This window comes from Syntrophomonas palmitatica JCM 14374, assembly GCF_001311885.1.
Taxonomy (GTDB): Bacteria; Bacillota; Syntrophomonadia; order Syntrophomonadales; family Syntrophomonadaceae; genus Syntrophomonas_A; species Syntrophomonas_A palmitatica.
Genome location: NZ_BBCE01000013.1, coordinates 1 through 57671, shown reverse-complemented (window position 1 = coordinate 57671; position 57671 = coordinate 1). Strand labels below are relative to the sequence as shown.

Here is a 57671-nt window from a genome sequence, read left to right as displayed (position 1 = left end):
GTGGCCACCTTTATCCCCTTGATAAAAGAGATGGGTACTATTGGCCACATGAATATACTGCCTCTATGGTGGGCGCTTTCTCTGGGAGCGTGTCTGGGCGGCAACGGCACCCTTATAGGGCTTCGGCCAATGTTATTGTTTCGGGAATTGCGGCCCGGGAAGGCTATCCCATGTCTTTTTTGGGCTATATGAAAATAGCCTTCCCTTTAATGCTGGTCTCGATAGTCATTTCCACGATTTATTTAATGGTCTTCTATTTATAGGAATAGGGCGGAGAGCAATACGCCGCGTAGGTTTATTCAGCAAAAAAGAACCCTGCCGATCAATTAAACGCCCCTTCACACTCATTCATGTGCTATTATAGTCGAGGATGCGACAATTATCACTTGGCAGAGGGTATAAAATTGCAGTTCAACTCGTATATTTTTATCCTGGCGTTTTTGCCATTCACATTAACCGCTTATTATCAGTTAAATAAACGGGGATGGACTCCGCTGGCCAAAGCCCTGCTCCTGGTTATGTCCCTGGTTTTTTATTCGTATTTAAACCTCAGTTATCTCTATATCATTGGCGCCAGCATATTCCTGAACTACTTTTTTCCAGGCTGCTGCTGGACTCCGGGCGAACCGTTCCCCAAAAAAGCGGCTGCTCTTTATTGTCATTGCTTTAAACCTGCTGATACTGTTTTATTTTAAATACTACAATTTTTTTATCGAAAATATAAATGTGCTGTTGCGATCTTCTTTGGCCATGAAAAACATTATCCTGCCATTGGGTATCAGCTTCCTGACCTTTCAGCAGATAGCTTACGCGGTTGATTCATACCGGGGGGAAACCGAGGGTTACAGTTTTCTCGACTATGCCGTTTTTGCGGCCTTTTTCCCGCGCTTAATCGCCGGGCCTATCGTTTTGCATCACGAAATCATCCCCCAGCTTAACGAAAGAAAAAATCACAGTATAAATTACGATAATTTTGCATATGGTATCTTGATGTTTACCATCGGCCTGGCTAAAAAGATCTTTATTGCCGATGTTTTTGCCCAGGCGGTGACCTGGGGCTATGGATCGGTTAGTACGTTGACTTCTCTGGATGCGTTTATTGTGATGCTGTCCTATACCTTACAGATTTATTTTGACTTCAGCAGTTATACTGATATGGCGATAGGTATCGGATTAATGTTCAACATCAAGCTGCCGATCAACTTTAATTCGCCGTATAAAGCCCGGTCCATCCAGGATTTCTGGAAAAGATGGCATATTACCTTAACCCGGTTCCTAACCAAATATGTCTATATCCCTCTGGGCGGCAACCGCCAGGGGCCCTTTCGTACCTATGCAAATATCATGATCGTTTTCCTGATCAGCGGCTTATGGCACGGAGCCAACTGGACCTTTGTGCTGTGGGGATTCCTGCATGGCCTGGCCAGTGTCTTGCACAGAAGGTTTGCCCCCGCCTGGAATAAGCTGCATACGGTTTTGCAATGGTTTATAACCTTTTTATTTGTCAACCTTGCCTGGGTGTTTTTCCGGGCGGATACTATCACCCAGGGTTTTGTTCTGATTAAAAAGATGGCGGAGTTAAAATCCCTGGCCGTTTCGCATAGCTTGCTGAAATGTTTTGAGCTGCCGGTAATCACCTGGCTAAAACGGTTGTTTTATTCGGCTCCCTCCGGTTCATGGGCCATTGGGCTTGATATGCTGTTGTTTTTGGCGTTCACCTTTATCATCCTCCTTTTGTTTAAGAACCTGCATGAGATCGAGTTTAAACCCACGTTGCTCAATGGCATGTTAACCGCGGTTCTTCTGGTGTGTTCCATACTATCTATGTCGTCGATTACATCCTTCATTTATCAGGCATTTTAGGGGGTGTGGTGTTTTGAACAAGCAGAAATGGGTCACTTTTGTCCTGGGGGCGGCAGCTGTATGCCTGCTGGTATTAATGGCGCTGAATATTATGGTTGATCCGTTTATGCAGTATCACTCACCCTTGACCGGAATGGAGCCTTACTATAAATATACCCAGGAATACGCCATGTACTGGCTTATCGGCCGAGCCAAAAACACTCCCGCCAAGGCGGTGCTGGTCGGTTCGTCATTGTCGAACTTTATTTCCAGTCATAAGCTTAGCCAACAATCCGGACGCAAGGTTATCGCGCTGAATAAATCTGCGGGTCGGCCCAATATCTACAGCCTGTTCCTGCGGGAATCTCTGCAGCGAAACCATCTGCAGACCATCTATTACGAGCTGAACTTCCCCCATCTGCATATGGAGTATGAAGGCGACATCCCCTTGTATCTCTATAACTCTAACCCCTTTGATGATGTTAAATATGTCCTGAATAAAGACGTAACATCAATGAGCGCATATATACTATTGCGCCGGTTAGGGGAGCAATTTAAGCCCGGCAGCGATGCGAAGCGGGATAAGACATCCGCGATACCGGTGTTTGAGGTTGACCGAAGCCAGAGCACCAGTAAATACAGCACCCTGGCCGTTGCCCGCAGTCTCTATGTCCGTCATAACCAGGTGGCTGACAAGGGTTCTGTGGCTGACTACCGCACTAAAGCCAAGAAAACGGTTGCAGAGCATATCATACCCTTCCTGGAAGATAATCCTGACATCAGATTCGTGTTTTTTATCCCCTGTATCAGCATTTTGAATACCTATGACCTCTGCCGCGAGGGTACGGTCGATGATTATTTAGCCATCCATAAAGATATCATGCTGACCCTTTTGCGATATAACAACGTTGAGATCCATATGTTCAGCGACCTGGAAGGCTTTGTCGACAACCTGGATAATTATAAGGACCGGGTGCATTACGCGCCCCCGGGCGGAGATTTGATATGTGACGGGCTGCAGACGGGGGAATATAGAATCACGGCGAAGAATATTGAGGCCAGATTGCAGCATTTGAAGTCCATGGCTCAATCCTTTGAAATATCCTTTTTGAAGGAAGGTTTCAGCGGTGATGATGTCCTGGAAATGAAGCACCAGCTTATCGCCCTGGGCTATAAATGCCCGGCAGGCAAAGTGTACGACCCACAAACCAGAGACGCGGTGGCAGAGTTTCAAGCTGCTCAAATGCTGGAGGTAACCGGCATCGCTACTGCGGAAACCCGGGCGCTCCTCAAGGAATTATGTAACGCAATACGTTAATATCATACCAGAGTAATTTTTCCCGATGTGCTGGCATTCGCAATCCGATTATCACTTCTTCTGCACACATCAGTAAAGCTGTTCCTCGCCATCCGCCGTATTTTAAACCTGTCCGATTGGTCGCAGGCGTTTAGTATTCTTTATTTGGCTAAGACATGTGCGAATTGAAAACACCCGCCTTAGAACCGCCGCGGTTGGACCTAAATTCCTGTGCTGAACCGCCGGTTGCATTATTGTCTCATTATGGATATTTCACAAGAGAAAAGGATTTATTAAAAAAATATAGAAATATTAATCGGAATTTATGAGGAAACAGCCACAAATTCCCAGGGTCTTATCTTGTACCCCATCCCGTATGTGACTATTTTCGTATATGGTTTGCGGCCTGCAGCCACGGGAGGTTTGTCAGAAAGTTTCAGCGGCTTGCCAAGCCGTTTTGGCATGTACCTGCTGACTACTATTCTATTTCCGCTGTAATGGGGGGTTGGGTTATGTTTAATAAATATTCGTGAACGCGCTAAGGAAGTATGGGATTTGATAGACATAATATTTTGATAGGTGTGATATTTCATGTTTGTCTACCGTAGGAAACATATTAAGACAATACTTCTATCCAGCTTGTTAATTACGATTTTATTAGCCGGTATTATTCCTGTACAGGCAGCATCAGTTATTCCAGGCGCTGACGATAAGACTATGCCAAATCATAAAATCTCTTTTAGCGATGTTGCTTCGGAAAGCCCGCTTTATCCTTCTGTCAGGTATATGGCTGAAAAAGGCATATTTAAAGGGTTCCCCGACGGCAGTTTCCGTCCGGCTGAGAATATAACCCGTGCCCAGACCGCCAAAATACTGGCTGTAGTCAAAGGATTACCGGAGATTAAGGCCAAAACCCCGGCCTTTAGTGATGTGCCCGCTGATTACTGGGCCTTTGGTGCTATAGAGGCCGCGGCTAAAAACGGGCTGCTCAAAGGCTATCCCGGCGGTACATTCAAACCTGAGGGCATTCTTACCAGAGCCGAAGCCGTAACCCTTTTGATGAACCTATCCGGAGGAGCCCTTTCTGACGAAAAGATGACCATCGGCGACGTAAACCAGAATCACTGGGCCTACCGTCAGGTAGTGACGGCTGTTGACGCGGGCCTGGTAACACTGTCCCCCGATAAACTCTTTAACCCCGACCGGGAATTTCGCCGCGGCGACATGGCCCGCAGTCTTGGTTTCATGTATACCGTTAGCCCTGCCTTGCGCAACACCGCTCTTTCCGGCAAACTGGTAGTTAAAAAAGGGGAAGCGATTATCACCGGCAGCAGCGGAATTGCCAATAAAGTCACAGGTGAGACCCGGGTACAAGCAGGGGTTAAAATTAATACAGGCGACAACAGTCAAGCCGAGATTACTTTTGACGATGGCAGCGGTATCCAATTGGAGGCCAATACGGAAATCCGGATCGATAAGGCGATTGGCTTTAATTATATGAGAAAAGATGGCTCATCCGGCGTGGCTGTTGACCAGCTGGAAATCAGCCTGAAGAAGGGCAGAATTTTCGGCGCACTGGCCAGCAAATACGATGCGGAAACTCAGCCGGGAAGCAACCAAAAGAAAACCGGCCGTATAATCGAAAATTTCAGGAAATTGACCGCTTTAAAGGATGGGGGGCTTATGCTCCTGGCTGCTAATGACCAGTCCCCGCCCTGGTATAAGACCGCCGAGACTAAAAAGGTTAGGGTAAAGGTCGATATGCCCTGGGGGGTGGCCGCCATCCGGGGTACTTTCTGGGGAAACTTCGTCTCTCCCAGCGGAGAGAGCAGCACATCCGTAATTATCGGCAACGCTGAGGTTATCTCCGGCGGCCAAACCGTACCCGTAAGCACCGGTCAGTCAACCGTGGTAGCGGCCAGCGGCGCGCCACCCGCAGCTCCAGCCGCGTTTTCCCAGGCTGAGCAACAGGCCTGGGCGGTTGTGGCAAACTGGGTAATCGAACGCGCTCAGGAAATACAGAACAACCTGCCGCCTTCACTGGCCCCGGCCATCCAGTCACCCGAGATACCAGTCGACCAGCCGGTAACACCAGTTCAGCAGAATAATGTTAATCAGCCGCAGCAGGCAACAACAGTAAATGTTGTGCATGTCGTTGTGCAGTCGCTGTCGCAAGCCACCGGTGTTCCAGTAGCAACCTTAATGAACTCTGTCCCTAATACACCGGTTGTCACCCCGCCTGCCGTTACAGCGCCAGCCGGCGGTGGCGGCGGCGGCGGCGCCGCCTCATATCAAGCTAATACTATGACCATAGATACCAGTACTGTCACCGGGAGCATCTTCTCTCTGCCGGTTGTACTGTACAATGCTGCTGATATATATGCTGTCAGCTTTAAAATATCTTTTAATAACCAGTACCTGCAAGCGGTATCCGTGCAGGCCAATACTTCCGCCTTTCCGCTGGTTATCGCCAACGATGCGGATAACAGCGCCGGCACCGTTCGCCTGATTGCCAGCAAGCAAGGCAGCACGGCCGGAGCCAGCGGCAATGTCCAAGCCGGCACCATAACCTTCAGGGTTATTGGTAACGGGATGAGCAATCTCACCTTTTTGGAAGGCAGCCTTTGTAACAGCACTCCTTCAACGCTAACCCCTGTCCTTATTAACACTTCGGTTAATGTTTCCGCGAGTGTTACGGGGGGCAGCGGAACCAACCGGATATGGCTGGATACCTCCGGTGTGTCTGGCAGCCAGTTCAGTATTCCGGTTAAAGCGTCTTATACCAGCGACCTGTACGGAGCCGATGTGACTATCTCATTTGACAAGAACAAACTGGAAGCATTGAGCGTTGCCGCCAATACCAGCCAGTTTCCCATTGTGGCCGTTTCCTCCGCGGATAACGCCAACGGCACCGTCACCCTGGTCTTGACCCGCCAGGGGAACTCAGCGGGTCTTAGCGGGGAGGTCACCCTGGGCTCAATAAGTTTCCGTGTACTATCTCCGGGCACCAGCTTACTGAGTTTTGCCAATGCCCGGTTATGCGACAGCCAGCTTAATTACACCAGTGTTAACGCGGTTAATTCAAGTATTACTTTTTAATCTACTGGGGAGGTCTTAATAGTGAAGAAAAAGCAATTATTAATCGGTTTAATTTTTGTGGCCCTGCTCGTTTTTGCGGCGCCAGCAATGGCATTTGATGATGGTTCAGGTTCGGGTGGCGGCAGTGCCCCTCCGAGCGGTAATATAGTGGATGTTAGCTGTCCCTGTCCCGCATCATTTTCGATTGGCGGCGGCCCGGTGAATATTACATTAACAGAAGGCGAAGCCGGTTCCCTGCTTCCAAACACCCCAGGTGTGACCTTGACGCTTCCCAACGGTTTTGGGTGGGGAACTGCAGTCGCTAACAGTGTTTATGACGCGCAGACCGTTTCATGTACGGTGTTGAATTACGGACGAACTATGGCATTTACTCCTGATTTTCCTTCCTCAAACGCTAACACGGTTAATGTGACGGCAGATATATTAGTGACAGACCAGTTAGCGGCTCTATCGGGTGATGTTATCTGCCAGGTGGGCGGCGTTTCCAACGTTTCTGTAACCACATTGAAGGTGGGCGCTTATACCGCCCCGGTAAATGTAGTCAATCCTGCCATTCATGCAACATCCAGCAGTTATCCCACCATCATGGCCGGGAAAATGAACCAGACTATAGGGGATATTACCATCAATGAGGACAGCGCCGGACAGTTAGCAGCCGGCGGAACCATAAATTTCATTTTGCCGGAAGGGGCTTACTGGAATACCGTGCCTTCAATTTATACATCAAGCGGCAATGCCTTATTGCCAAATGGAGTTATTATGAGTAATCACCCCAATATATACCAGGCTGTGGTTGCTTGTCCCTCGACCTCTGCTTCGGCTTTTATTTTCAGAAGGGGTACGATTGATTTATCAGCTGATTTTAGAGGCGATTTGAATATCACCGTCAGCGGCAGCGCCGGCGCCTCCGGTGTGGTTAAGGCAGCCGCCGTTATCGCTCCGGTAACGGCCGCCCTGGAACCAGGTTTTGAACCTTCCACAATAATATGCGGGATACAGGACCAAGCTCTGCCCAACATTACGATTACCGAGAATATGCCGGGGGCCATTTCGATGTCAACTGCTTCTAATACCCTTTTAATACAGTTTCCATCGGGTGTGACCCCTTCATTCCCTACGGTTCAGGTAACCGCCGGTGATTTAGTTATTAATCCTTCATCTATATCTAGATATTATAACGCTGGACGCTGGGGTTACTCGATTGCGCTCCAGTACTCCAGTACTCAGCCCAGTACCATAACCTTCAGCAATATTAAAGTTACTGTAGATCAAAACGTGCCGGTAGGTCCGCTCAGAATGGATATATGCGGTCAAGGTGTTGTAGAAACCGCCATGCCAATGTTGTTCCCGGGCGCAACGGCTGCCGCGAGGGTTACTGCCGGTCAGGTTTACTTGACGGCCCCGGTCGTAAACAACGGTATATCAGTATCCGGACTGGTTCAGCTGGAAAACGGTTATGACTCCGGTGTCAATGTGTCCCTGGTGAACTCATCGACGGGCGCCGCCGCCATGCAGGTCTTCACTGATGCCAGCGGGAACTACCAGTTTGCCAACGTGCCGCCCGGAACTTACCAGGTGGTAGTAACCCATAAAGGCTTCCTGAGATCGACTTGCAGCGGTATTACGGTATCCACAAGCGCGGTCAGTGCTCCGCCGCTATCTATGAAAGCAGGGGATCTGAACGGTGACGCCAGGATCGATTTATTGGATATTGCTATATTTGCTAAAAACTACGGCAGCGTAGGAAATTAGTCTTATTAGATTGCCGCGTCGCTGCGCTCCTCGCAATGACAGTAAGGTTATTCCCGAAGGTAACCTTTTATTGTGTCATTGCGAGCACAGCGAAGCAATCTTCCCCCGCTTTTCCTATACTTAAATCAAGCCGGCAATCCATCTCCTGGAAAGCCGGCAAATCTGTCTTCATTTGGCGGAGGCGTGTGCGAATCGAACACACCCACCGTGGGACCACCACGGCGCAGACTGGATTTGAAGTCCAGGCGGCCCACCAGGACCGATCCGCCTCCGTATGTCTGCGGGCTTATGCAGCCGCACTAATGAGTATATAACCGCTGTCGTAAAATGTCAAATAGCTCTCCGCCAAGCGGCCAGGTTTCTGTGATCTGGTTGCTGACGGTGTTGGTTTAAACGCTGCCATCCTGGGTCAATACCGAATCTATTTCATAACCTTTGCTAATCATATCATCAATAACTGGCTGGTAATCAAGTGTTTCCATCCGCAGGATAACCTTATATTTCTCCAGTTTTTCATCAAAATAAACCACAATATTGGATATGTTAATGCCCCGCGCACCTATCAGCCCGGTAATTTCGGCCAGGCTGCCGGGGCGGTCTTTGGCAATGAAATCTATGCGGGTATGAGGCGTGTGTACGCCTAAGATATCTATTAAGGCTCCAAAAATATCGGTTTCGGTAATGATGCCTGCTAATTTGCCGTTTTGAACCACGGGCAGCCCGCTAACTTTTTTATCCCGCATGATTTTGGCGGCGGTTTCGATATAGTCTTCCGGATCGACCGTAAGCAGCTGCTGCTTTTTAGGAACGATATCCCGTATCCTGGTTCTGGCCAATATATAATTCAGTTCATGAATTGAGAGGCTGGTGGCTGATGACGGCGAAGCCTGGTTAAGGTCTGCCAGGGTTATTATCCCGGCCAGGCTGCCATTTTCCATAACCGGCAGACGGCGGATATTGTTTTCCTTCATCAAGCGGAAGGCTTCCGTGATGCTGTCGTTCATATCCACCGTGCGCACATTTTCCTTCATACGGTCCTTAACTTTCACCTTAAATCCCCCTTCCAAAATCTATAGACGCGGATAACTCAAGTTTCACCATCGGCCGGTTAATGCGCCCAGAACAAATTCGCTCTCCGGGCAATCTTTCCCGGTCACTTCGCAATTCTGTGTGTATCTGTGTTAAATAGGTCTATTTCCCCTACCCGCCCAGGTAGGCTTTCTTAACTTCCTCGCTGTTCATAAGCTCCTGGGCTCTGCCCTGCAATACTATTTCCCCGGTTTCGATAACATAGGCCTTATCCGCAATGGACAGTGCCATATTAGCGTTTTGCTCCACCAGCAGAATGGTGGTGCCGCGTTGATTTATCTCCTTAATAATAGAGAATATCTCTTTGACCAGCAGCGGCGCCAGTCCCATAGACGGTTCATCCATCAGCATCAGGCTGGGCCGGGCCATCAAGGCGCGGCCAATGGCCAGCATCTGCTGTTCGCCTCCGGAAAGGGTTCCGGCTAGTTGTTTGCTGCGTTCACGCAGGCGCGGGAAACGGCTGAACACGTTTTCCATGTCCGCCGCGATGGCTTTCTTGTCTTTACGCAGGTAAGCCCCCATCTCCAGATTTTCCAGTACGCTCAGGGAAGGAAATACGCGGCGGCCTTCGGGAACCTGAGATATCCCCAGGCCCACGATTTTTTCCGGCGGGATTTTGGTTATGTCGTTATTATTAAATAAAATCCTGCCGGTTTTAGGACGCAGCAGGCCGGAAACGGTCTTTAAGGTAGTGGTTTTGCCTGCTCCATTGGCCCCGATCAAGGTTACTATACTTCCCTCTTCCACCTCGAGGGACAATCTTTTTAGGGCATGGATAGCGCCGTAATACACATCGATTTCATCTATTCGCAGCATCAAACGAGGCTCCTCTCTCTTATCAGCCCATACGCACCCGCATATCCCCCACCCGGCGGGTAAAGCGTATTTTGTCATAATATTCAATCAACGGCAGGGTATACTTTCTGGACGTATCGAACAGATCCCGCGCCGTTGCCAGGCTGAGCTCCTTTTCCCTGGCAAAATATTCATTTAGTATTCTTTGACCCTCTTCTATAGCCTTTTTGGAAAAATAGATTTCCGGCTGACTTTTATTAATACGCCGGTATCAAGCAGGTAAGCGATCAATTCCGCGAATTCTGCTTCGCCCTGTCCGCTCAAGTTTTTTAACTCCTCCAGAGCCGGGGGGCTGAACAGGTTGCTTCCGCCCTTTGCACTATTTGATTAATGATCCCCTGCAGTTTTTCACCCGGAACTGGCTGGTGTCCAGCTATCATTAACTGGTTATTGAAGCTGTTCAGGCTGCCCTGGTCTTCCAGGTATTTTATAAGCAGGTTAAAGGCCTTGGGGTTTATGTTTTTGAAGAAACGGCTGCGCATATCCTCGCGGGGATATCCAGGACGAAGGGGATACTGTTTATGGTAGGCTTCCAGGGTTTTAACCATGTGCTCGTTTATCAGCTGCAGCCCGTACATGCTTATATAACCCTGATCTTTTAGTTCCCATACCTTTTCATCATCTTTGAGCTGTTCCATTTCTTCTTTAACCCGGGACTGTTCCTGCCCGGTGCGGCGGGCCAGTTCCTGTACCGCCAGGACTTCTTCAGGATTGGTTTCCAGTTCGTGCAGGAGAATATCGTAGAGGCTGCCTTCTTCTTTTATGGCCAGTTCGTCCAGAACGTCTTCCCGGAAACGCTTTTGTTTGGGGGCCACGGGGTCGATGATGATACCTCCGCCAATGGTTGTTACCGGCGAATAAAAGCGCACAACAAAACGGTCGCTTTTGGCGGCTACTACGGCTTTTTCCATGACAATCTGGGCATAGGCCTCTTCCCCGGGCAGTATTTCATCCCTATCCAGAAGGACGATGCGGCCCAGGGTTTCATCAGTACCCAGGTGAAACCTGATGCGATTCCAGTTTTTCAGGCTGCGCGGGCTGGTTTTAAGTAAATGCAGCCGCGTGTCCAGGCGATAGCTGGGAGTCAGATAACCGGGAGTGGCCAGGAGGTAGCCGCGTTTAATATCGGCTACTTCTATGCCTTGCAGATTAACCGCAACTCGCTGCCCGGCATAAGCGTCATCAACTTTTTCATTATGTACCTGCAGGGTACGTATTTTTACGTTGCGTTTAACCGGCATCAGTTCCAGGGTTTCCCCGGTGTGAATCTTGCCGGACCACAGGGTCCCGGTAACCACGGTGCCAAACCCGGATATGGTAAAAACCCGGTCAATCGGCAGGCGCGCCTGACCAAAAGCTGGTTTTTCCTGCACCTCCCCGGCCATTTTTTCCAACTGCGCCAACAGTTCCTGTATGCCCTCACCCTTCGGAGCTGATACGGCTATTATCGGTGATCCGCGTAAAATAGTACCGTCAATGTAGTCCTTGATTTCCTCTTCCATCAGAGCCAGCCATTCTTCATCTACTAAATCCTTTTTGGTTATAACAATAATCCCCTGCTTAACCCCGAGCAGCTCAATAATATCCATGTGTTCGCGGGTCTGAGGCATTACTCCCTCATCAGCGGCGATAGTCAGCAGGACTATATCTATCCCGAAGGCTCCGGCCAGCATGTGGCGGATAAAGCGTTCGTGCCCTGGCATGTCCACTATGGCGGCCTTCTGTCCCCCGGGTAATTCAAACGGAGCGAAGCCCAGTTCTATGGATATCCCTCTTTCCTTTTCCTCCTTGAGACGGTCGGTGTCCAGCCCGGTAAGCGCTTTTACGAGGGTGGTTTTGCCGTGGTCTATATGCCCGGCGGTGCCGATGACAAACCTCTTCATTTTTATCCTCCAGATTAGTAATTAACGCGGTCTCATTAGGATTTATACGGAGTATAATTAAGAAATTGGCCGTCTAATCCTCCAGAGCCTGGCAGAGCAGTTCGGCAACCAGTTCTATCTCTTTTTCCAACAGGGTGCGCACGCTGATAATCATGGCATCCTCCTGGCGGCGGACAACTACAGCCGGTTCATGAGACGGAGCCTTTGGGCCGCGTTCTCCAGGCTTATGCCCTTAAATCTTATCTCTAGGCCGTATCCCGGGACAAGATAGGTGGGATAGGCCCCGCCTCCCACCATATCATCCAGCCGTATAAGCGACAGTTTTTCTATATACTTATGGGTGCGAATTCTTGTTTCTAATGTCATATATAGTTTTTCCGCGCGTTCTTCCAGGTCTTCCAGGCTGTATTCCAGCATTCTGATTACCGGAATATTCTGGTCCGGTTTGCCGTTCAGATATTCCAGCAGAGTTCCTTCCAGGGCCGCAATCGTAAGTTTGTCCACGCGCAAGGCCCTGGTTAACTGGTTCTTCTTCATAGCTTCTATATAAACCTTTTTACCGATGATAATTCCCGCCTGAGGCCCGCCCAGGAGTTTGTCCCCGCTGAAGGTTATAATATCTGTACCCGCGGCCAGGCATTCCTGAACCGTTGGTTCTTCTCCTAGCTTCCAGCTGGGGGAACGATAGAGAATCCCGCTGCCCAGATCCTGCATAACCGCTATGCCTTTTTCCTGACCCAGCCTGACCAGTTCCGCCAATTCTACCTCCGCCGTAAAACCGATTATCTTATAGTTGGAGGTATGCGCGGCAAAAAGCAGGGCGGTATTTTCATTTATAGCCGCAGCAAAATCGCTGATATAGGTTTTATTGGTAGTGCCCACTTCCACCAGCCTGGCTCCGCTGAGTTTCATCACTTCAGGTATGCGAAATGCGCCGCCTATTTCCACCAGCTGTCCGCGGGAAACGATAACTTCCCGCTGGTCTGCTAAAGTGGACAAGCCCAACAGAACCGCGGCCGCATTATTATTCACTACCAGCGCCGCCTCGGCGCCGGTCAATTCCCGCAGCAAGTCCTCGACATGGTCGTAACGCGAGCCGCGCTGCCCTTTTTCCAGGTTCATCTCCAGGTTATTGTAATTCCTGGCCATTTCGCTCATATAATGCAGGGCTCGTTCCCCGAGCGGCGCCCGTCCCAGGTTGGTATGCAAAACCACTCCGGTCCCGTTAATAACCCTTTTCAGGCTTCCCTGGCTTTGCGCTGCTGCTGTTTGCCGCATTTTTTCTATAACCAGGCCCATAATCTGTTCCCGCTCCAGGTCATTCTGGCTGGAGCGCAGCTCCTGTCTGGTATCCTCTACCGCTTTTCTGATAATGCGCACCACAAAGTCCCGGTTATGTTTTTCAATCATTTCCAATACCGGCCTTTGTGCCAGGATTTCGTCTATAGGGGGTATGTTTTTTAAATTTGCCATCGAAACCTCCCCGATGTTTTGCATCAATTTGTCAATATTATAACGCATGTTAATTCGAAAATAGCCACAGATTAACCGCGATTATCACAGAATTAGTTTTTTTTTGCCCCTCCCATACAGGCTGTTTTCACGTATGATGTGACCTATTACTATAATCGCTTATGCACAATAAACGAGCCGGGTCTGCTTTGATTTTACCGAAAATACCCTTTGGGCACTAATCCTAATCGTTCGGTCAGTTTTAAATAAAGGCCCTTAATTATTTTCCGGCATAAAGCTATAAGTATGGCTACTCCTAGTATGCCGAATAACGGGTATATCTTTCCTACTAATCCGGAAAAACTTTGCCCCGATACCGGCAGGGCCAGAGTCATGCACAAAAATAGACTGGCACTGTAACTAATCCCAGTAAGACGGGCAAAACGCTGGGCAAACCCGTAAGCGTTGGCTATGGCGGTTGTTAGTATCCCCATCCACAGGACCAGGGTATAAACCCTTTTGGCTGTCAGCGATATCTGCCCGGCAACATACAGCATCGGCACCTCATACTGCAGAACCATGGGCAGATATTTGTGCAGGGCCAGATAATTCAATACTACCATTGTCCCCAACACCAGCCCTCCCCAAACCGCACCCCTTATCCCTTCTTTGCGGCTGGTTACCGGCTGGTAAGCGGTTAATACCACCATGGCCAGGGCAAAATTATAGGCTACATATAGAACGCTGGATAGCGCCCAAAACTCAGGCTGGGCCGGCAAAACCAAGGGTGTAAAACTGGCCGGTTGGCTGCTGTTCAGAAAGAAGGCGGCGTACCCGGAGATCAGCAGCAACAGCAGCAGCTTTAAAGGCACCAGCAGATTATAAGACATAATCAATCCCTTTTTGCCAGTGATCAGAAATATTCCTACTGCCGCATAAGCTAAAAAAATCCCCAGGTTCTTGGGCAGATAAAGGTGCTCGTAAAACACAGCCCCGCTGGCGGATAACATAGTGCTTATGCCTAAAAACAGAAATAAGGCCAGTATAGCGTCGACTATAATCCCGGCGCGCGGTCCCATCAGATGACTGATCATATTCTGGTAATTACTGATTTTAGCCTGGTGCGCGGTGTACATGAGCAGTCCCCCGCTTAAAGCGAACAGTATCGTGGCCAGGACAGCGCCTTTGCAGCCATGGCTGCCATAAGCCACAAAAAACTGCATGATTTCCTGCCCGGATGCGAACCCGGCGCCGACAACCGCGCCCAGGTATCCCATCACCAGCATCATAGACGCATTCAGTGAGCGCATTTTTAATCCCTCGATTTCAGCACGTTATGCTTCATTAATATTCACTTTCCTGTGCAAATACGGCATAAAAATATTCCCATCAGTCAAGAATATTGAGCATAGATGTGAAGGCTAAAGTCCCCTTGCGCCTTTGGCCAAAGGTGAAGGGCCTTGCTTTACCATATCTTTATCACATTTGACAGTCATAACTAATCTTGCTGGCATAGTATGGAATTGCAGGGAGGAATTAGCGTTGGTGGTTAATAAGGCCCCTAATATTACGGAAAAATATTCGTGCCATTATGAGGATCCCCACTGCCTGACTCGCTTGGAAAACGCTATTTATACAAATTTACTTGAGATGAATTCGACTTTTTCCCGGGATATTATATACCTGTGTATAGGTACAGACCGGGCTACTGGGGATTGTCTGGGCCCCCTGGTTGGAAGCCGCCTAAAGGCGCTGCTTCCGTCTGCCTCCATATATGGCACCCTGGAGGAGCCTGTTCATGCGGTCAATCTGCATGAGGCCCTGGACAATATTATGAGAGACGCTGACCAGCCCCTGGTGATAGCGGTTGACGCCTGCCTGGGAAATATTGAACGTATAGGGTATATCAATATTAAAAAGGGTAGTCTGAAGCCCGGTTCAGCAGTTAAGAAGGTTCTGCCTGAAGTGGGGGATTTTCATATCTCCGGCGTGGTAAATGTAGGGGGCTTTTTTGAACATATGGTCTTGCAGAATACTCGTCTTTTTACGGTTTACCAGATGGCGGATATTATCTCTAAAAGCCTTTATATCGCGCAGTTTCGTTATACCCGCCGCAGCCAGCAATATGCGGCTGAACACCTGGAGGATCATGCTTGATTGCGTTTTAATATTGCAATGACTTCATCATCATTTACTGTGCTAAAGTCATCGTAAAATTGTCCTACGGCATAAAACCTTTCCGGTATTTCCAAAGCGATAATTTCATCAACGACCTCCCTGAGATCCAGATAAGCGTTCCCGGCGCTGACCGGCACGGCAATAATTACTTCCTGACTGTCCTGCCGTTTAAGATAATGCACTGCGGCTTTGAGGGTGAACCCGGTGGCTATGCCATCATCAGTGAGCAGTACCCGTTTGCCTTTTAAATCAACCTTGGGCCGGTTTTTACGGTAATATAACAACCGTTTCTCCATCTGCCGCAGTACTTCCATGGCCATCCTGTCAATGGTTTCCTTGTCTATATCCAATAGATGCATGACCCGGTCGTGAATTAATACTCCCCCATCGGGAGTTACCGCGCCTATAGCATATTCATCCATTTCCGGAGACCCTATTTTACGAGCCATGACAATATCCATAGGACAGGAAAAATAACCGGCGATAACTTCTGCTACGACAACTCCCCCCCGGGGTACTCCCAGGACCAGGTCAAAGTCTATCTTGCGCTGCTTCAATTCTTCGGCCAGCAAATATGCTGCTTCCCGGCGATTTTTAAACAACGACTTACCTCCCATATTTTAAGGTTTGAGCGAACACGCTGTCGCCATACTTGCGGGACGCCGTAAGCCACGGATGAAAACCGCTGCTTTGTGACCTGCAGTGCTTTATAATGCGGTCCCATCGTGTCATTACGAGCGGCAAAGCACCAATCTATCCCGTGAATTCAGCCTTTTTCACTATCCTGTCGCTGAGTTCTTTTGTTTACAAACACTTCGCTTTTTTCCTTATTCATAGACATACGGGAAGATCCCTGCAGGATGCCTCCTTCTTCAATACTGATGGAGCTGCAGATTATGTCCCCATTCATCTGGCCGGTGGAGGTTATCTCCAGACGCCCGCCCGCGTGAACCGTTCCCTCGACTTTTCCTGCCAAAATAATATTATTGACCCTTATTTCGCCCTTAATATGCGCTTTTTCCCCCAATACCAGGTCACCCTTGAGGTTTAATTTCCCTTCAACCGCTCCATCAACGCGAATTGACCCTTGCGCCGCAACATCTCCTTTTATTTCCACTCCGGCAGCTATTATGCTCTCAATGTTCTGGTAAGGCCTGTCTTTTTTAAACAAAATCACACCTCCGAGATGGTCATACATAATAAGGGGTTCTTTTTTCAGGGTAAATAAAGCATAGGATCCACGGCCTGATCACCCTGAAATACGGTAAAATGCAGATGCGGTCCCGTGCTGTGCCCGGTACTCCCCATCAGAGCAATCGGATCACCCTTTTTAACCTTATCGCCTTCTTTCACCAACAGGGCAGAGTTATGCCCATAACGGGTTGTCAGCCCCTGGCCGTGATAGATTTCAATCGTCCGGCCGTAAGCGGGTTTCCAGGCGGAATAGGTTACCGTCCCGTCGCCAGCCGCAACAATTGTGACCCCGGAAACATTGGCTATATCTATGCCGTTGTGATAAGTCTCTTTTCTAGATCCGAAAGGAGAGCGGCGCCAGCCGAACTCTGAGCTTACCTCTCCTTCAGCCGGCCACTGGTTGGGCAGGCTGTGATAATAAGCCGGGTCCTTGTTTACGCGGGAAACTATGGCTTCCAGTTCTTCTTCCTGTGCCGCCAGGTCCTGCTCTAATTGACGCAAGAGTTCCCCTGCGTGAGATGAGTCTCCCGCAACAAACGATTCATCCTCGCCGCCTTTCCCGCCTTTGGCGTCTTTTCCCGGCGGGGTTTTTTTGCTCTTAATCCCCACCAGTTTTTTAACCTGTTCCTGTTTTTCTTCAATAGCCTTTTGTTTGGCGGCTATATCCTCCAGGTTCTTTGTAAGCGCTTCCAGTTCCATGTTCTTTTGTTTGTACTGGGCTTTGATCTGCTGCATATTATGAATTTCTTTGAGATTATAGAAATAAATCGACCCCAGGCTGATAAAAATCACCAGGATTACACCCAGACTAATTACTGCTGTACTCAGCAGAGCCCGGGACAGATTTATGTTAAACGGTTTGGCCGTGGCGCCCGGCATTATTATCAGGTTCCAGGACTGGTCCTTCTTCTTCTTGCTCCTTTTCATTTCGTTCCTCTTCTTAAACTAGAATTACTGCCCCTTGATTATTATTGACCGTTTTTATGTAATAGTAACAATAATACGCCAGCTTGTAAAATTGTCAGGAATATGCGGTGGTTTAAGGAAGCGGTTCCAGAAAGGCAGCGGTATTGCCATCCGCCCAACTCCAGGCAAGCATGACGCTTTGTCCAAGCCAGGAAGGTAAGGCGGGCTCAACCCGTTATAAAAACTGAAACGCAGCCATTCGGTTATAATATAGTCTTTTCCTTAAGTTAACATGAGACCGGCTGACGGCGGGATAAAGCGTTATGATTGCCCGAATCCAGCCACATTTTCTATCCATACCCACGCCATCCGCCCAACTCCAGGCAAGCATAACGCTTTGTCCAAGCCAGGAAGGTAAGGCGGGCTCAATTGCCAACGCAGGGAACAAATTCGCCCTCCGGGCGATCAGCGTTATTTTTTTAGATTGCCGCATCGCAGCTCTCCTCGCAACGACAAACACATAGTTTTTCTGCAAACGCCATAGTTTCTGTCATTGCGAGCATAGCGAAGCAATCTTTCCCCGGTTTTTCAGCCATGACAGAGCGGCGGTACGGCTGTTCACGATCACTGCGGTTGCCCCGCCCACACCCCCGAATTACACTCATCCACAGCCGTTTGCAAACCATGCTTTCCTATACATCCGCAAACTGACTGGCGGGTCGGAACATGTTTCACGTGAAACATTTGACCCGCCAGTCAGTTTGTTGGTATCCCCCTCTACATTCCCATCAATTCTACTATCCTTTCCAGGTCCTCTTCGCTGAAGTATGTAATGGTGATGCGTCCTCCCCTGTTGCTGCCTTTGATTTCAACCTTGGTTCCCAGTCGTTCCTGCATTTTCTCTTGCAATTCAGTAATCTCGGGGTTGTGAACCGGATTTTTTTCGGCTTTAATAAACTCTGACATGTCTATTGCTTCCACGGTTTTAACCGGCTTTCGTTTTATGCTGCCCTGTCGCACTCTTTCTTCTACTTCGCGTACTGACAGGCCTTTCTCCAATATCTCCGCAGTAATTATCATCTGTTTCTCATGGCTATCCAGGCTCAACATAGCCCGGGCGTGTCCCGAACTGATCCTGCCTTCCTCCAATACCTTTAAGACTTTATCCGGCAGATTTAATAAACGCATGGTGTTAGTGATATGAGCCCTGCTTTTGCCTATTTTCTGCGCCAGAAGCTCTTGCGTATATCCGAATGTATCTATCATCTGCCGGTAGGCCCTGGCTTCCTCTACCGTACTCAAGTCCTCCCGCTGTAGATTCTCAATTAATGAAATCTCAGCAACTTCTATGTCATCCATATCACGCACGATTACCGGCACCGTCTCCAGGCCCGCTAATAAGGCCGCACGATACCGCCTTTCGCCCGCCACTATCTCATATCCGTTTTTACATGGCCGAACCAGCAGGGGTTGTAAAATACCATGTTGTTTAATGGACTGAGCCAGTTCCTTGATCGACTCCTGGTCAAATTTCTGCCGGGGCTGATCAGCCGCGCGGTAATCGTATTAATATTAAGCTCGGTTACCTCGCCTTCACCCTGGGCCGAATCGGCAAACAGGCGTCGAGGCCTCGGCCCAGGCCCTTTTCCTGTTTAGGCACGTTTTATCACCTCTGCTGCCAGTTCATTATATACTTCCGCTCCCCGGGAGCGAGGGTCATAGCTAATTATGGGTTTTCCATGGCTGGGGGCTTCACTAAGCCTTACATTGCGGGGAATTATCGTTCTGTAAACCTGGTCGCGAAAGTGCTTTTTAACCTCCTCTACAACCTGCAACGACAGGTTGGTGCGGGCATCAAACATGGTAAACACTATGCCCTCTATGGTCAGTCCCGCATTTAAACGGCGGCGCACCAACGATATCGTATCCGTCAGCTGGCTAAGTCCCTCGAGGGCGTAATACTCGCATTGCAGGGGTATCAAAACCGAATCGGCGGCACTTAATGCGTTTATAGTCAAAAGCCCCAGTGAAGGCGGGCAGTCCATAAAAATATAATCGTATTCATTGGCAGCGGCCGCTATACCCCGGCGCAAGGCAAAATCCCGGCCTTCGGCAGTGGCCAGTTCGACTTCAGCCCCCGCGAGTTCGATGGTGGAAGGCAGTACATCCAGTCCTTTTATCCTGGTATTCTGGATGATTTCGCTGGCTTGAACCCCCTCTATCAAGAGGTTGTACATACAGTACCGCAGGCTGCGGCGGTTAATCCCCAGTCCGCTGCTGGCATTCCCCTGCGGATCACAATCCAGCAGCAATACCCGTTTACCCTTTCCGGCAATGCAGGCTGACAGGTTTATAGCCGTAGTGGTCTTGCCCACTCCTCCCTTTTGATTGGCTATTGCGATGATTTTCCCCATGTGGTAACCGCCTTTTAAAAAATAAAACCTATTCTTAATCTAGGTTCATCTGTGATGATTTTTTTATAGTCCTTTATGAAAATATACCTTATATGCATTTATAAGGGCAAGAAAAAAGCAGGCTTCTTCCTGCTAAATTCTACCTGACAATAAATTGCTCCGCTTCCCCCTTGGCTGCGCAAATCAAGCGCCCGCAAGTTTTGCGGCTGGGTCAAGTCACGTGCTTCTGTCGGATTAATATATTTTAGCCCGGGGCCGCCATGCGCAGGCTCGGGGCAGTCTTATTGACGCGGATAACAATCTCATATTCTTCTTCCCCATCGCGTTCACTCAGGCTTATATCCACCCCTGTTTGCCGGGCCCTTTTTACGGTTTCTTTAATGGTATTAAAAAATATACGGGTATCCCGAATCAGCACGGATACATTCTGGCCTCCGAAACGGGTGCGGTTTTCTTGCGGAAGGTTGTTCTGGCTCAGCTTTTCCACGAGCGCTTCGCTCTCCCGGGGGGAGAGTTCCTGTTCATAAATTCTGTTTATAACCTCCATCTGTGCTTCCGCTGAGGTAAGCTTCAAAAGTGATTGGACCTGACGTTCGGCTATTATATCGGTGGAAATCATGGCCCTGACCCTATCGGGTATAAGCAGGAGCCTGAGCTTCTTTACTATATTTGCCTGGCTGCGCCCGGTTTTGCGCGCTATATCCTCCTGCTTCAGACCGGCTTTGTGGGCCAGGATATGATATGCGCGGGCTTCTTCAAAATAATTCAGGTTCTGGCGGTGCATATTATCAACTATACCTATAACGGCAGCCTTTTCATCCTCCATCTCCTGGACTACCGCCGGGATGGCAGACATCCCCAACAGGCAGCAAGCCCGGAAACGCCGTTCACCGCAAACAACTTGATAACAACCATCCAAGTGAGGCCGCACAATTATCGGTTGTATAATACCGTGGTTTTTTATCGATTGAGCTAATTGCAGCAGTTCTTCCTGAGTGTATTCCTGGCGTGGATTGAATGGATTGGGTCTGATCTGATCAAGCGGTATTTTGCAGACGGCGGTGGTTTTTTCCCTTCCTATTAATCTATCTAATTTAATGCCAACCATTTGTGTCCCCCTCTCACAAAGGCCGCTTCGATGGAATACCTACCCGGCGCGGGTATTTATCCGGGCTGGCGCCCCTTTTTTTATCGCCACTATTACCCGGTCCAGATCCTCCATCAAAGTATAATAAAACACCTCTTCCACCTCAGCATCAAGTAACTGCAAGGCGTTGCCTGCCTGGCATATTTCCTCGTTATAATTTCGTCCCTTCCACAGCAATAGTTTTCCGTCCACTTTTAAAAACGGCATCCCATATTCAAGCAAAACATTCATGGCCGCCACAGCCCTGGCCGTACACAAATCAAAGTTCTCCCGGAAATCGCGATCTTGTCCCGCCTCCTCCACGCGACGATTCACAACTTCAACGTTGTTAAGCCTTAATTCATCCTTGACCCGCCTTAGAAATTGGCTCTTCTTTTGATCCGCTTCCAAAAGCGTCATTTGCAGATTAGGCTCATAAATAGCTAAAATTAAACCCGGAAAGCCTGCCCCGCTGCCGATATCAACGACCTTCTTGTTATTGAAGTCAATGAACTCCAAAACCCGCAGGCTGTCCTCCAGGTGTTTGTCAATTTCTTCAAAAGAGCTTTTCCGGCTGATCAGGTTTTGTTTTTCATTTTCGTTCCACAGCAGCCGCTTGAATATATTTACATTATATTCCATATATGATTCCTATTTCCTTCTTTTTTTCTCCAGAAAAATTAATAAAATATTTATGTCAGCGGGATTTACTCCGGCCAACCTCGATGCCTGGCCGATTGAAGCCGGTCTTTTCTCCATCAGTTTAGCCACGGCTTCATTTGATAAACCATACACCTGGCTGTAGTCAGTATCTTCAGGTATCTTGCGATTCTCCATTTTCTCAAATCTTTTCACCTGTTCTTCCTGCTTGCGGATATAGCCTTCGTATTTTGCCTGGATTTCTATTTGTTCCAGAATATCGTGGTCCATTTCCCCTAAGAGCCCTAATTCCACGAAGTCTTCGGCCTTTATCTCCGGTCTGCGCAGTAAATCCCAGCTGGAGACCCTATCCCGCAAAGGCGTACTCTGCCTGTGCTGAAGGAGCGTTTTTATCCCTGCATTGTCAGGTTGTACATAAGTCTTTTGCAGCCGCAGCCGTTCTTCTTCAATTATATTTTTCTTTGCGCAAAAACTCGCCCACCTGGCGGAATCAGCCAGCCCTAGCTCATAACCCTTTTCCGTTAAGCGCAGGTCAGCATTATCCTGCCGCAGCAAGAGCCGGTATTCAGCCCGTGAGGTCAGCAGCCGGTACGGTTCATCTAAATCCTTGGTAACCAGATCATCTATCAGTACCCCGATGTAGGCTTCGCTGCGTTTCAGGATAAAAGGTTCTCTTTCCTGTACGCGTAATGATGCGTTAATTCCGGCTATGAGGCCCTGAGCCGCCGCTTCCTCATACCCTGAAGTTCCATTAATCTGCCCGGCGGTAAACAACCCTTCCACCGCCCGTGTTTCCAGGCTTAGTTTCAGTTGTGACGGTATTACGTAATCGTATTCGATAGCATAGCCGGTGCGCATCATCTGCACATTTTCCAAACCCGGTATACTGCGCAGCACCTGGATCTGCACATCCTCAGGCAGGCTGGTGTTCATGCCCTGAACATACATTTCATCGGTATAGCGTCCTTCCGGTTCAATAAACAATTGGTGCGCATCCTTGTGGGCAAAACGCACTACCTTGTCCTCAAAGGAGGGACAATAGCGCGGCCCCCTCCCTTCAATAACCCCGGTAAAAAGCGGCGACCTGTCTATATTATCCATTACTATGCGATGGGTTTGCGGGTTGCTGTGGGTCAGCCAGCAGGAAAGCTGAGGCCGGGGTATGCGGGGACTGATAAAAGAGAACCTCAGCGGCCGTTCGTCCCCTGGCTGTTCCTCCATCTTGGAAAAATCAACCGAGCGCCGGTTGATACGCGGGGGGGTTCCGGTCTTGAACCTTCCTAGTTTAAGACCCAGATCTCTTAGTTTGTCAGACAACAACATAGGGGGCAGCTGATTACCCGGTCCGGCATTATAGACTACATCCCCTATTATAATGCGGCCCCTTAGATAAGTGCCCGTGGTGAGAACCACCGCCCGGCAGCTAAACCGGGCTCCGGTTTTAGTAATAATGGCTGATACCCTGCCTGCGGCAACTTCGATGTCTTGTATCTCGCCCATCATTATGTCCAGGTTAGGTTCTGCCTGCAGGGTTTTTAACATTTCCCGGTGGTAATCCTGTTTATCGGCTTGAGCCCGCAGCGCCTGTACCGCCGGACCTTTGCCGGTATTTATGTTGCGCATCTGTAAATAGGCCCGGTCGATATTAATCGCCATTTGCCCGCCCAGGGCATCAATCTCCCTGACTACCTGCGCCTTGGCCGGACCTCCAATCGAAGGGTTGCATGGCATCAGGGCTATATGTTCTATGCTAAGGGTCATCAGTAAGGTGGCGCAGCCCATGCGCGCGGCGGCCAAAGCGGCTTCACAGCCCGCATGCCCGGCCCCCACCACGACCACATCATATTTTCCCGCCTGATATATCATAACCAACCTCCTAATATATTAGGTGACAATTATTAAATGAACGATTAATCACAGATTTACACAGATGATACACTGATGAACACAGATAATCCAAACATACCGGATTGATTAAGTTTCTGCTATAAACTGCGTTGTTTTTTTAAGTATCTGTGTGTATCTGTGAAAAATCTGTGTTCATCTGTGGTGAATTCCCCTTTATTTTCCTATGCAGAATTCCTGAAAAATCCGGTCTATGGCTTCTTCTTTCAGGTTCTTTCCGCTTATCTCTCCCAGAGCTTCCAGGGCGGCCATGGTATCTACCCCCAGGCAATCCAAAGGAACGCTTCCCAGGGCGGCACGGGTGTCTTGCAGGTGACGATGGGCTCGTTCCAGCAGGCTTTGCTGGCGAGCATTTATCATAAGTTCCAGGTTGTCAGTTTCCAGCTGCCCTGAGAGCACCGCTTCCTCTATAGCAGTTTCTAACTGTGTAAGCCCGGTCATTTCTAAAGCTGACCCGTGAATTATCTTTACCCCGGGGAAAAGTTCCCGCAGGGCCTTTTCATCCAGCTTTTTTTCCCGCACATCTTCTTTGTTTACCAGGACGATGAGCCGGTCCCGGTCGATGAGTTCATAGATTTTCATATCCTCGGGAGTGACCCCGGCAGCTGCGTCCAGCATTAATATGACCAGGTCGGCCTGCTCTATAACCTGGTAGGAACGGGTTACCCCGATTTTTTCTACCGGTTCCTCGCTGGCGCGGATACCAGCGGTATCCATCAGCTTAACCGGTATACCGCGTATATTCAGATAATCCTCTATCACGTCCCGGGTAGTACCCGGTATGTCAGTAACGATAGCCTTTTCCTTCTGCAGCAATATATTCAGCCAGCTTGACTTGCCCACATTCGGCTTCCCGCAAATAGCTACCGATACCCCTTCATAATATACCTGACTCCGTTTAGCCGCTGCCAGCATTTTATCCAGCTGGTCCAACATGGCGTCGATGCGCTGCCGGATTTCATCGTAATCAGGATCGCCCACCTCATCAGGAAAATCCAGGCTTGCTTCCAGCATAGCGTTTATCCAGGTTAAGCCATCTTCCAGCGCTGCTATATAATGAGCGTTAGTTCCCTGCAGCTGCCGCAAAGCCAGGCGCATGCCCTTGTCACTCTTGGAGCGAATGACGTCAATGACGGCTTCGGCCTGACTTAAGTCCAGGCGGCCATTTAAAAAAGCCAGGCGGGTGAATTCTCCCGGCCCGGCGGGGCGAATATCTTCAGCCAAAGCCTCTGTAAACACCGGCGTGCCGGGACAAAACCGCCATGGCAGTTTATCTCCACCACATCTTCCCCGGTATAGCTGTGGGGAGCCTTCATAAGCCCCAGCAAAACCTCGTCGATTATTTCTCCCGCTTCATCTGTTATCCATCCCAGAGTCAGTGAATAGGCCGGCCTTTGACTTATTTCATACCCGGCCCGGCGCGGTTTGAAAAAGCGCTGTACTTTTTCGATCACACCCGGACCGCTTAAGCGCACTATGGCTATGCCTCCCTCCCCGGGCGGAGTAGACAGGGCGGCAATATCATCGACCAGCATAACTTTCCCTCCTGGGCTTTAGTTTTTTTCTCATTAGTTATCTTACCAGAAGCATAAAAATATAAACAATGGAGCCATATAAAAGCACCGGTCACCGCCGGTGCTTTTTTTTCAAGGTTATGTTTGTACGGTTATTTTTTCAAGGAAATAACCACTTTGCGATTGGGTTCGTCACCCAAAGAATAGGTGGTAATGCTCGGGTCGCCCTGCAGAACCGTGTGTACTATACGGCGCTCTTGAGAATTCATGGGGCGCATGACCACGTTTTTCCTGGTTTTCTTCACCTTATCCGACAACCTTATGGCCAGGGCCTCCAGGGATTCTTCCTTCTTCTTGCGGTAGTCCTCGACATCCAGGGTCACATGGATTTTCTCCTCGCGGCCGCGGTTGAGCATCAAGCTCAGTATAAACTGCACCGAATTTAAAGTTTCGCCTTTTCTGCCGATCAGCAGTCCCATATCCTTGCCGGTGAGATTGATGCGTACTCTGCCATTATCCCATTCAACCCTGTTTATCTGGTAGTCGATTTTCATATGGGTTAATAATTCTTCCAGGGTTCGGCGGGCTTCATCTTCTGGTTTCTCTCTCAGGCTGAGCTTCACCACTGCCGGCTTTTTGCTACCAGGCCCAGCAGGCCTTTGCTGGGTTCTTCCAAAATCTCGATAGTTACATCATCGATATCGCAGCCAAGTTCATCCAGGGCCGCTTTAATGGCCTCATCAACGGTTCTTCCTTTTTTTTCGATTGACTGGACCTCCATTACTACTCTTTCCTCCTTTGTCCCTCCTTGCCGTATTATCAACGCGGAAGACTTTTTTTCTGTTTGCTTTTCTGGTTTTTTGGCTTTTTCCGGTTCGGGTTCTATTTCCTGTTTTGCTTCCATACCGGTTTGAATAACCGCGCCTGTTCCAGCCGCCAGTTTTACATTCCCGTGGGTGTAGTTCACATACAGCTGCTGTAAAATCCCCAGGATGTTAAACATGACCCAATAGACTGACAGCCCGGCTGGAACCGTGTAGGCAATCCAGGCCATCATGAGGGGCATAAAGTATAACATCGACTTCTGGGTGGGATCCTTGGTGTCAACATGGTGATCTTCTGTTGATAATAAGTGGTAAAGCCTGCCAGCAGGGGCAGGATAAAGCGGGTTATAGACGGGTCTTTGCTGACGATTACGCCCAGGTTGGCAATCCATAGAAAGCCTGGATCGGCTGCGTGCAGAAACGCGGTTTTGCTCATCTGTAAGAGGGCTTGATAGAACGCAATAAAAATTGGCATCTGGATCAGCAGCGGCAAACATCCGGAAAATGGGCTGGCACCGTGTTCTTTGTACATTTTCATTATTTCCGTCTGCATGGTTTGCGGATCGTCTTTATATTTTTCCTGAATCCATTTCATGCGCGGCTGCATTTCCTGCATAGTCCGCATAGATTTTAGTTGTTTTTGGGTTAAGGGGAACAACGCCAGTTTGATTACTATGGTTATCAAAATAATAGCCACGCCATAGTTGGCTATCCCCATATGAACCGTAATGCCGTAGAAAAACTGGATTACGTTCGCAAACCATTGTACAAATGCATGCCACATATTGCCCAGACCCTGCCATAATATTAGGGCAGGTTTCACCTCCTCGAAATCTATGAACGCCAAAACTCCCGGCCCCATACTTTTATCAGGGGACGGGATCAAAGCCTCCCGCATGGAAAGGATGACACCGACTTATTCTTTTTGCGGCCAACCATCCCCCTTTTAGTACCCCATATTTTTCAATGGCCTCTATACTGTAACTGGAACAGGATGGATAAAACCTGCATGAAGGAGCTTTGAAAAAGCTTGCCTTCTGGTACACTTTTATGAGGAAAACCGCAATCTTGCCTAACATAAACCGGCCTTTCTCAAGACAATCAACATGTCCTTTTGCAATGCCTCAAAACTGGCTTCACCGATATTGTGCCTGGCTACAACCACTACATCATGGCTGCCTGATAACCTGTCCATTTCTTTCTCCAGGATGGCTCGCAGCCGTCTTTTATAAAGGTTTCGTGCTACAGCTTTACCGGTTTTCTTACTGGTCACAATGCCAAAACGATTATGCGCCGTTTCGTTTGCGGTTACGAATAGCAATACATACCTGCCATTGATGCGGCGCCCGTTTTTATATGCCCGGTTAAAGCTGCGGTTATCCCGCAGGCGATTAATGTTTTTCAGCATCTGCCTGCTCTTTCATCTAGAAAACAAAAGGCCGTTTTTACGACCTATGCTGATAATGCCTTCCTGCCTTTTCTCCTGCGACTGGCCAGTACTTTTCTGCCTCCGGGCGTTGACATTCTCTGCCTGAAGCCGTGGACTTTCTTTCTCTGCCTGTTTTTAGGTTGGTAAGTGCGTTTCATTATATAAGCTCCTCCCTTGAATTTTCCAGCACTTTATCATTATATTTATTTAAGTCCCTTAATGTCAAGATTGCTGGCTTTCTAAATGCTTCTAAAAATCTTTTCTATCTGCTATTATTATACTGTGTTTTTATGTTGTCTGCCCGGCTATCGCGCTGAATATGGCGAATTTTGTCCACAGGAAGTCAACATATCCACAGTAATTATTCCACATAATCAACAGGGGGATTTCCCATGTCAGGTGAATTTGATTTTTCCGCAGTATGGAACGAGGTCTTGCACAATATTGCCACTGATATCGATCAGACCAGTTTTGACATCTGGTTTTCCATGGTTAAATATAAAGCCTTCCATAATAACTCCGTTTACATAAGTGTTCCCAACACTTTAACCAAGGAATGGATTGAGTCGCGCTATATAGATATGTTGACCAACAAACTCCGTTCCCTTACCAGCCAGGATATCAACCTGGTCTTAACCACAGAATCAAATCCTGAGAAAGATGACTATTCCGGCTTGAACTCCAAATATACCTTTGATACCTTCGTGGTGGGCAACAGCAACCGATTTGCCCACGCCGCCTGTTATGCCGTAGGGGAATCACCTTTTAAGGCTTACAACCCGCTCTTTATATACGGAGGAGTCGGCCTGGGCAAAACGCATTTAATGCAGGCTATCGGCCATCACATTCTGGCGCGGCGGCCCCATAATTCGGTAGTATATGTTTCCTCGGAACAGTTTACCAATGAATTAATCAGTTCTATCAGGGATGACTCCATGCCTGGATTTCGCAATAAATACCGCACCATAGACGTTTTGCTTATAGACGATATCCAATTCCTGGCCGGCAAAGAGCGCACCCAGGAAGAATTTTTCCATACCTTTAATACCCTTTATGAGTCTAATAAACAGGTGGTAATCTCCAGCGACCGGCCTCCCCGCAGCATACCCACGCTGGAAGACCGCTTGCGTTCGCGATTTGAATGGGGTTTGATTACCGATATCCAGCCCCCTGATCTGGAAACGCGCATAGCTATACTGCGCAAAAAAGCACAAAATGATAATCTGAACATTCCTTACGATATTTTGGACTATATAGCCAATTGCATAGATTCCAACATCCGGGAACTGGAAGGCGCCCTTGTGCGTCTGGCGGCCTATGCCACCATAACCTGCAAAGAATTAAATATGGAAACGGCTATTGAAGCCTTAAGGGACATCCTTCCCCCTCCTAGCCAGAAACTCATCACCATAGAACATATCCAGAAATCAGTGGCAGAATACTTTAATATTGATATGAACGAATTTTTGTCTAAAAAAAAGGAACAAACAGCTGGTTTACCCGCGGCAGATTGCCATGTACCTTTGCCGGCGCTTGACTGAAGCTTCGTACCCTCAAATAGGCGAACAGTTTGGCGGCCGTGACCATACCACCGTTATCCACGCCTATGAAAAAGTTGAAAGGGAATTGGTAACTGATGGCGAATTAAATAAAATAGTAGAAATGATGTGTAAAAAAATCAGTCCCTGATTTACTAGCATAATTTCCGCATTCAGCTTGAGGTAACCCTAACGCTTTTTAAGCCAGGAAGATAAGGAGAACTTATTAAAACATTGCTTATTATACACAGTTTATTAATAGCCACAGACGGCGGACAGCTTGTCCCCGTTCCTGTTTTCCACAGTATCCATAGCGCTTACTATTACTACGACTCTTTTTTGTTAATAAAAAATAAAAAAAACAGCCATCGGCAAAATTTACGGAGGTATGCATAATGAAATTCTCCATCGACAAACAAGAACTATCTGATTTATGTAATCTGGTTTACCGGGCGGCGTCCAGCAAAAATTCCATTCCGGTATTATCCGGCATATTACTTGATTTAGACCCTGCTACCGGACTGACCTTAACCGCTACTGACATGGAAATAGGCATCAAGGCTAATACAACTAATATTGAGGTTATACAACCCGGAAAGGTACTGGTTAATGCCAGTTATTTTAATAGTTTTATTAAATCTGTCCCTGATACGCGTCTCAATATTGAATATGATACGCAGACTTCCAAACTTAAAGTATTATATGGCCGTTCTTCCGGCTCTATTAATACATACCAGGATTACGAATACCCAGATTTGCTGTTGGAAGGGGCTGTGGAATCCTTTGAACTGCCTCAGCGGGTATTAAAAGAAGCCTTGAAGAAAACAGCTTTTGCCGCCGCACTTAATCACTTTCGTCAGGTCTTTACCGGGGTTTTTTTTGAATTATCCGCAGAAAATGTTTTGAAAGTGGTGGCGTCTGACACCCATCGATTGGCTTTTTTCCAGTATGAAATGAACTCAGACCTTATAAAACCCTGCAATTTTGTTCTGCCCCTGCGCACCGCCCATGAATTGCTGCGGGTGCTTAATGACAGTGACGAACCGGTTAAGATCGCTCTGCAGGAGAATAATGTTATATTCACCTGGAAAAATATTCTGCTGCTGTCCCGCCTTATCAATGGCCAGTATCCTGCATATAACCAGGTAATTCCGGTTAATTTTATAAACCAGCTCAGAATAAAAACAGGCGTTCTGGCTGAAATCCTGGATCGAGCCCGTACCATGCCCCGTGATGAAAACCTCAAACTTCAGTATGTGCAGCTAAGTCTTAACCAGGGAGAGGCTTCATTTTACGCCTATTCCGATCTGATGGGCGAGTTGAATGAACGGGTGGATGATATTAGTATTTCGGGGGAAAATGAACTTAAAATCACGCTTAATACCAATTATTTTTTAGATGCGGTACGGGTTTTACAGGGTGAAGGCGAGGAACTGGAAATAAAATTTTCCGGGCCTTTCAGCCCGGCTTTGATTCACAACCCAGAAAAAAATAATTATCTTTATGTACTGGTTCCGCTGCGAACCAGCAGATAAGAATATTGGACGAAGGAATTGAAGATACTCAGGCTAAAAACACATAATTTTCGGAACCTGGAGTCGCTGGATTACCAGCCTCAGCCGGGGTTAAACCTGTTCATAGGCGCGAACGCCCAGGGCAAAACCAACATTTTAGAGAGTATTTATGTCCTGGCCCATACCAATTCTTTTCGTACCCATAATGACCGCAATCTGGTCAACTACCACAGCCGTTTTTTCCGGTTGAAAGCACATTACTGCCTGGGGGAGCGCTATTTAGAAGCTTATTTATTCTATGATTCAGAGCGCGGCAAAGAATATAAAATAAATAACCATAAGGCTCTGCAACATCATGAGGATCGTCTGCGGGTGGTGCTGTTTACCCCAGACGATTTGTATTTGGTTAAAGGCAGCCCTGATAAAAGGCGCGGTTTTATGGACAGCCTGTTAAAAAATCTTTACCCGCAATATAGCTATTATCATAATAATTATGGTAAAATTTTAAAAAAAAGGAATCTGTTATTACGAAGCGGGACTTATGAGCCCAGTTCCTTTAAAATAATAAATGAATTGTATGTAGAAAACGCGGTTCAGATAATCCTGGCCCGGATTAAGCTTATACACAGCCTGGAAGAAAACAGTCTCTTGCACTGCCGGGATATGAATGAAGAAGGAATTGTAAAAATACGCTATGCCCTTTCATTTCCCGTTATTAGTGGTAAAATTAATCTGGATATAGTGCGTGAATCAATGCTAAACGCTCTCAGAGAAAAATATCCGGAAGAGGTGCGCCGTAAAACCAGTCTCATAGGGCCGCATCTGGACGATATGCATATCTACCTTAATGATAGAATCGCGCGTGATTATGCCTCACAGGGGCAGCTAAGAACTCTGGCCGTCAGCCTCAAACTGGCGGAAATCCATACGATGAGAGCAATAACGGGGTTTTACCCGGTTTTTTGATAGACGATGTTTTATCAGAGCTGGATGAAAATCGCAAACAAAAACTGCTGGATTACCTGCAAAGAGCAGAATTTCAAAGTTTTCTGACCGCTGTCAGTCTGGGTGACCTGAAATGCCCGCAAGGCATCGTCAAGCAGGTTGCAGGCGGACAGATAAGATGAAAGGAGCAGGCAATATGTACATGCATCTGGGCAGCAACAATATTATATTCACATGTGATCTGATTGCCATATTGAATCTGGATCAACCGGTTTCTGAGGATATTGAAGATATTATCGAAGCGGCCCGTCTGGATAAGAAATTATCCCCGCTGTGCAAAAGCGGCAGAGAAAAATCCGCGGTTATATGCAAGGACCGGGTTTATCTGTCGCCCATTTCGTCTACTACCCTGTTCAGGCGCGCCCTGAACCCGTACAAGGAGGTTTAGATATTGCACAAAACTGAAGCTTCTTACAACGCGTCCGATATCCAGGTTCTGGAAGGATTAGAGGCGGTTCGCAAACGGCCCGGGATGTACATAGGGTCTACCGGCCCCCGGGGACTGCATCACCTGGTTTTTGAAATAGTGGACAACAGTATAGATGAAGCCGTAGCCGGATTCTGCAATCATATAGAAGTGGCTGTTCATCAGGACAACAGCGTAACCGTCAGCGATAACGGGCGCGGTATTCCGGTAGACATTCACCCGCTCATGGGTATTCCGGCTTTGGAAGTAATAATGACCACTTTGCACTCCGGCGGCAAGTTCGGAGGCAGCGGGTATAATATTTCCGGCGGTCTGCATGGAGTGGGTCTTTCAGTAGTCAACGCCCTGTCAAGCCGCATGGAAGTCACCGTCAAGAAGGATGGACGCGTTTACCGGCAGAAATATGAACAAGGCAAACCGGTTTCGCCATTGGAACCCGGGGAAGAAACGCAGGCTACCGGTACCAGTATTCACTTCGTTCCTGATGAAGAGATCTTTGAAGAAAGGGTTTTTGAACGGGAAATAATTATTCAGAGGCTGCGCGAACTGTCCTTTTTGAACAGCAATATTACCATTAATTTTCGCGACGAACGCGAGGAACCGCCGTATACCAGGGAATTTCACTATTCCGGAGGCCTGCGGGATTTTGTGGCCTATATAAATAAGAACAAAGAAATTCTCAATGATAAACCATTCTACTTTGAAACCCGCAGAGAAGACCTGGTAGTGCAGGCAGCCCTGCAATACAATACCGGATACAGCGAAAACATCTACTCTTTTGCTAATAATATCCGCACCCAGGAAGGCGGAACCCATGAGATAGGCTTTAAAAACGCATTGACCCGGGTAATAAATGATTATGCCCGCAAAAATAATATGCTCAAAGAAAACGACAACAATCTGGCCGGTGAAGACATAAGGGAAGGAGTAGCCGGAATTATTTCCGTCCTGGTAAAAGAACCGCAGTTTGAGGGACAAACCAAGACCAAGCTGGGCAACACTTATGTAAGAGGTCTGGTAGAGAGTGCGGTTAATGAGTTTTTAGGGGATTATCTCAATGAAAATCCGTCCGCGGCCCGCAAGGTCGTAGAAAAGAGCCTGGCTGCCCGGCGAGCCCGCGAGGCGGCCAAAAAAGCCCGCGAGCTGACAAGCGCAAGAACGCTCTGGAATCCAGCACGCTGCCTGGAAAACTGGCTGATTGCAGCGACCGCAATCCCAGCCGCTGCGAACTTTATATAGTAGAAGGAGACTCGGCGGGAGGCTCAGCCAAGCAGGCCCGGGATCGCAATTACCAGGCCATCCTGCCCCTGCGCGGCAAGATTCTTAATGTTCAGAAATCACGCTTGGACAAGGTGCTCTCCAACGAGGAGATAAAGGCCTTGATAACCGCCATCGGCACAGGGATTGACGAAGATTTTGATATCAAAAAGCCCGCTACCACAAGCTTTTTATTATGACCGACGCCGATGTCGACGGATCGCATATCCGGGTTCTGCTCTTAACCTTCTTTTACCGGTATATGCGGGAACTGATTGAAAACGGCTATGTATATATCGCCCAACCCCCTCTCTACGGGGTTAAAAGAGGCAGCGAGATTCATTATTTCCTGGAAGAAGATAAAATGAACCAGTTCATACAAAGCTCCAATAAGAAATGGGCCATACAGCGCTATAAAGGTTTGGGCGAAATGGACCCTGAGCAGCTGTGGGAAACCACTATGAACCCGGAAAACCGGACGATTCTGCAGGTCAGTATTGAGGATGCCCTGCAGGCCGATCAGATTTTCTCTGATTTAATGGGGGAAAACGTAGAGCCCCGCAAGGAGTTTATTCAAACCTATGCCAGGTACGCCACTAATCTAGATATATAAGAGGGAGGACTAAGCCTTGCAGGAAGGCAGTTTATTCGACCGTATCATAGAGATCGATATAGAGAAAGAAGTAAGGCGCTCTTTCCTGGAATATTCCATGAGTGTTATTGTGTCGCGCGCCATTCCCGATGTGCGCGACGGGTTAAAACCGGTGCACCGGCGCATCCTATATGCCCTGCAGGATATGGGCATGACCCACGACAAACCCCATAAAAAATCAGCCAATATCGTGGGCGAAGTTATGGGTAAATACCATCCGCACGGCGATGCCGCCATTTACCAGACTATGGTCAAGATGGCCCAGGATTTTTCCATGCGTTATCCGTTAATAGACGGACACGGTAATTTCGGCTCAGTCGATGGAGACTCAGCGGCGGCCATGCGCTATACCGAGAGCCGGATGTCTGAAATCGCCGGGGAAATGCTGAAAGACATAGATAAGGATACCGTGGACTGGCGTCCCAACTATGATGACAGCCGTGAAGAGCCCCAGGTGCTGCCCTCCCGGATACCGAACCTGATAATAAACGGTTCCGCGGGGATAGCTGTAGGTATGGCTACCAATATACCCCCGCACAATCTGCGCGAGGTGGTAAACGGCCTGGACAGACTCATAGACAATCCGGAAACCAGCATAGAAGAAATCATGCAGGACATTCCCGGCCCAGATTTCCCCACCGGGGGAATTATTATGGGCGTCCAGGGCATAAGACAGGCCTATGCCACCGGAAGAGGCAGCATAAAGGTGCGGGCGCGCTATGAGATAGAAGAAAGAAAAAGCGGCAAAAACGCCATTATAATAACCGAACTGCCCTATCAGGTTAACAAGGCCCGGCTGGTGGAAAAGATTGCGGAACTGGTCAGGGATAAGAAAATTGACGGTATAGTGGACCTGCGGGATGAATCAGACCGCCAGGGCATGCGCGTGGTAGTGGAGGTGCGAAGGGACGCTAATATAAATGTTATCGTCAATAAACTGTTCAAACATACCCAGATGGAAGAAAGCTTCGGGGTTATTATGCTGGCTCTGGTGAAAGGACAACCCCAGGTTTTAAATCTCAGGGAGGTACTGCAGAATTATATCGACCACCGCAAGGAGGTTTTAAGCCGCCGTACCCGTTATGAATTGGAATTGGCCCGCAAGCGGCTGCATATAGTGGAAGGCCTGCGCATCGCCATTGACCATCTGGATGAGATAATAAACCTGATACGCAGCAGCAAAGATCGGGAGACTGCCCGGCAGGCCTTAATGAGCAATTATGACCTGAGTGAAATCCAGGCCAATGCTATTCTGGATATGCGTCTGGCCCAGCTGACCGGGCTGGAGAGAAACCGCCTGGAAGAAGAATACCGGGAATTGCTGGCCCGTATCGCCGACTTTGAGGATATACTGGCCCGGCCCGAAAGAATTCGGGCCATGATCAAAGAAGACCTGCATGAAATACGCAACAAATACGGCGATGAGCGCCGCACCGAAATCAGCCACGAAGAATCGGATTATGATGTAGAAGATTTTATCGATGATCATGAAGTGATGATAACCCTCAGTGACCGGGGCTATGTAAAACGGCAGCCGCTGGATGCTACCGGGCCCAGCGCCGGGGAGGCAAAGGGGTAAGCTCGCTGACTATCAGAGCCGAGGATGCGGCCAACCAGGTGATTGTCACCAGCGTCCTGGCCAATGTACTCTTTTTCACCAACCAGGGGCGTGTTTTTTCCAGCCGGGCCTACCATATACCCGAGTCCTCGCGCCAGGCTAAAGGATTGCCCCTGATAAATTTCCTGGAACTGCGGCCGGAAGAAATGGTCACTACCCTGGTGCCGGCACGCAAACTCGGTTCCAGTGATTATTTGATGATGGTTACCCGGCAAGGTATTATCAAGAAAGTGGCCTTATCAGCTTTTGAAAACATCAGGCGCAATGGGCTTATAGCGGTTAACCTGCGGGAAGATGACGAACTGGTCGGGGTCAGAAGGGTGCAGGAAGGGGACCGGCTTATGATCGCCGCCTCCTCAGGGTATTCTATCACCTTTGATGAGGGGCAGATCAGACCTATGGGACGCAATGCCAGCGGGGTAAAAGCCATCAGCCTGGGTAAAAATGATTACGTGGCTGGAATGGACAAGTATATCGAAGGGGCCGATGTCCTGCTGGTTACGGAAAAAGGCTATGGCAAACGCACTCCGGTCGGGGAATTCAGGGAACAGAACCGGGGCGGCAAAGGATTAAAGAGCATAGACCTGTCGGAGAAAACCGGCAAACTGGTTGATTTTAAGGTGGTTACCCCTGACGAGGAATTAGTGATACTCACCGGAGAAGGGCAGTTAATCCGCCTGGAAGTCCAGGATATATCACAACAGAAGCGTTATTCCCGCGGGGTGCTCCTGATGCGGCTGCCCGAAAACGATGCCATCGTAGGCGTAGCCAGGTTCAAGGTGGAAAAAGAGGATTAGGGAACGGAGTACGAATTAACCACAGATATACACAGATTTAAACAGATAAACACAGATGTTCATTACCAGCATAGGGCAGATGTATGCTATCTATATGTCATTGTTACTAAAACTATGTATTTGTCGTTGCGAGGAGTACAGCGACGCGGCCATCTTCTTCAGTCATTGCATATAAATGAAAAATGTTCTAACGCTTTATGAAAGATATCTGTGTAAATCCGTCAGAATCTGTGTTAATCTGTGTTGAAAATTCTTAAGATTATAGAGGTGAGATAGATGGAGGAGAAAGGGACTTTTGGAGTTAAGGCCGGGCTGGCCAGATGTTAAAGGGCGGCGTAATTATGGACGTAACCACGCCGGAACAGGCCAAAATAGCCGAGGAAGCGGGCGCCTGTTCGGTAATGGCCCTGGAACGCGTACCGGCTGACATTAGAGCGGCGGGAGGAGTAGCCCGTATGGCTGATCCGGCCGTAATCCTGAAAATAATGGATGCGGTGACTATACCGGTTATGGCCAAATGCCGCATCGGGCATTTTGTGGAAGCTCAGGTTTTGGAAGCCCTGGGGGTGGATTATATAGATGAGAGTGAAGTCTTGACCCCGGCAGATGACAAATACCATGTAAATAAAAGAGCCTTTAAAGTACCCTTTGTATGCGGAGCCCGCAACCTGGGCGAAGCCCTGCGCCGCATCGGCGAAGGAGCGGCCATGATACGCACCAAGGGGGAACCGGGTACCGGCAATGTTATAGAAGCGGTGCGTCACATCCGCCAGGTGAATGACGAGATCCGCTGGGTATTGGGTCTGCCGGAAGACGAACTGATGGCAGCGGCCAAAGAATTGCAGGCCCCCTATGAACTCCTTTTGGAAGTAAGAAAAGCAGGAAGACTGCCGGTCGTCAACTTTGCCGCGGGAGGAATAGCAACCCCGGCTGACGCGGCCTTGATGATGCAGCTGGGCTGTGACGGCATATTCGTGGGTTCAGGTATATTTAAATCCGGGGATCCCCTGAAACGCGCCCGGGCGATAGTGGCTGCCACCACCTATTATAACGACCCGGCAATGCTGGCCGAAGTGTCCAAGGATCTGGGCGAAGCCATGGTTGGCATTGAGATTTCCAGCATCCGTCCCGAAGAAAGGATGCAGGATCGTGGCTGGTAAAAAAGTGGGCATCCTGGCCTTGCAAGGTGCGTTTATAGAACATGAACAGGCCTTTAACCACTGCGGGCTGATGCCGTACAGGTCAGAAGCCTGGCTGACCTGGATAAAATAGACGGCCTGGTGATCCCGGGCGGGGAGAGTACTACGATTGGCCGTTTGATGCAGGAATTCAGGCTCGGTGACAAGATACTGGAACGCGCCGCACAAGGCATGCCTATTTGGGGGACCTGTGCCGGGATGATACTGCTGGCCAAAGACATAGCCGGCTCCGAGCAGTATCGCCTGGGATTGATGGACATCCGGGTAAAGCGCAATGCCTTTGGACGCCAGGTGGACAGTTTTGAGACTGATCTTGATATAGAAGGATTAGGCCAGACGCGGGGCGTTTTTATCCGCGCTCCCTATGTAGAGGATTGCTGGGGAGGGGCCCGGGTGCTGTGCCGGTTTCGGGACATAATCGTCATGGTGGAGCAGGGACGCCAGTATCTGGCAACCGCCTTTCATCCCGAACTAACTGAAAGCCGGGATGTGCACCGCTACTTTTTAGACATGATGCGGATTTAGACGCAGATGAACGCATGAACGCGGATTAATAATAAATTCCTGCTGGAATACGTGTATTTGCTGAGATATAAAACAACCAGTAACGGCAAATAATATTGTATATTGCCTTGCAAAATAGGGTTAGCCTGTAATATAATAAAATCCATCTTTAAATTTTAAATGCAATGATGGGGAATAGTAAGAACAGTCGGTAGCTTTAGAGAGCTGGTGGGAGGTGCAAACCAGTGATGCCGGGTTTTGAATCCACCCCGGAGCAGGCTGTGAAAGCAGCGCCGGTGCAACCGTTAACAGCTCCGAGTGGGTGTATTTACACCAACTAGGGTGGCAACGCGGGATTTACCTCTCGTCCCTGAACGGACGGGGGGTTTTCTGTTTTAAAAGCCAATATTGCAAGGAGGGTATTTTTGAAATGATAGGCGAACAGTATTTACTGCTGCCAGGTCCTACCCCGCTGCCGGATAGAGTGGCCAGGGCCATGAGCAAGCCCATGGTCAACCACCGGGGTCCGGAATTTAAAGAAATTTTATTGGATTGTACGGAGGGAGTTAAAAAAATATACCGCACCCAGCAAAACCTCATAATATTTCCCTCATCGGGAAGCGGCGCGCTGGAAGCGGCTATTGTCAATTTTGTCTCTCCCGGAGATAAAGTGCTCGCAGTATCTATAGGCGTTTTCGGAGACCGGTTCGCCAAAATAGCCGCTGAATTCGGGGCGGTTGTCGATAAAATCGAATTTACCTGGGGAACTGCCGCCGACCCCCAACAGGTACGCGATAAACTGCAGGCGGATGTAAATAAGGAAATAAAGGCGGTTCTGGTTACCCAGAACGAGACTTCTACAGGGGTTTTCAATGATATAAAAGCCATAAAGGAGGCCATGGGCGACCACCCGGCCCTGTTAATGGTAGATGCGGTCAGCGGTTTGGCCGCAGTAGATCTGCGCATGGACGAATGGGGTTTGGATGTAGTCGTGAGCGGATCGCAAAAAGCCTTTATGATTCCGCCGGGGTTGAGTTTTTTGGGTTTCAGCGAAAAGGCTTTACAAGTTCACAAAAAATGCCAAAACCCCCGCTTCTACTGGGATGTGACCAATGCTTTAAAATACCTGGAAAAAGGGCAAAATCCCTATACTCCAGCCATTTCCCTCTATTACGGTTTGCATGAAGCCCTGCAGATGATGCTGGAGGAAGGATTGGATCAGATCATTGCCCGCCATGAGTCTTGCAGGGACATGGTGCGCGCGGCGGTAAAGGCCATGGGCCTGCGGTTCTTAGCCGCAGACAGCAATGCGTCGCCGGCCTTGACTTCGGTAATAGCCCCCGAAGACCCCGGCGCCAATAAAATTCGCAAGTATATGAATGAGGAATTTAATATTATTCTGGCCGGGGGTCAGCAAACCCTCGATAATGTGATATTCCGCATCGGGCACCTGGGTTATGTGCGCGAACTGGATTTGCTGGCAGTCCTGGCAGCCCTGGAGATGGCCCTGCTTAAGTTCGGGTATAAGCTGGAACTGGGAGTGGGCGTTAATCAGGCCCAGCAGTTCCTGCTCAAGAAGCACAACCAGTAACATTTCACGCGGACAACGCGGCAAAGAAAAGCAAATAACTGAAAATACGGCTTACGCTGGTTAGTTCCGGGAAAGCTGTTGAAGAGAAATTAGGATAAGATGTGATCTGCGTAGAAAGGAGATACAGCGTGGAGAAGAAAAAGGTTATCGTAACCGAGAGAATAGCTGACGAAGGCATAGAACTATTAAAAACCCAAATGGAGGTTGATTACCGCGACGGGATAGCCAGGGAAGAACTCCTGGATATTATCGGCAATTATGATGCCCTGATAGTCCGCAGTGTTACCAAAGTCAATGAAGAACTTATCAGCCGGGGAGTACCCCGGCTGAAAGTGGTTGGCCGGGCCGGCAACGGGGTGGATAACATCGATGTGGATGTCTGCACCCGCTACGGCGTTATTGTTGCCAATACACCGGACAGCAACACCATTTCCGCCGCTGAGCAGACGATCAGCCTGTTGCTGTCCTCGTGCCGTTTTACCGCTGCCGCCAACCAATTCGTCAAAGGCGGCCAATGGGACCGCAAGCTTCCGGGGCATGGAGTTATACGGGAAAACCGTAGGAATAGTGGGACTGGGGCGCATCGGCTCCATGGTGGCTACCAGGCTGAAAGCCTTTAACATGAAGGTCATAGCTTATGATCCCTATATCGCTGATGAACGCTTTGAGCGCTTCGGGGCGGAAAAAAGAGAACGCCTGGAGGATTTAATCCGGGAAGCTGATATTATAACCGTGCATACCCCGCGTAATGAAGAAACCATGCATATGATAAACGAGGAAATGTTCAAACTGGCCAAACCGGGGGTCAGGGTGGTAAACTGCGCCCGCGGCGGCATCATAAAGGAAACCGCGTTGATTGAGGGCCTGAAAACAGGGCATATTGCCAGCGCCGGATTGGACGTGTTTGAAAAAGAACCGGCTGACCCGGAAAACCCGTTGTTCAAATTCAAAAATACCGTGGTAACCCCGCATCTAGGCGCGGATACCTTCGAAGCCCAGAAGCGGTGGGTGAAAACATTGCCGAGCAGGTTATGAAAGCCCTAAAAGGCGACATCGTGCCTAACATGGTCAACCTGCCCAGCCTGATGAGTGAGGAGCTGGATTATTTACGGCCCTATATTACCCTGGCCGAAAGAATGGGGAATATGTATTACCAGCTGGAGAAGGCTTCAGTGGACCGGGTGGAGCTTACCTACAGCGGCCCTATTTCCAAAAACGAAACCCAGATCCTTACCGTAGCCTTTTTGAAGGGGCTATTAGCCCCGGTAATGGAAGGCCGGGTCAATTATGTAAATGCCCGCCTGGTGGCAGAAGACAGGGGTATTAAGATATTTGAACAAAAGGAAGAACAGAGTCCCAAACGTTATAAAAATCTAATTACTGCTCAGATTTTTAACCACGGCCATGACCTGGATATTTCCGGGACCGTATCCCGCGGTCACGACCCCCTGCTGGTGGAAATAAACGGTTATGAAACCGAAACCAACCTGGAGGGTTATGTAATAATTGTACAAAACGAAGACAGACCCAGAGTAATCGGCCCGGTAGCGACCGCCCTGGGCGATCACGGGGTTAATATCGCTTCCATGAAGACCGGACGCCGGGTTAGAGGCGAAAACGCCATCATGCTGATCAATGTTGACAGCAAGGTAGATGAAGCGGTTCTGGATGAACTGGCGCAAATGGACGGAATAATCGACCAGCCCCGCCTGCTGGTGTTTTAAGGATTATTAAAGCAGATTAACGCTGATGGAGTAGATTTAAACCGCGTCATTTAAAAAATAATCTGCGTTGAAACAATATTTAGGAGGGATTGGATGTTAGATGCCAAATACATTCGGGCCAACCCGCAGGCCGTAGATGCTGCTCTTCAGAAGAGGGGCCTCAGCGGAGCCCTGGACAAATTCCTGGGCCTGGACGAAACGCGCCGCTCCCTCCTGACCCGGGTGGAGGAGTTGAAGAACTTTCGCAATACCGCTTCCCAGCAGGTGGGCAAGCTAAAAAAAGAAGGCCAGAACCCGGCCGAATTGATGGAAAAGGTCCGCCAGACCGGGCAGGATATAAAAGAACTGGATGATGAAATAGCCGCGATAGAACAGGAGATAGACCGGATTCTGCTGGGGGTACCCAATCTTCCCCATAAAAGCGTGCCGGTAGGACCTGATGAAAACAGCAACGTGGAGATCAGGCGCTGGGGTGAGCCGCGCCGTTTTGACTTTGAACCGTTGGCGCACTGGGATATCGGGCCTAATCTTGATATTTTGGATTTTGAAAGAGCCGCCAAATTATCGGGAGCGCGGTTTACAGTTTACAAAGGCTGGGGCGCACGCCTGGAACGAGCGGTAATAAACTTCTTTTTGGATATTCATGTTAATCGTCATCATTACCAGGAGATACTGCCGCCTTTTATGGTTACGGCTGACTGTATGCAGGGAACCGGCCAGCTGCCTAAATTTGCCGAAGATATGTTTAAGGTCGAAGGCCGGGAAATGTACCTGATACCCACGGCCGAAGTGCCACTGACCAACCTGTACCGCGAAGAAATTCTGGAGGCGGGACAACTGCCGGCCTATTTGACCGCATATACCCCCTGCTTCCGCGCCGAAGCGGGTTCGCACGGACGTGATACCCGCGGGATTATTCGCCTGCACCAGTTTAACAAAGTGGAACTGGTCAAGATTGTGGAACCGGAAAAATCCTATGAAGAACTGGAAAAACTCACCGCCGATGCGGAGGAAGTGCTGCAGCTGCTGGGGCTGCCCTACCGGGTGGTTCTGCTGTCAACCGGGGATATGGGATTTTCATCCGCCAAGACATATGACCTGGAAGTATGGATGCCCAGCTATGGAGAATATAAGGAAATATCTTCTTGTTCAAATTGTGAGGACTTCCAGGCCCGCAGGGCTAATATCCGCTACCGGCCCGATCCCAAGGCCAAACCGCGCTTTGTGCATACCTTAAACGGGTCAGGGGTGGCCATTGACCGCACTGTAGCCGCAATTTTGGAAAATTATCAGCAAGAGGACGGCGCAGTAGAAGTTCCCGAAGCCCTGCGCCCTTACCTGGGCGGCCTTAAGGTTATTACCAGCAGATAATAGCAAACTGGAGCAGATTAAAACAGACCCTCATGACCCTGGAGAGGCAGGGTGAAAAAGCAGAAAAATGAGAACAAGCTCAGCCAAACCAGATCCGATGCGGTATATTGACAGGTAAAGCCCGCCTGTGCTATACTGTCTTTTGCATTGGCGTAAGCCAAGATCCTTCGCCATGGAGGGGTGTCCGAGCGGTTGAAGGAGGCGGTCTTGAAAACCGTTGAACCTTTGCGGGTTCCGTGGGTTCGAATCCCACCTCCTCCGCCATAACTGAATACGTGGAGAGATGGCCGAGTCGGCTGAAGGCGCTCGCCTGCTAAGCGAGTAAGCGGTGATAAGCTGCTTCGAGGGTTCGAATCCCTCTCTCTCCGCCATTATGTGCGCCCGTAGCTCAGCCGGATAGAGTAACAGACTACGAATCTGGAGGTCGCAGGTTCGAATCCTGCCGGGCGCGCCATTTAGCATCCTGTAAAGCCCGAAATGCCGGGCTTTTTGTGTTGGCTAATGATTTTGAAGAGTTCAGCTACGGTAACATAAGAAACCATATATTGAGAAGATAAACCTAAACTAAATATCGAGAGAGATGAAATGTCGTGCTAAGGGCTTCGGAAAACGGAATGAAAAGTCTTGATTATATGGAATGCCAGGTTAATTGAGACGAGTTTCATTGGAAACTCTTTGAAGCGTTAAAGAGAGGTAAAAACCAATAACGTATTAGCGATCCTTGTTAAATTCATCTCTTATAAAACTGCACAATTTAGACAACGAGGCCACGGTCCCCAAGTTGGAGTATTCTAAATTCTTCGTGTAACTGTTCCATTCCATCATGCCTAGCAAATGCAAGCTTTCGCCATCAGGCTTAAGTCTACGTATCCGGGATATGTTCTGATCGTTCTGCAACAAATCGGCCAACCGAGGGCTTGGACCGCCGTTGACGTTTATCAAGAGACCAAAACGCGCATTTGATACGATACAATAGCCAACTAATTGAGACCATTGATTTAAACCTACACTATTTAGCTTCTTAATTTCTAGGATCAACAGCTCGAACTTGACGCCGTCAGTTATAATTGCGAAAATGTCGAGATTCAAAGGTGGAACGCCGGCAGCAAAATCAGCTATCTTTTCTATTTCCAACTTGTTTTCGTTAATGATGGCTTTTAACCCGGAGCTCAGTTCGCCGTTTTTAAAATAGACCTGTAAGTCCCTGCCGTAGTTCGCCTTAAAATTGCTTTTGACTTGTGCTTCTACAAAGTGCATTATTTCAGGATAATACGATATCTCATTTCCTTCGCTCATCTCAAATCGGCCTCCGTAATTTGGCGTAGCAATAGTTTGTATTTATTGTCAGGATCAAAGGAAATAAGCTTTTTATAAACAACGGGATTCTGCGGGCCAACTAAGGCTGCATAATCGGAATGGGCTATTATTAATGGCGTTAATAGATCGGGAATACGAAAAGTAACTCTGACTCCTGGATTAGAAGCAATATAATGGCTTAAGAGTTTAATACGGTTTCCCTTAGGCCTTTTTCCGTTGGTTTGACCGGTTTCAGCAGCTACTAGATACGCTAATGCATCTAAGATGGTACTTATTGGATATCCCGAGCACTTTCCGTCCCCAAGAAGCAACGAGCTTGGATTATCGGAATAACATTCTAATAATTTCTTAATGGAATATTCTGATTCAACGTAGCATCTTTCATCCATAATCGGCGTTGACCGGACGATTTCGTCAATATCGTCAGAAGTTCCCTTATGAAGAATAGCGAAGGGGTTTACGTAGTTTTCCGCAGACAATAAACAAGCGTCCAGTTCTCTATAAGGGGCATTTTCGCAGCCCAAAACTGCGCAGAAGTGCTTATGGTGAATATAATGGCCGCCTCTAATAACTTCCGGCAGAAGATTGCTATTTTCATTGGGATGGAAGCAGGTTGCATCGTTAATATTCAGACTTTTGCCCTTGCAAGGCTCTGCTATATTGGTTTTTCGTTGCCTTCGCCTATTTGCCTGGGAGGATTTGGCCTTAGTTTTAAATGCAAAAGCTCCGAAATTGGTGTATTGGTCTAAGGTAACGCGCAATTTGAACCCCTTTTTCCATGGCTTGTAATATGTATCTCTGCCGCTATGCATATTCGGATGGTTCCATAGCACTTGATCCGGATAGCAACCGACAGAAGATAGCAGTTTACATAAATCGCAGACGAATTCATAATTAAACCCGGCTATTTCAAAAGAGATTATTTGGGTATCGTCCGAAAATCTCCGGTGAGATGGCGTGGTACTACCGATTGTATCCGCAATGCCAGCCAGGAATCTCCGTTTAAGGTTATCATCGACTAACGCTGCTACTATAGATTTTATATCTACGTTCTTTCGCAGCTCTCCTTTGGGCACGATTCCGTATTTCTTTAAATCATCGAATAGGTACGTGCAATCGCCGGAACATTCAATTCGCCAATTTGGAGTTGTTCGATATGAAACATCCAAATTATATTCGCTCTTAAAAACGGGTTTGGCAACCTTCAAAATATCGCGAGCAATATCTCCGGCGCGCGCCGGATTTTTTGCGGCGTCACCCCATTTTTTATATGGAAGAATGATGTGGAAGCTATCTTTGTTGCTGCCAAAAACGCCTCCTCCAACAATTAATCCGAAAATATAAGCTTTATCGGTATTCATTAGACAACATCTCCAAATAATTGGTTTTTTATCGCGGTGGCAATTTCATATGCTAAACGTACTGGTACCGCATTGCCAATTACTTTATACATGGCAACAATGTTCTTGGGGCTATCGTCAATAAAAATAAAAGTATCAGGAAAAGTCTGAATTCTGGCTATCTCCCTTATATTATATCGCCTGTTGTGAATAGGATGAATGATGCCGCAATTTTCCGGTTGAGCCGAAGCCGTTATTGTTCCATTAATTTCATCACGAGAAAACCTTCTGTAAAAGTTGGGAGATCTATATTTTTTCATGTTGTCTCGTATTTTTTTAAAACGTTCCGGCAATATTTCGTAGGGTACGTTTTTCCATGAACCCCCTTCAGGGATATGGGAGATCATGAACATTGCCTGCGGCGAAAGCTGCCAATCAACTTGATTAGGGACATCCAGAGAAATATCTAATACGTCCCTCAATGTCAAGCCGTTTTTCGGGATAGGTTCAGGAAAAGAAAATGACTTATTAAGATCGTTTCTAACTCCAACTAAGATTACTCTTTCGCGATTCTGCGGAACCCCATAATCGCTGGCGTTGATCAGCTTATAAACCACATTGTAGCCAGCAGATTCCAGGTCGCTGATAATTAAGTCAATTAATTTATTACCGTCTGGTGCTTTTGTAGACAATAAACCCTTTACATTCTCAAACACAACGACCTTAGGCAGCTTGTGCTTCACTATTCTAAGGCACTCAAGATATAAAGTTCCTCGATTGTCGTTTACGCCGTTCCTATTGCCGGCATTCGAAAAAGGCTGACAAGGAAACCCTGCCGTCAAAATATCGCAATCAGGAATGTCGTCAATGGGGACCATTCTGATATCACGATCGTCTATTTCACCCAGGTTCAGTCTAAAGACAGCCTGGGCGTCTTTGTCAAAATCATTTGCCCATACTCGGTTAAACCCGGCCATCTCAAAGCCGAGATCCATGCCTCCGCATCCTGAAAACAAAGACACAAGTCGCATTAGTTCACGTCCTTAAATAAGCTTGACATTGATCTCCTTTTATAGTAATGTTCGTGGCTAAATTGCTAATTCCTGCTTTTAAACGTTAAACAAAACAAATTTTACGAACAAACGTTTTAGGAGATATTTTGATAGAGTGTAGGGGAAGGAATGCTAATGTCAGGGCTCTGTGATTACGAGGGCAGAGTAGCAATCTTTCTTCGTAAATAATGCGTCAAGGGCTAGTTCCATTAACCTATTTACCGCTATTGCCAGAACATCAAAACTGCACATCATCCATCCTTTCCCCAAACACCATCCAAACCTCCGGATATTATGCTTTTAATCGGAGGAGCTAAATAAATATCAAGGAGGTGAAACGAATGGCTATTGTCGCTAATCCCATCGGATCTGAACTGGTTCTGGTGATGGACAACGGCACCAGCGCTTCTGGAGGCCAGCTGACCAAGAACCGGGTATACCCCGATGTAAAGACCACTGCTGCTGATGCGGATGTCTATTCCGTGGCCCAGTCCCTGCTCGGCCTGCAGGAAAAAACCAACCTGTCTATTCAGCGCAGGAACACCGTTGAAATCCAGGACATTTAAGCCTGATTGGCGGGCAACACAGGAACCCTAATTCTGAGGAAAGGAGGAAAACGCGATGGAAAGAACCCTGGAACTCATATTTGCCACCTCTGCTAACGCAAAGGATACCATCCGGGTTTACAACGCCCGGGCCGATGTGACCGCCGCTCAGATTAACGCCGCGATGGACAATATCATCGCCAAAAACATAATTGATGGGTCAGCCGGAACCCTGACCGGCAAAGTCGGCGCTCGTATAGTAACCCGCGACACCGCTGAAATTAACCTGGGCTAGTCCGTCACAGCACAGAAATGAGGTGATGGGCTATAGAGACCACGATCATCAAGACTCTCCTGGAGGCCAGCCCTTGGGCGGCCTTCCTCTTCTGGGCCTTATGGCGGTTCGACCAGTTCAACAACCGCATCATGACGGAGAACCAGAAGCGGGAGGAGCGATTGCTAAATGATAGCAAAGAACGCGAGGAGCGTTACTCCCAATGTATTCAGCAGTTGCAAGTCTGCATTGAGAAGGTGGCCGAGAACCAGCGGGTGCTGGCGGTGGAGGTAGGACATATCCGGGAGGATATCGACGAGATCAAGGGAGAGTTGAAACAGAATAGACAGACGTAACAGACCCGGCGCAAGCGGGTCTGTTTTGATGTATAGGAAAGTATGGTTTGCAAACGGCTGTGAATAAGTGTGCTCAGGGGCTTGGGCAGGGCAATTGCAGGTGTCATCGCGAACGGCATTACCGTTGTCCTGTCGTTGCTGCGAAAACAGGGAGAGATTGCTTCGCTGTCGCTCGCAATGACAGAAAATATGGCGTTTGCAGAAAAACTATGTATTTGTCGTTGCGAGGAGCGTCAGCGGCGCGGCAATCTAAAACGATAACGCCCATCGCCTGCAGGGTGAATTTGTACTGTCTGAAACTGGTGAAGGACACATTATTGTCACAGCAAACGGTTTTAATTTTTAAAACGGTTCTGGGGAGTACTCGGCGGGTTTATGGAGCATTTACGCAGATGCAGCCATTCGATATAAGCGGAAAAACAGAAAAAGCCGATGCCTGGAAGGAAATAACTAAAACCGTGTTGAATAAAACCGGAATAACCATAAAATGCCGGGAGGGTAACAAGTGCATAACGACCTGACATTTTTCACCAACGAACCCGGAGCCACGTTATTAGACCGGTTTAATAAAACCCTAAAACATGTCCAGTTCTTTGATGTATTGGTGGGGTATTTTCGCACCAGCGGCTTTTATAATCTGTATGAGGCCCTGGAAGGGGTTGAAAAAATAAGGATACTAGTAGGATTAAATATTGACCGGCAGACCTATGAAATCATTGAGACCTGCCGCAGCCAGAACGAACTATATTTTGAATCACATAAAAATACCCGGGATAATTTCTCCCGCGCCCTGGTCAATGAAATGGACAATTCAGAGGATAATCATGAGGTAGAAATCGGGGTTAAAAGGTTCATGGAATTCCTGTCTTCCGGCAAAATGGAAATTAAGGCATACCCCAGTGCCAACATACATGCCAAAGTATATATTAGCCGCTTCACACCTGATCAATTAGATTACGGAAGGGTAATAACCGGGTCCAGCAACTTCTCGGAATCGGGATTATCAGACAATTACGAGTTTAATGTGGAATTAAAAAACAGCGCTGATGTGGAATTTGCCCTGAAGAAATTTGAGGCCCTGTGGAGGGATGCGGTAGACATATCGCAAGAATATGTGGAAACCATCAACTGTAATACCTGGTTAAATGACAGCATCTCTCCCTATGAGATCTATTTGAAGTTCCTCTATGAATATCTGAAAGAAGACCTCAATATGGATGAAGAGGTTGAATCGTACCTGCCCCAGGGTTTTATGGAGCTAAAATATCAAAAACAAGCCGTCGTTTCCGCTAGGAAGATCCTGGACGCCCACAACGGCGTCTTTTTAGCCGATGTAGTCGGACTCGGCAAGACCTACATTTCAGCCTTTTAGCCCAGCAGCTTCCCGGCAAAATACTGATAGTCTGTCCCCCCATACTAAAAGAATACTGGCAGGAGACCTTCTTCGACTTCGGTATACGCAGTTTTAAAGTCGTTTCATTGGGAAAACTGGATGAAATACTCAAGGCCAGCCATTGGAAGTATGATTATGTGTTCATAGATGAGGCGCACCGTTTCAGGAACGAAATCACCCAGGGATATGAACAGCTTCATCAAATCTGCCATGGGAAAAAGGTAATCCTGGTTTCGGCCACCCCTCTAAATAACAAGATCGATGATATTTTCAGCCAGTTAAAATTGTTCCAAATACCGAAGCGATCAACCATACCAGGTATTCTGGACCTGGAGCAGTTCTTTCAGTCACTGAAATCGAAGATTAACAAATACTCCAAAGATGATCCCCGGTATATGCTGGCAGTCAAACAAGCCTCAAAGGAAGTCAGAGAGAAGATACTCAAATATGTGATGGTTAGACGAACCCGCAGTTCAATTCAAAAATACTTTGCTGAAGACATGGCTCAACAAGGCCTATTTTTCCCGGAAATAGAGGACCCTCAGCGTCTGGTATATGAGTTTGATCAGGCGACCGATAACATTTTTAACCAGACCATACAGTTAATAAAAAGAATGACCTATTCACGTTATACCCCCTTGCTGTATTTAAAAACACCATTGCCGGAATTTGAGAAACAGTCCCAACGCAATCTGGGCGCCTTTATGAAAAGCGTGCTGGTAAAAAGGCTGGAAAGCAGTTTCCATGCCTTCCGCAATACCCTGGCCCGGTTTGTCGCCTCTTATGAAAAATTTATAGCCATGTACCGGTCGGGTACGGTTTATATAAGCCGTGAAATCAACGTTTTCGCCCTCCTGGAAAATGATGATGAATTGCGGCTGCTAGAACTGGCAGACCAGCAGCGGGTGGAAAAATATGATGCGGGCTTATTCCGGGACGAATTTATCGCATTGCTCGAAAATGATCTCCAAGCCTTAAAACAGATGCAAGATTTGTGGAACCAGGTGGAAACAGACCCCAAACTGACAGAATTTATGGCCCAACTTAAAAAGAATAAGCTGTTAAAAGGCAAAAAAGTTATAGTATTTACCGAATCCAAAGAAACCGGCGAATACCTTCTCCACCATCTTGACCAAAAGTACCCCGGTAAAATTTTCTTCTATTCCAGCTCCGGCGGCTTGCGGCACAGCGGCGATTCATGTTCGGGGGCCAACCAAGCAAAAGATATTATCCGGGCGAATTTTGATCCCAGTCATGAGAGCCCTGCTAATGAGGTGCAAATCCTTATAACTACGGATGTACTGGCCGAAGGAGTAAACCTGCACCGCTCTAATATTATTATCAACTATGACCTTCCCTGGAATCCCACCCGGGTACTGCAGCGGGCAGGGCGAATCAATCGGGTAGGTACTGCCCATAGCCGCATTTATATCTTCAATTTCTTTCCTACGGCCCAGGCCGATAAGGAACTGGGGCTGGAGGATAATATTAAAGCCAAGATACAAGCGTTTCATGATGCCCTGGGTGAAGACGCCCGTTATCTAACTGATGAAGAAGTGGTAACCACCCATGATATACTAGGCGCTGAGCTATATAAACGGCTCAATGATAAGAACCTGTTACAGGGTGAAGACGAAGATGAGAGGACCGAATTGGAGCAGCTGCAGCTGCTGCGGAAACTGCGCGATGAAGACCCGGCTCTTTTTGAACGCATCAAGAAATTGCCGCGCAAAGCCCGAACCGGCAGGGCCTGGAACGGAACCCAATTCGACCGGTTGATAACCTTCTTCCGTAAAGGCAACCTCAAACGTATTTATATAACCAATGGGGACGAGTCAAGCGAGATCAACTTTTTTGAAGCGGCCGATATCCTGGCTTGCGAGCCGCAGACATCACGATTACCTATTCCCCGGCATTACTACGAATTACTGGATTATAACAAAGACGCCTTCGAGCAGGCCAATTCCGGTGAGCCAACCGGCAGAAGCCGCGGCGGCGGCAGGTCCAATGAAAAATACCTCCTGCAAATTTTAAAATCCAATAATATCCTTTACTATGCCGGTTATACCGATGAAGACGAAGAATTTCTGCGGGCGGTGCGCAGGGCATTGGAAGAAGGAGTTATAGCCCGTAATACCGCCAAAAGGATTAAGCAGCAGCTCGATAAGGAGAAAGACGCTAACCCCCTGAAGATACTGGCTATAATGCGCAAGAATATTCCGGCGTCCCTGCTTGAAGAAAAACCTGACACAGCCGCACAGAAAGGCTCTAATAAAAAAGAAGTAATCCTGTCCGAATACCTGCAGGGAGGCCATAAGCATGAAATATGATGAAGCCAGGAATATGGTACAAGAAACCTTTGAAAATGAATTCAACCAGGGCAGGTATGATTATTTTGTCCGTAACCTGCTGGATATGGAAATCAAGCCCTTTACCCGGAATGGTGTCTACATACCGCGTCATTTTACGGACCACGTTAAGAAATACCAGCGCATAGGGAAATACACCGACCCCCAGGGCAGGGTCATGGATGTGCTGGTGGTCTATCTGCGCCGGGAAACTGCACTGGAACGGGCCCGTGCCATGCAGCGCAACTTCGTGGCCTGGTACCTGAATGATAAGAACAAAGACGCCGCACTGGTAGCATTCCAGGCCGAAGAGGCCGCTGAATGGCGGTTCTCCTTCGTTCGCCTGGGGTACAGCTTGACTTCAACTCCAGACGGGAATTTGAGAGTACAGAGAAAATTGACTGAAGCCCGGCGCTATTCCTTCCTGGTGGGGAAGGGAGAACCCAGCCACACCGCCCAGCAGCACCTCATTCCCCTGTTAATAAATGATGATAAAAGGCCCACTCTGGAAACCATAGAACAGGCATTCAGCATCGAACGGGTTACCGACCAGTTTTTCTTGGAATATAAGCAGTTGTTCGAAAAATTGAAGGCTGAACTGGAACGCATAATTAAAAAAGACAGTACCATCCGCCGGGAGTTTGAACGCAAAGAGGTCGATAAGGCTGATTTTTCCAAAAAACTATTAGGTCAATTGATCTTCCTGTATTTCCTGCAGAAGAAGGGCTGGTTGGGAGTAGAGAAAAATGAAGCGGGCGAACCGGCCGACTGGGGCAGCGGTCCCCGTGATTTCTTGCGCCAATTGTTTAACAAAAAGAATTATCGCAACTTCTTCAATGATGTTCTGGAGCCGCTTTTCTACGATACCCTGGCTGTGGACCGGCGCAAAGAACAGGATTGGTGTGCTCTGGGCTGCCGAATTCCCTTCCTGAACGGCGGCTTATTTGAACCGATCAAAAACTATGACTGGAAGAAAACCGACATACTCCTGCCCAACTCGCTTTTCGCGGAAATATTCGAGGTATTTGACCGCTACAACTTCACCGTCAAAGAAGATGAACCATTGGAAAAGGAAGTGGCGGTTGACCCGGAAATGCTGGGCAAGGTATTTGAAAGGCTGCTGGATTCGGTTGACCAGAAAGCCAAAGGAGCCTTTTATACCCCGCGCCAGATAGTGCACTATATCTGCCAGCAGTGCCTGATCAGCTACCTGGCCCGCGGTTTGGCAGGAAGCGTGGATTATGACGATATTGTTTACCTGGTGCGCCGGGGAGAATATTCCCGGGATGTTGAACAGGCGGTGCGAAACGGCAGGCTGGCAGCCGACAGCCCGACCTACGGGGATTCAATGTTGCCGGAGAGCGTTAAATCCCATGCCCTTGCCATAGACCGGCTCCTGGCGGATATAAAAATATGCGACCCGGCTATCGGTTCCGGGGCCTTCCCTGTAGGCATGATGCAGGAAATAATACGGGTCAGGGGGATATTGAACACTGAACTGCCGTCCGGAAACGAACGGACCCCCTATCATTTCAAGCGCCACGCTATCGAGACATCCCTATATGGCGTGGACATTGACGCCAGCGCGGTGGATATAGCCAAGCTGAGATTGTGGCTGTCCCTGGTTGTGGATGAGGAGAATGTCAGGGATATAAGCCCCCTGCCCAACCTGGACTACAAAATCATGCAGGGCGACAGCCTGCTGGAGAATTACAAAGGGATTACCTTGTTCGACCAGGAACTGGCTTTGCATGATGCCGGTGATATAGGTGAAGAAATAAAATTATTGGAAGCGCGCGTTAAGGAAAAAAGCGCCGAATATATGGCGACATTTTCTAAGCAACAGCCGGACAGGAAGCTGCAGCAGGCCATACAAGAGGAGATAAACCATTATGAAAAAAGGATAAAAGACCTGAAATCGCTGCAGAAGGGCAGCCGTAAGCCCGTTGTGGTCAGCCTGGCTTTTGAAGGCCTGGATGAGGGCAGTAAATCCAAAAAGCAGCAGCTCCAGGATAAACGCGCCCTGCTTTTTAACGAGACCGACAAAGCCAGAAAGGATGAACTGAAGCTGCAGATAGAGGACCTGGTATGGGATTTCATCCGCACCACCTTGAAAGAGCAGGGTAAAGCCGATTTGGTGCCGGAGGTCGAGCAGTACCGGCTTTCCAACCACCGCCCCTTCATGCTGTGGCGGCTGCATTTTGACGAGGTATTCGACCGGGAGAACGGGGGCTTCGATGTCGTAATCGGCAACCCGCCCTATGTCTCGAACAAGATGGTGGATAAGGAATTCCAGGGTTATTACCGCGCGGTTTATGGCTTGTCCGACGACCTCTACAACTATTTTTTTATTAAAGCCTTCGATATTGCCCGCCAGGGCGGGATTATCGCCTACATCAGCTCCAATACCTATTTTACGCTGCAAACCAAACAGAACCTGCGCCGGTTGTTCCAGGACAACCGGGTGCTGGAAATCATAAAGACCGAGAACGTATTCCAGAATGCCATGGTAGAGCCGGCCATCATTGTCGTGGTTAAGGAGGATATGCGGGGGCAGGATTACGAACTGGTCTTCAAAGACGCCGTGGATGATTTCGAGCAGCCGCAAATCTATCCGGTAAATATAGCCACCTACGCCAGGCCTTGAACCGGGTTTTATTTCCTCCGAACGCGCTCAACCTCCAAATATACAAAAAATATAACCAGACCCTGCGCCGGCTGCTGGAGCAATGGTGGGACAAGATTTGCACCAGTAAGAAGATTGCCGAACATGCCGGGGAATTGGAAGCCTACCGCCAGAGTCTGCAGGCCGGGGACCTGACATTGTTGGGCTTGATTACCGATGGCGGACAAGGATTGGCCACAGCGGATAACGGACGTTTTGTGGGAGCTATCGCCGGTTCCACAGTGGCAGCAAGGATTATGCAGACCCGCCCCGTTAAGTTCCTGGAGGCTATACAAAAAAATAGAATTAGCAGTCTAAAGCATATCACCGGCCTGAATGAGGCCAGAGAGTACCTGGCTGCGCTGGGGGAAGCGGAGACCAGGGAGCTGTTCGATAAGCTGAAAGCCAAATATGGCCGGGATATTTTCGGTCAGGGTTATCTATACAGGATTGTTTCACCAGATGAAATAGCTGAAGTAGAAAAGTTGACCGAAAAAGAAAAGGAGAAAGGAATAGGCCCGGGCAAACCGCATTTTGTGCCCTACGATAAGGGGGATAAAGAAGGCAACAGGTGGTTTTTACAGACTCCGTTTTATATTGACTGGTCAAAAGAGAATGTCGCCTATTTATCATCCAGCCCCCGGGCCAGATGGCAGGGGTATAATTTCTTTTTTAGAGAAGGATTTTGCTGGACCGATGTCAATTCTACTTATTTGAAGTGCAGAATGAAGACCAATGGGGTTCATGATGTTCTAAGTATGAGTTTATTCTCACAATGCAGGTTAACCCCTGATTGGTATCTGGTTTGTTTAATAAATTCGAAGTATATAAGTGAATTTGTTGACGATTTTTTAAATAATACATCTCATTTTCAAATTAATGACGCGCGGCAGCTCCCCATTATTATTCCTAATCAGCAACAACTCCAGGATTTTGAAAGCTTGTTCAACCAGGCCTATGGTATCAAGGTGCGCCAGTTTTCTGGTGAGCTGTCCGAGCCGGACGCCTTATACGAACTGGAGCAGGTGCAAAAACGGTTGGATGAGATGGTATATCGGCTTTATGATATTGAATTGTGAAAATAAATACCAGGAGGCATGTACCCCTTCAATCTTCCTGACCCCGGTATGACCGGATCAATTCCTGGCAGTCATTCAAACTTAAACGAAGCTGCACTATTTCACAGGTTACCCCGAATTCCTCGGCCAGCTCCCAGGTCTCGCGGGCCCCGGCGGCCAGAGCAGCCTTTAGTTTTTGCCTCGGAATCAACGTCTCTGCCGCCCACTTCCGGGCCTTATATTCGCCGCGGCTGATGTTGCTGCGCCATAACCGGTAGAAATAACGGGATGGCAGAAGATTCCCGGCGCTGGTAAAATGGTGGCCCAGTTCTTCGGCTAGTACGCAGCGGTACAGCGAGGAACCTTCTGATAATCTCTCAGACAGGGCTATGGTCGGCGGTTTTCCTTCCTCGTGGAAGTACAGACCATTGATTTCATCGGGGAAATTCCACTGTACAATATAAACGCCTGTTCCTCGGCCAGGGTATAAAGTTCATCGGTGGTCATCGAAAATCACCTCAAATAATCGCATCTTGCAGCGATTTGTCGAAGGTCCTATGCAGCACAAAACCTGCCCGCAGGCAGGTTTAATCAATACTTGTTTTAAATCATACAGATAGCTATGACGTATAACTGTCATAAATCAAACTATTTTTTCTTGTCACGCTGGCGCACAAATTCAATAAACTCATATACGCTCTGCCGGGCTTCGTCCGACAGATCAGCCAGGGGGTCGCCGGCCTGGCTGGCGGCCAGGGTTACATGCTCCAGCCCCAGCAGGTAGTCCATGGACACACCGTAATATTCAGCCAGCATTATGAGAGACTCCAGTTCAGGCCTGCGCCGCCCCATCTCCCATTCGCGGTAGGCATTGACCTTTATCCCCAGCTCTTCGCAGAGCTGTGCCTGGGTAAGCCCCTTCGCCTTCCTCAGTGCAGACAGACGCTGAGGATACTCCACTTTGCCCACATCCTTAATCGCACGCCTGCCCGGCACGCCTGCCCAGGCAAGCATCCTTTTTCATATGCCCGTAAACCACTTGATACGCCTCCCTCGGGAGGCTTTTCTATTAACCCATATTATAAGTGGCACATTGCACCGTTGTAAAGCGGCAGGCCGCCATTTTTATGCTTGCGCAAATGGCATCAAGCCACTATAATTAAAATAGAACATGGCAGACAGCCAGAGAGGGATGCACAAATGGCCGTACGGTCTTGACTAAAAGAACCAGCCCCAAACTGGTCAGGGTTAAGGAAGAACCTGATTGGGCGAGGCTGAGAGTTAGTTTAAAACAATTTTGATATGAACAATAAGGAGACGGAGGATGAAAGACAAACAGCGATCAAAAAGCCAGGCCTTGCCGGGCCGGCGACAGGAGATAATGGTGGATCTGGAACGGGGAGAGATATGGGTCAAGGACAATGAAAACCGTTTGACCCCGGCGGAAATGCGCCTTCTGGCCCTGCTTTGCCGGCGGGAAGGCCGCCCCATTACGGTGGAGATGCTGGCCCAAACCCTGGATAGCGACCCGGCCGGATGCGGCGGCGGCAACCCCCGTTTTCACATAACCAACCTCCGCCGCAAACTGGGCCACAACCCGGAAAACCCAGTCATCGCCACGCGGACCGGCATAGGGTACTATTTGGTGACCGGAGCGGTTACCTTTATAGGGGAAAATATATCAGTTTAAGAAAGGGGCTGCGTTTGTATCAATTTCCAAAAATTTATTTTTAAAGTTTCTAATCGTCATAGCAGCCATGGTTTTCATTGTCTTATATTTATACAGCAAGGCATGGCATGAAATCGGCATATAAAATGTTATGCTCAAGGCCACATTTTATATGAAGGGGGGCCTTAGTGGCTGTTGAATTATTAACGAATGGCAACCCTTGCACGCCAGGGGGAATTTTTATATAATGATTTTGCCGCTATGTGCAGACATAGCAGCGATTTATGCGCCCGTGGCTCAGTAGGATAGAGCAACGGTTTCCTAAACCGTGGGCCGGGGGTTCGAGTCCCTCCGGGCGCACCATTGAACATCTAATCCCACAAGTGTTTGTGGGATTTGTTTATGTATGGCAAAGTATATTTTACAACAGGCTGCGGATAGGAACCTCGGGGGTCGTTGGCAGGGCAATCTACAGTGTCATTGCGGGCGCAGCGAACAGATGGTTTTCTGCCGGTAAGGGCGGATTATCTTAGATTCTTGACACTTTACGGGCGCATGCCCTACAATCTTAATTGCAGGGTTGAGGATAAACAATGAATAATGACCAGGAATATATGAGATTGGCTCTCGAACTGGCACGTGAAGCCCTGGAAAACGGGGAAATTCCAGTCGGGGCGATTGTGGTAGCAGGCGGAGAATTAACAGCAAAAGCCCGTAATGAGAAAGAACTGCGCGGGGATGCCACCGCCCATGCAGAAATGCTGGCTCTGCAAAGAGCGGCTGTGAAGATAGGTTCCTGGAGGTTGACCGATGCTACCATGTATGTTACTCTGGAACCCTGTCCTATGTGTGCCGGAGCTATGATTCAGGCCCGGCTGGGCAGGCTGGTGTTCGGCGCCTATGATCCCAAAGCTGGAGCGGCAGGGTCTGTAATTAATCTCCTGGATTATCCGACATTGAACCACCGGGTAAAAGTGAAGTCTGGGGTATTGGCCGAAGAATGCGGGCAGATAATGAAGGATTTTTTTGCGGCAAAAC

At 48.4% G+C, this 57671-nt stretch carries 58 protein-coding genes, 5 tRNA genes, 4 pseudogenes and 1 other annotated feature (1 of these 68 running past the window's edge); of the genes and pseudogenes, 38 read left to right on the top strand and 29 right to left on the bottom strand.

Features of this window, described 5'->3' with window-relative positions:
* From JCM14374_RS08655 to JCM14374_RS08630, 6 genes and pseudogenes are all read left to right on the top strand, one after another.
* Positions 1–263, top strand: a pseudogene (locus tag JCM14374_RS08655) (ArsB/NhaD family transporter) (it extends 1008 nt beyond the left edge of the window).
* 141 nt (positions 264–404) lie between these two features.
* The gene (locus tag JCM14374_RS14695; protein WP_054696107.1) at positions 405–695 is read left to right on the top strand and encodes a hypothetical protein; all 291 of its coding nucleotides are present in this window, start codon (positions 405–407) and stop codon (positions 693–695) included.
* A 55-nt stretch (positions 696–750) separates the two neighbouring features.
* Positions 751–1863, top strand: coding sequence for an MBOAT family O-acyltransferase (locus JCM14374_RS08645; RefSeq protein ID WP_369397327.1), 1113 nt, complete (start codon positions 751–753; stop codon positions 1861–1863).
* A 13-nt stretch (positions 1864–1876) separates the two neighbouring features.
* Positions 1877–3160, top strand: a complete 1284-nt coding sequence (locus tag JCM14374_RS08640) for a peptidoglycan-binding domain-containing protein (RefSeq protein WP_054696100.1) — start codon at positions 1877–1879, stop codon at positions 3158–3160.
* 570 nt (positions 3161–3730) lie between these two features.
* Positions 3731–6238: an S-layer homology domain-containing protein gene (locus tag JCM14374_RS08635; protein WP_054696097.1), complete on the top strand. Its 2508-nt coding sequence runs from the start codon at positions 3731–3733 to the stop codon at positions 6236–6238.
* Between the two features lie 21 nt (positions 6239–6259).
* Entirely contained in the window at positions 6260–7990 is a 1731-nt protein-coding gene (locus JCM14374_RS08630) for a carboxypeptidase regulatory-like domain-containing protein (RefSeq protein WP_054696094.1), read from the top strand.
* A gap of 173 nt (positions 7991–8163) precedes the next feature.
* Here the strand turns inward: JCM14374_RS08630 and JCM14374_RS13555 are convergent.
* The 7 genes from JCM14374_RS13555 to JCM14374_RS08605 all read right to left on the bottom strand — a co-directional run bounded on the left by JCM14374_RS13555 (position 8164) and on the right by JCM14374_RS08605 (position 14579).
* A tRNA-Sec gene (locus tag JCM14374_RS13555) sits at positions 8164–8262 on the bottom strand.
* Between the two features lie 117 nt (positions 8263–8379).
* A complete protein-coding gene (locus tag JCM14374_RS08625; RefSeq protein WP_054696091.1) occupies positions 8380–9039 on the bottom strand; it encodes a CBS and ACT domain-containing protein in 660 nt (219 codons plus the stop codon).
* A 151-nt stretch (positions 9040–9190) separates the two neighbouring features.
* Positions 9191–9895 carry an ABC transporter ATP-binding protein gene (locus JCM14374_RS08620; RefSeq protein WP_054696089.1) on the bottom strand — a complete coding sequence of 235 codons (705 nt, stop codon included), beginning with the start codon at positions 9893–9895 and terminating at the stop codon, positions 9191–9193.
* Positions 9896–9917: 22 nt separating this feature from the next.
* Entirely contained in the window at positions 9918–10019 is a 102-nt protein-coding gene (locus JCM14374_RS14690; RefSeq protein WP_242848928.1) for a SelB domain-containing protein, read from the bottom strand.
* 184 nt (positions 10020–10203) lie between these two features.
* Positions 10204–11817: a selenocysteine-specific translation elongation factor gene (selB, locus tag JCM14374_RS08615; RefSeq protein WP_242848917.1), complete on the bottom strand. Its 1614-nt coding sequence runs from the start codon at positions 11815–11817 to the stop codon at positions 10204–10206.
* 177 nt (positions 11818–11994) lie between these two features.
* A complete protein-coding gene (selA, locus tag JCM14374_RS08610; RefSeq protein WP_242848916.1) occupies positions 11995–13290 on the bottom strand; it encodes an L-seryl-tRNA(Sec) selenium transferase in 1296 nt (431 codons plus the stop codon).
* Positions 13291–13484: 194 nt separating this feature from the next.
* Positions 13485–14579, bottom strand: coding sequence for a YkvI family membrane protein (locus JCM14374_RS08605; RefSeq protein ID WP_174876282.1), 1095 nt, complete (start codon positions 14577–14579; stop codon positions 13485–13487).
* A gap of 235 nt (positions 14580–14814) precedes the next feature.
* Between JCM14374_RS08605 and yyaC the strand changes: the two genes are divergently transcribed.
* The gene (gene yyaC / locus JCM14374_RS08600; protein WP_242848927.1) at positions 14815–15426 is read left to right on the top strand and encodes a spore protease YyaC; all 612 of its coding nucleotides are present in this window, start codon (positions 14815–14817) and stop codon (positions 15424–15426) included.
* Here the strand turns inward: yyaC and JCM14374_RS08595 are convergent.
* The 17 genes from JCM14374_RS08595 to rpmH form a co-directional block, all read right to left on the bottom strand.
* Positions 15417–16049, bottom strand: a complete 633-nt coding sequence (locus tag JCM14374_RS08595; RefSeq protein ID WP_054696088.1) for a phosphoribosyltransferase — start codon at positions 16047–16049, stop codon at positions 15417–15419. The genes yyaC and JCM14374_RS08595 overlap by 10 nt on opposite strands.
* Positions 16050–16213: 164 nt before the next feature.
* Positions 16214–16618, bottom strand: coding sequence for a bactofilin family protein (locus JCM14374_RS08590; protein ID WP_054696085.1), 405 nt, complete (start codon positions 16616–16618; stop codon positions 16214–16216).
* Between the two features lie 44 nt (positions 16619–16662).
* The gene (locus JCM14374_RS08585; protein WP_054696082.1) at positions 16663–17568 is read right to left on the bottom strand and encodes a M23 family metallopeptidase; all 906 of its coding nucleotides are present in this window, start codon (positions 17566–17568) and stop codon (positions 16663–16665) included.
* Between the two features lie 458 nt (positions 17569–18026).
* A complete protein-coding gene (locus JCM14374_RS13550; protein WP_157049048.1) occupies positions 18027–18233 on the bottom strand; it encodes a hypothetical protein in 207 nt (68 codons plus the stop codon).
* Positions 18234–18324: 91 nt separating this feature from the next.
* On the bottom strand, positions 18325–19041 hold the full coding sequence (locus JCM14374_RS08575) for a ParB/RepB/Spo0J family partition protein (RefSeq protein ID WP_242848925.1): 717 nt from the start codon (positions 19039–19041) through the stop codon (positions 18325–18327).
* Positions 19042–19199: 158 nt separating this feature from the next.
* Positions 19200–19961, bottom strand: coding sequence for a ParA family protein (locus tag JCM14374_RS08570; protein WP_054696077.1), 762 nt, complete (start codon positions 19959–19961; stop codon positions 19200–19202).
* A gap of 244 nt (positions 19962–20205) precedes the next feature.
* On the bottom strand, positions 20206–21069 hold the full coding sequence (locus JCM14374_RS08565; protein ID WP_054696073.1) for a ParB/RepB/Spo0J family partition protein: 864 nt from the start codon (positions 21067–21069) through the stop codon (positions 20206–20208).
* Positions 21070–21108: 39 nt separating this feature from the next.
* Positions 21109–21729: a 16S rRNA (guanine(527)-N(7))-methyltransferase RsmG gene (gene rsmG, locus JCM14374_RS08560; RefSeq protein ID WP_054696070.1), complete on the bottom strand. Its 621-nt coding sequence runs from the start codon at positions 21727–21729 to the stop codon at positions 21109–21111.
* A 9-nt stretch (positions 21730–21738) separates the two neighbouring features.
* The gene (mnmG, locus tag JCM14374_RS08555; RefSeq protein WP_054696067.1) at positions 21739–23613 is read right to left on the bottom strand and encodes a tRNA uridine-5-carboxymethylaminomethyl(34) synthesis enzyme MnmG; all 1875 of its coding nucleotides are present in this window, start codon (positions 23611–23613) and stop codon (positions 21739–21741) included.
* A gap of 195 nt (positions 23614–23808) precedes the next feature.
* Positions 23809–24876 carry a tRNA uridine-5-carboxymethylaminomethyl(34) synthesis GTPase MnmE gene (gene mnmE, locus JCM14374_RS08550; RefSeq protein WP_242848915.1) on the bottom strand — a complete coding sequence of 356 codons (1068 nt, stop codon included), beginning with the start codon at positions 24874–24876 and terminating at the stop codon, positions 23809–23811.
* Positions 24819–25187 carry a hypothetical protein gene (locus JCM14374_RS14685; protein WP_242848914.1) on the bottom strand — a complete coding sequence of 123 codons (369 nt, stop codon included), beginning with the start codon at positions 25185–25187 and terminating at the stop codon, positions 24819–24821. The genes mnmE and JCM14374_RS14685 overlap by 58 nt, the downstream gene beginning before the upstream one ends.
* 131 nt (positions 25188–25318) lie before the next feature.
* On the bottom strand, positions 25319–25789 hold the full coding sequence (gene jag, locus JCM14374_RS08545) for an RNA-binding cell elongation regulator Jag/EloR (RefSeq protein ID WP_242848913.1): 471 nt from the start codon (positions 25787–25789) through the stop codon (positions 25319–25321).
* Positions 25786–26232, bottom strand: coding sequence for a Jag N-terminal domain-containing protein (locus JCM14374_RS15275; protein WP_278279259.1), 447 nt, complete (start codon positions 26230–26232; stop codon positions 25786–25788). The genes jag and JCM14374_RS15275 overlap by 4 nt, the downstream gene beginning before the upstream one ends.
* Positions 26220–26852 (bottom strand): YidC/Oxa1 family membrane protein insertase, encoded by a 633-nt coding sequence (locus tag JCM14374_RS08540; RefSeq protein ID WP_278279258.1) that lies wholly within the window; start codon positions 26850–26852, stop codon positions 26220–26222. Before JCM14374_RS08540 ends, JCM14374_RS15275 begins: the two co-directional genes overlap by 13 nt.
* Positions 26853–26859: 7 nt before the next feature.
* Positions 26860–27069 carry a membrane protein insertion efficiency factor YidD gene (yidD, locus tag JCM14374_RS08535; RefSeq protein ID WP_054696064.1) on the bottom strand — a complete coding sequence of 70 codons (210 nt, stop codon included), beginning with the start codon at positions 27067–27069 and terminating at the stop codon, positions 26860–26862.
* Positions 27063–27398, bottom strand: coding sequence for a ribonuclease P protein component (gene rnpA / locus JCM14374_RS08530; protein ID WP_054696061.1), 336 nt, complete (start codon positions 27396–27398; stop codon positions 27063–27065). The genes yidD and rnpA overlap by 7 nt, the downstream gene beginning before the upstream one ends.
* A 44-nt stretch (positions 27399–27442) precedes the next feature.
* Positions 27443–27577 carry a 50S ribosomal protein L34 gene (gene rpmH / locus JCM14374_RS08525; RefSeq protein WP_054696058.1) on the bottom strand — a complete coding sequence of 45 codons (135 nt, stop codon included), beginning with the start codon at positions 27575–27577 and terminating at the stop codon, positions 27443–27445.
* Between the two features lie 234 nt (positions 27578–27811).
* On the opposite strand from rpmH, the pseudogene dnaA reads away from it, so the two are divergent.
* From dnaA to JCM14374_RS08455, 19 genes and pseudogenes are all read left to right on the top strand, one after another.
* Positions 27812–29108 (top strand): annotated as a pseudogene (gene dnaA, locus JCM14374_RS08520) (chromosomal replication initiator protein DnaA).
* A gap of 244 nt (positions 29109–29352) precedes the next feature.
* Positions 29353–30492: a DNA polymerase III subunit beta gene (gene dnaN, locus JCM14374_RS08515; RefSeq protein WP_054696055.1), complete on the top strand. Its 1140-nt coding sequence runs from the start codon at positions 29353–29355 to the stop codon at positions 30490–30492.
* An 18-nt stretch (positions 30493–30510) separates the two neighbouring features.
* On the top strand, positions 30511–31437 hold the full coding sequence (gene recF / locus JCM14374_RS08510) for a DNA replication/repair protein RecF (protein ID WP_054696052.1): 927 nt from the start codon (positions 30511–30513) through the stop codon (positions 31435–31437).
* Complete coding sequence (locus tag JCM14374_RS13545) at positions 31434–31598, top strand: hypothetical protein (protein WP_157049047.1); 165 nt, start codon at positions 31434–31436, stop codon at positions 31596–31598. Before recF ends, JCM14374_RS13545 begins: the two co-directional genes overlap by 4 nt.
* Entirely contained in the window at positions 31595–31864 is a 270-nt protein-coding gene (gene remB / locus JCM14374_RS08505) for an extracellular matrix regulator RemB (protein WP_242848912.1), read from the top strand. The genes JCM14374_RS13545 and remB overlap by 4 nt, the downstream gene beginning before the upstream one ends.
* Positions 31865–33773: pseudogene (gyrB, locus tag JCM14374_RS08500) on the top strand (DNA topoisomerase (ATP-hydrolyzing) subunit B).
* 16 nt (positions 33774–33789) lie between these two features.
* Positions 33790–35391, top strand: a complete 1602-nt coding sequence (locus JCM14374_RS08495) for a DNA topoisomerase (ATP-hydrolyzing) (protein ID WP_369397325.1) — start codon at positions 33790–33792, stop codon at positions 35389–35391.
* 38 nt (positions 35392–35429) lie between these two features.
* On the top strand, positions 35430–36227 hold the full coding sequence (locus JCM14374_RS15775; RefSeq protein WP_369397324.1) for a DNA gyrase C-terminal beta-propeller domain-containing protein: 798 nt from the start codon (positions 35430–35432) through the stop codon (positions 36225–36227).
* A gap of 276 nt (positions 36228–36503) precedes the next feature.
* Positions 36504–37387 (top strand): annotated as a pseudogene (gene pdxS, locus JCM14374_RS08490) (pyridoxal 5'-phosphate synthase lyase subunit PdxS).
* Entirely contained in the window at positions 37377–37499 is a 123-nt protein-coding gene (locus JCM14374_RS16080; RefSeq protein ID WP_500797394.1) for a hypothetical protein, read from the top strand. The pseudogene pdxS and the gene JCM14374_RS16080 overlap by 11 nt, the downstream one beginning before the upstream one ends.
* 8 nt (positions 37500–37507) lie before the next feature.
* Positions 37508–37951 carry a pyridoxal 5'-phosphate synthase glutaminase subunit PdxT gene (gene pdxT, locus JCM14374_RS08485; RefSeq protein WP_500797393.1) on the top strand — a complete coding sequence of 148 codons (444 nt, stop codon included), beginning with the start codon at positions 37508–37510 and terminating at the stop codon, positions 37949–37951.
* Positions 37952–38106: 155 nt separating this feature from the next.
* Positions 38107–38305: a binding site (T-box leader), on the top strand.
* 55 nt (positions 38306–38360) lie between these two features.
* On the top strand, positions 38361–39521 hold the full coding sequence (locus tag JCM14374_RS08480; protein ID WP_054696049.1) for a pyridoxal-phosphate-dependent aminotransferase family protein: 1161 nt from the start codon (positions 38361–38363) through the stop codon (positions 39519–39521).
* A gap of 128 nt (positions 39522–39649) precedes the next feature.
* Positions 39650–40141 carry a Rossmann-fold NAD(P)-binding domain-containing protein gene (locus JCM14374_RS14675; protein ID WP_242848911.1) on the top strand — a complete coding sequence of 164 codons (492 nt, stop codon included), beginning with the start codon at positions 39650–39652 and terminating at the stop codon, positions 40139–40141.
* A complete protein-coding gene (locus JCM14374_RS14670) occupies positions 40059–40556 on the top strand; it encodes an NAD(P)-dependent oxidoreductase (protein ID WP_242848910.1) in 498 nt (165 codons plus the stop codon). Before JCM14374_RS14675 ends, JCM14374_RS14670 begins: the two co-directional genes overlap by 83 nt.
* Complete coding sequence (locus JCM14374_RS14665) at positions 40553–41245, top strand: ACT domain-containing protein (protein ID WP_242848909.1); 693 nt, start codon at positions 40553–40555, stop codon at positions 41243–41245. Before JCM14374_RS14670 ends, JCM14374_RS14665 begins: the two co-directional genes overlap by 4 nt.
* 93 nt (positions 41246–41338) lie before the next feature.
* Positions 41339–42616: a serine--tRNA ligase gene (gene serS / locus JCM14374_RS08470; RefSeq protein ID WP_054696046.1), complete on the top strand. Its 1278-nt coding sequence runs from the start codon at positions 41339–41341 to the stop codon at positions 42614–42616.
* Between the two features lie 174 nt (positions 42617–42790).
* A tRNA-Ser gene (locus tag JCM14374_RS08465) sits at positions 42791–42880 on the top strand.
* Positions 42881–42893: 13 nt separating this feature from the next.
* A tRNA-Ser gene (locus JCM14374_RS08460) sits at positions 42894–42987 on the top strand.
* A gap of 6 nt (positions 42988–42993) precedes the next feature.
* Positions 42994–43070 (top strand) — tRNA-Arg (locus JCM14374_RS08455).
* A gap of 257 nt (positions 43071–43327) precedes the next feature.
* Here the strand turns inward: JCM14374_RS08455 and JCM14374_RS08450 are convergent.
* From JCM14374_RS08450 to JCM14374_RS08440, 3 genes are read right to left on the bottom strand one after another with little or no spacing between them, the layout of a single operon-like run.
* Positions 43328–43912, bottom strand: coding sequence for a hypothetical protein (locus JCM14374_RS08450; RefSeq protein WP_054696043.1), 585 nt, complete (start codon positions 43910–43912; stop codon positions 43328–43330).
* Entirely contained in the window at positions 43909–45294 is a 1386-nt protein-coding gene (locus JCM14374_RS08445; RefSeq protein WP_054696040.1) for a hypothetical protein, read from the bottom strand. The genes JCM14374_RS08450 and JCM14374_RS08445 overlap by 4 nt, the downstream gene beginning before the upstream one ends.
* Entirely contained in the window at positions 45294–46304 is a 1011-nt protein-coding gene (locus JCM14374_RS08440; protein WP_054696037.1) for a DNA cytosine methyltransferase, read from the bottom strand. Before JCM14374_RS08440 ends, JCM14374_RS08445 begins: the two co-directional genes overlap by 1 nt.
* 362 nt (positions 46305–46666) lie before the next feature.
* Between JCM14374_RS08440 and JCM14374_RS08435 the strand changes: the two genes are divergently transcribed.
* The 9 genes from JCM14374_RS08435 to JCM14374_RS08410 all read left to right on the top strand — a co-directional run bounded on the left by JCM14374_RS08435 (position 46667) and on the right by JCM14374_RS08410 (position 54985).
* A complete protein-coding gene (locus JCM14374_RS08435) occupies positions 46667–46891 on the top strand; it encodes a DUF1659 domain-containing protein (protein ID WP_054696034.1) in 225 nt (74 codons plus the stop codon).
* A 55-nt stretch (positions 46892–46946) separates the two neighbouring features.
* Entirely contained in the window at positions 46947–47165 is a 219-nt protein-coding gene (locus JCM14374_RS08430; RefSeq protein WP_054696031.1) for a DUF2922 domain-containing protein, read from the top strand.
* 131 nt (positions 47166–47296) lie between these two features.
* Entirely contained in the window at positions 47297–47500 is a 204-nt protein-coding gene (locus JCM14374_RS13775) for a hypothetical protein (RefSeq protein WP_172674194.1), read from the top strand.
* An 81-nt stretch (positions 47501–47581) separates the two neighbouring features.
* Positions 47582–47761, top strand: a complete 180-nt coding sequence (locus JCM14374_RS13540; RefSeq protein WP_157049046.1) for a hypothetical protein — start codon at positions 47582–47584, stop codon at positions 47759–47761.
* 41 nt (positions 47762–47802) lie between these two features.
* The gene (locus JCM14374_RS08425) at positions 47803–48021 is read left to right on the top strand and encodes a hypothetical protein (RefSeq protein WP_157049045.1); all 219 of its coding nucleotides are present in this window, start codon (positions 47803–47805) and stop codon (positions 48019–48021) included.
* On the top strand, positions 48006–48872 hold the full coding sequence (locus JCM14374_RS13535) for a phospholipase D-like domain-containing protein (protein ID WP_157049044.1): 867 nt from the start codon (positions 48006–48008) through the stop codon (positions 48870–48872). Before JCM14374_RS08425 ends, JCM14374_RS13535 begins: the two co-directional genes overlap by 16 nt.
* A 107-nt stretch (positions 48873–48979) precedes the next feature.
* A complete protein-coding gene (locus JCM14374_RS08420) occupies positions 48980–51223 on the top strand; it encodes a helicase-related protein (protein ID WP_157049043.1) in 2244 nt (747 codons plus the stop codon).
* A complete protein-coding gene (locus JCM14374_RS08415) occupies positions 51213–53888 on the top strand; it encodes an Eco57I restriction-modification methylase domain-containing protein (RefSeq protein WP_054696023.1) in 2676 nt (891 codons plus the stop codon). Before JCM14374_RS08420 ends, JCM14374_RS08415 begins: the two co-directional genes overlap by 11 nt.
* Positions 53885–54985, top strand: a complete 1101-nt coding sequence (locus tag JCM14374_RS08410; RefSeq protein ID WP_054696020.1) for a hypothetical protein — start codon at positions 53885–53887, stop codon at positions 54983–54985. Before JCM14374_RS08415 ends, JCM14374_RS08410 begins: the two co-directional genes overlap by 4 nt.
* Before the next feature lie 28 nt (positions 54986–55013).
* Here JCM14374_RS08410 and JCM14374_RS13140 read toward each other — a convergent pair whose 3' ends face one another.
* Positions 55014–55388: an ImmA/IrrE family metallo-endopeptidase gene (locus JCM14374_RS13140; RefSeq protein ID WP_278279260.1), complete on the bottom strand. Its 375-nt coding sequence runs from the start codon at positions 55386–55388 to the stop codon at positions 55014–55016.
* A 224-nt stretch (positions 55389–55612) separates the two neighbouring features.
* Positions 55613–55960, bottom strand: coding sequence for a helix-turn-helix domain-containing protein (locus JCM14374_RS08405; protein ID WP_172674193.1), 348 nt, complete (start codon positions 55958–55960; stop codon positions 55613–55615).
* Between the two features lie 328 nt (positions 55961–56288).
* Between JCM14374_RS08405 and JCM14374_RS08400 the strand changes: the two genes are divergently transcribed.
* The 3 genes from JCM14374_RS08400 to tadA all read left to right on the top strand — a co-directional run.
* A complete protein-coding gene (locus JCM14374_RS08400; protein WP_054696014.1) occupies positions 56289–56654 on the top strand; it encodes a winged helix-turn-helix domain-containing protein in 366 nt (121 codons plus the stop codon).
* Between the two features lie 265 nt (positions 56655–56919).
* Positions 56920–56996, top strand: a tRNA-Arg gene (locus tag JCM14374_RS08395).
* Between the two features lie 230 nt (positions 56997–57226).
* Positions 57227–57671, top strand: a 445-nt coding sequence (tadA, locus tag JCM14374_RS08390; RefSeq protein ID WP_054696012.1) for a tRNA adenosine(34) deaminase TadA, incomplete at its 3' end; no start/stop codon positions are given.

Coding starts and splice junctions, on each gene's coding strand:
- JCM14374_RS08645 (WP_369397327.1), top strand. CDS start 751: ATGAAAAACATTATCCTGCCATTGGGTATCAGCTTCCTGACCTTTCAG.
- JCM14374_RS08635 (WP_054696097.1), top strand. CDS start 3,731: ATGTTTGTCTACCGTAGGAAACATATTAAGACAATACTTCTATCCAGC.
- JCM14374_RS08620 (WP_054696089.1), bottom strand. CDS start 9,895: ATGCTGCGAATAGATGAAATCGATGTGTATTACGGCGCTATCCATGCC.
- selB (WP_242848917.1), bottom strand. CDS start 11,817: ATGAAGAGGTTTGTCATCGGCACCGCCGGGCATATAGACCACGGCAAA.
- selA (WP_242848916.1), bottom strand. CDS start 13,290: ATGGCAAATTTAAAAAACATACCCCCTATAGACGAAATCCTGGCACAA.
- JCM14374_RS08605 (WP_174876282.1), bottom strand. CDS start 14,579: ATGCGCTCACTGAATGCGTCTATGATGCTGGTGATGGGATACCTGGGC.
- JCM14374_RS08585 (WP_054696082.1), bottom strand. CDS start 17,568: ATGAAAAGGAGCAAGAAGAAGAAGGACCAGTCCTGGAACCTGATAATA.
- JCM14374_RS13550 (WP_157049048.1), bottom strand. CDS start 18,233: ATGGTTTGCAAACGGCTGTGGATGAGTGTAATTCGGGGGTGTGGGCGG.
- JCM14374_RS08570 (WP_054696077.1), bottom strand. CDS start 19,961: ATGGGGAAAATCATCGCAATAGCCAATCAAAAGGGAGGAGTGGGCAAG.
- JCM14374_RS08565 (WP_054696073.1), bottom strand. CDS start 21,069: ATGGTTGGCATTAAATTAGATAGATTAATAGGAAGGGAAAAAACCACC.
- rsmG (WP_054696070.1), bottom strand. CDS start 21,729: ATGGAATATAATGTAAATATATTCAAGCGGCTGCTGTGGAACGAAAAT.
- mnmG (WP_054696067.1), bottom strand. CDS start 23,613: ATGATATATCAGGCGGGAAAATATGATGTGGTCGTGGTGGGGGCCGGG.
- JCM14374_RS14685 (WP_242848914.1), bottom strand. CDS start 25,187: ATGCTGGTCGATGATATTGCCGCCCTGTCTACTCCGCCCGGGGAGGGA.
- JCM14374_RS15275 (WP_278279259.1), bottom strand. CDS start 26,232: ATGCCCCTCATGATGGCCTGGATTGCCTACACGGTTCCAGCCGGGCTG.
- JCM14374_RS08540 (WP_278279258.1), bottom strand. CDS start 26,852: ATGGGGCCGGGAGTTTTGGCGTTCATAGATTTCGAGGAGGTGAAACCT.
- yidD (WP_054696064.1), bottom strand. CDS start 27,069: ATGTTAGGCAAGATTGCGGTTTTCCTCATAAAAGTGTACCAGAAGGCA.
- rnpA (WP_054696061.1), bottom strand. CDS start 27,398: ATGCTGAAAAACATTAATCGCCTGCGGGATAACCGCAGCTTTAACCGG.
- rpmH (WP_054696058.1), bottom strand. CDS start 27,577: ATGAAACGCACTTACCAACCTAAAAACAGGCAGAGAAAGAAAGTCCAC.
- dnaN (WP_054696055.1), top strand. CDS start 29,353: ATGAAATTCTCCATCGACAAACAAGAACTATCTGATTTATGTAATCTG.
- remB (WP_242848912.1), top strand. CDS start 31,595: ATGAAAGGAGCAGGCAATATGTACATGCATCTGGGCAGCAACAATATT.
- JCM14374_RS08480 (WP_054696049.1), top strand. CDS start 38,361: ATGATAGGCGAACAGTATTTACTGCTGCCAGGTCCTACCCCGCTGCCG.
- JCM14374_RS14670 (WP_242848910.1), top strand. CDS start 40,059: ATGGAGTTATACGGGAAAACCGTAGGAATAGTGGGACTGGGGCGCATC.
- JCM14374_RS14665 (WP_242848909.1), top strand. CDS start 40,553: ATGAAAGCCCTAAAAGGCGACATCGTGCCTAACATGGTCAACCTGCCC.
- serS (WP_054696046.1), top strand. CDS start 41,339: ATGTTAGATGCCAAATACATTCGGGCCAACCCGCAGGCCGTAGATGCT.
- JCM14374_RS08450 (WP_054696043.1), bottom strand. CDS start 43,912: ATGAGCGAAGGAAATGAGATATCGTATTATCCTGAAATAATGCACTTT.
- JCM14374_RS08445 (WP_054696040.1), bottom strand. CDS start 45,294: ATGAATACCGATAAAGCTTATATTTTCGGATTAATTGTTGGAGGAGGC.
- JCM14374_RS08440 (WP_054696037.1), bottom strand. CDS start 46,304: ATGCGACTTGTGTCTTTGTTTTCAGGATGCGGAGGCATGGATCTCGGC.
- JCM14374_RS08435 (WP_054696034.1), top strand. CDS start 46,667: ATGGCTATTGTCGCTAATCCCATCGGATCTGAACTGGTTCTGGTGATG.
- JCM14374_RS08430 (WP_054696031.1), top strand. CDS start 46,947: ATGGAAAGAACCCTGGAACTCATATTTGCCACCTCTGCTAACGCAAAG.
- JCM14374_RS13775 (WP_172674194.1), top strand. CDS start 47,297: ATGACGGAGAACCAGAAGCGGGAGGAGCGATTGCTAAATGATAGCAAA.
- JCM14374_RS08415 (WP_054696023.1), top strand. CDS start 51,213: ATGAAATATGATGAAGCCAGGAATATGGTACAAGAAACCTTTGAAAAT.
- JCM14374_RS08400 (WP_054696014.1), top strand. CDS start 56,289: ATGAAAGACAAACAGCGATCAAAAAGCCAGGCCTTGCCGGGCCGGCGA.